The organism is Massilia sp. CFBP9026 (assembly GCF_034045165.1).
GTDB classification, from domain to species: Bacteria; Pseudomonadota; Gammaproteobacteria; order Burkholderiales; family Burkholderiaceae_D; genus Telluria; species Telluria arenae.
This window is the reverse complement of sequence record NZ_JAXCWH010000004.1, coordinates 1-57,671: the sequence shown is the minus strand read 5'-3', so window position 1 is coordinate 57,671 and position 57,671 is coordinate 1. Positions and strand designations below refer to the sequence as shown.

Below are 57,671 nucleotides of genomic sequence, written 5' to 3'. Positions count from 1 at the left end.
CACTTCACGGTACTCGAAACCGCCCGCGACGCCCACGCCGCCGGCCGGCAGCTGGAACAGTTCGCCGGTCAGGTCGGCGGTGGCGCTGTTGACGGTCGAGCCGTAGGAAGCCTGCGCGGTGGACATCACGTAGGCCAGCGCTTCCGGCGTCGAGGCCGATGGGCCGCCCAGGATGTTGAACGGCACGCAGGCGGCCAGGCCGATCGGCGCGTCCGGGGTGCCGCATTGCACGACGCCCGAGGCGTTCATGAACGATGGACCCAGGGCTTTCTTCAGGTTCAGCAGGTTCAGGTCGCCGTAGCCGCGCACCGCGCCGTCGACCTTGCTGTGGTTGTAGCCGACGCTCCAGTTCCACGGATTGTTGGCGATGGCGAATTCGCCTTCCAACGTCGCGTCGATGTGCAGGGTGCGGTTGTTATTGTCGGTCACGCGCGGCACGTCGATGGTGCGGCGGTAGAAGAACAGGTCCTGGCCGTTGCCGGCGCCGGCGACCGAGTTGCCGTACGGGTTGTAGTAGCTGCCCTTGTCGACATAGACCGGGTAGGCCGCCTGCGAGGTCGAGCTCAGCGGATAACCGGCGACGCTACGCGACGACTGGCGGTCGGCATACATCGCGGTGGTCTTGAAGTTCATATTCCACGGCAACGCCACTTCGCCCTTGACGAAGATCGAGGTCAGCTTGCTCGGCGTCAGGAAGTGCATCTGGCTCGTCGAGTTGAACAGGTCGTTCACGCCATTCGCGAACGTGTGGTAGTTGTTCGGATCGCGGGAATCGGCGCCGACGCCATCGCCCAGCGGACCGCCGGTGTGGTTCAGGACGCGGTCGAAGCCGGTCGGGCCGCCGGTCGCGCTGACCTGGCGGATGCGGCCCCATGGGCCGGTTCCCAGGCCGATGTTCGCGCGCTCAGGGCCGTTGGTGCTGGCGGTGATGTCGCGGGTCTTGGCCCAGACCGGACCCTGGTCGGTATGGGTCAGGCCGAACAGCAGCGAAGCCTTGTCGTCGCCGGCGCCGTAGGAGATCGAGTAATCCTTGGTCTTGCCGTCATTCTTTTCGTTCTGGCCGTGGTAGATGCTGGCCTGGCCGCCCTGCATGGATTTCTTCAGGATGATGTTGACCACGCCCGAGATCGCGTCCGAACCGTAGATCGACGAGGCGCCGTCCTTCAGGATCTCGACGCGTTCGATCAGTGCCGACGGGATGGTCGACATGTCGGTATAGCCGTTGACCGACTGGCTCCAGCGCTTGCCGTCGACCAGCACCAGCAGGCGTTGCGAACCGAGGTTGCGCATGTCGAGGAACTGACCGCCCTGTTCGCGACCTGCACCGAGTGCCGTGCCCTTGCTGAACGCCGGAACGCCCGCCGAGGACATACTGTTGATGATGTCACCGACGGTGACCAGGCCGCTCTTCTGGATCTGTTCCTGGCTCATCACCTGGACCGGCTGTGCGGTCTCGAGGTCGACCTGGCGAATGCGGGAACCGGTCACTTCGACGCGCTGCAGTGCTTCCTGCGCGATGGCGCTCATTGCCGGCAGCGCGAGCGCCACGGCCAATGCGATCTTCGTTCGTTGTTGCATGTGCTCTCCATCCTGCGTTCCACGGGTGTGAAACGGCTTTTTATGATTAATAGGTGCAACCCGTGCGCATGCGGACGCCCCGTGGATAACGGGGTTTCCGTCGTGCATACACATCTATATAAAACCATTCCGTGTTGATCAGTGTCAACGCGTTGAAGGCTGGAATTAGGGGCAAAAACAACAGTTATCAAAAAGAAATTAAATGACCAAAAAGTCAGGAAATTCAATGGCTTAACGATGGTGCAAAAAAGGTGTACTGACGTGTAGATTCGGTGCGCGGAGAGCGCACACGCACCGGAGCGGTGCGTGCGCGAAATGGGATGTGGAGAGGAAGGAAGAGTTGCTGATCAGTCGCCGAAACAGGCCTGCCACAGCGCCCGTACGCTGTCGGGGTGGGCGCCCACCAGGCCGGATTCGACCCGGGTCTTGTCCTGGCCCTGCAGCCGCACGCTGTGCTGCAGCTTGCGCATGGCGCGGTAGGCGTCGGCGACCTCGGCCGCCAGGCCGGCGTCGATCAGGCCCAGTTCGCCGCACACGCGCAGCAGGGCGATATTGCCGGCGTTGGCCGTCAGCTGCGGGTAGCGCGCGGCGTGGCGCAGCACCAGGTATTGCACGATGAACTCGATGTCGATCATGCCGCCCGCGTCGTGCTTGAGGTCGAACTGCTCGCTGCGGTTGACGTTGGCGTCGCGCATGCGCTGGCGCATGTGCACCACTTCTTCCCTGAGCTGGGCCTCTTGCGCAGCGCGGTCCTTGCGCAGCACCTGCTCGCGGATCGCCTCGAAGCGCGCGCCGATGGCGGGCTCGCCCGCGCAGAAGCGGGCCCGCGTCAAGGCCTGGTGTTCCCACAGCCAGGCGGCATCGTTCTGGTAGCGCTCGAAGGCGGCCACGGACGAGACCAGCATGCCGCTGGCGCCGTCCGGCCGCAGGGCGATGTCGACGTCGAACAGGATGCCGGCCGCGGTATGGGCCGTCATCCAGGTGATGAAGCGCTGGGCCAGGCGCGCGTACAGGGGCGGGGCGTCCTGGTCCTCGTCGTCGTACAGGAAGATCACGTCGAGATCCGACACATAGCCCAGCTCCTTGCCGCCCAGCTTGCCGTAGGCGATGACGGCGAACGCCGGTTCCTCGCGGTGGCGGCCATTGACCGCGCGCCAGGCATGCTTGACCACGGCGCCGACGATCATGTCGGCCAGGGCCGACAGGTGGTCGGCCAGGTGTTCCACCGACAGCTCGCCGGCCAGGTCCAGGGCAAGCAGGCGGAACAGCTGCGCATGGTGGGCTTCGCGCAGGATGTCGAGCTGGCGCTCGGTGTCGCCGGCCGCTTCGCCCAGGTGCTCGTCGAGCAGCGCGGCCAGCTGGCCGAGGTCGCCGGCGCCGGCATTGCGGTCGTCCAGCAGTTCGTCGAGCAGGATCGGGTGCTGGGTGAGGAAGGTGGCGGCCCAGCCGCTGGCATTGATCATCCTGATCACGCGCTCGAGCGTGTGCGGGTATTCGGTCAGCAGCGACAGGTAGGCCGAGCGGCGCGCGATCGCCTCGAACAGGTCGAGCAGGCGGCCCAGGGTGGCGGCCTGGCTGCCGATCCCGGCCTCGACCACCACGGTGGTCACCAGGGGGAGGGAGGCTTCCACTAACGCTTGAAGCCTTACTCGGCTGGCGTCCGGCAGGTTCGACAGGCGCGGCCCCTGCAGGGTGGCGGCCAGGCGGCTGGCGGCGGTGCGGGCGTCGTCGAAGCCGAGCGCGGCCAGGCGGGCGGCGAGCGCGTCTATATTGTCCAGTTCGTCGGCCAGGGCCGGGGCGTCCGGCTTGTCGTCCGGTTTTTCCTTGTCGGCGAAGATGGCGTCGAACTGCTGGGCCACATAGCTGCGCTGCGCGTCCAGTTCGTGCAGCAGGGTGGCTTCGTCCGCGCAGCCCATCATGCGCGCCACCGCCAGCCGGTCGTCCGGATTGGCCGGCAGGGTGTGGGTCTGGGCGTCTTCCAGGTATTGCACGCGGTGCTCGAGGTTGCGCAGGAACACATAGGCCTGCAGCAGGCGCTCGACCGTCTCGGCCGGCAGCAGCTCGCGCTCGGCCAGCAGCAGCAGGGTCTTGCGGGTGGAGCGCTCGCGCAGGGCCGGATCGCGCCCGCCGCGGATCAGCTGGAACACCTGGGCCAGGAACTCGATCTCGCGGATGCCGCCGCGCCCCAGCTTGACGTTGTGGCTGCGCTCGGGATGCAGGCGCTCCTGGCGCTTCACCTCGGCCCGGATCTGGGCGTGCATATTGCGGATCGCGTCGATCACGCCGAAGTCGAGGTAGCGCCGGAACACGAAGGGCCGCACGATGGCGTCGAGCGCCGCGATGTCGTCGGGCGTGCCGGTGACGGCGCGCGCCTTGACCCAGGCATAGCGCTCCCATTCGCGGCCCTGGACGATCAGGTATTCCTCGACCATCCCCAGGCTAGCCGCCAGCGGGCCGGATTTGCCGTTGGGACGCAGCGCCATGTCGACCCGGAACGTGAAGCCGTCCTCGATCACCTCGGACAGGGCCGCGTTCAGGCGCCGCCCGAGGCGCACGAAGAACTCGTGGTTCGACAACTGCCGCTGGCCGGGGCCGGCCGCGGTCTCGCCGTCTTCCGGATAGACGAAGATCAGGTCGATGTCCGACGAGACATTGAGTTCGCCGCCGCCCTGCTTGCCCATGGCCAGCACCATCAGGTGCTGGGGACGGCCGGATTCCTCGCCCATCGGCATGCCGTGGCTGGCCACCAGCTCGTCGGTGAGGGCGGCGACGTGGGTCTGGATCGCGAAGTCGGCGAACGCCGTCATGGCCGTGACCACCTCGTCGAGGTCGGCCTGGCCGCCCAGGTCGCGCGCCACGATGGTCGAGACCAGCAGGTTGCGCACGCGGCGCATGGCCCGTTCCAGCGGCAGCCCCTTGCCCAGTTCGCGCTCCAATAGCGCGCGGAAATCGGCGCCGCCCAGCGATAATGATGACAATGCGGCCAGTTGGGCGGCCCGCTCCGGCGCGGCATCGAGCCAGCGCTGGACGAAACGTGAAGCGCAGGCGGGGGAAGCTGTGGTCATCGTCGATCCTGGTAGATGAGGGCGGTTTAAGGTGCTGGTCATTTGCGATGCGGTAGAATGGCCCGCTTCATGGGCATGGCAGGGGCAAGGGATGAGCTGCTGGCCATGGCCAGGCCATCGCCGCCTGGGGTTGCACCGATGGTAAGGTAGACGCCGCGACTGTTGCAAGCGACCTGTTTTATTAAAGAGTTATATTTACGGCGAGCCTTTGTTATTAGCACCTTGATGCACAACCCGGATCCGCAGGCGCCCACTGCGGCATCACCGCTCGCCGTGCGCTGGCGGCGGCTGCGTTCGGCCTACCGCATGGCCAATCTGGCCTCGCACCACGTGCTCGGCTTCACCATCAAGCTCGTGCTGCTGGTGTATTTCGCGCTCGCCGTGCTGTTCCTGGTGCTGCGCTACGCCATCCTCCCGAACATCGACTTATATAAAGGCGACATCGAGCGCATGGCCGGCAATGCCCTCGGCAGCCGGGTCACGATCGCGCGCCTGGCCGCGTCCTGGCACGGCATGCGGCCGGCCCTGGCGCTCTCCGAGGTGCGCCTGCACGACCGCGACGGGCGCCAGGTGCTGGCGCTGCCGCAGGTCGATGCGACCCTGGGCTGGTGGAGCGTGGCCGCCTTCGAGCCGCGCTTCGCCTCGCTCGAGATCAAGGGGCCGCGGCTGGCGGTGCGGCGCGGCCTGGACGGCGTGATCGAGGTCGCCGGCGTCCGGCTCGACCCCAACCAGGCCGACGGCGGCGGCGGCGCCGACTGGCTGCTGCGCCAGCGCGAGATCGTGATCCGCGACGGCCGGGTCGACTGGACCGACGAATTGCGCGGCACGCCGCCGCTGGCGCTGGAAGGCGTGACGCTGGCGCTGCTCAATCGCTGGGGCACCCACCATTTCGCGCTGCAGGCCACGCCGCCGCGCGCGCTGGGCAGCCCGATCGACGTGCGCGCCCAGTTCCGCCACCGCTTCGGCGAACGGCCGTCGGACGTGCTGCGCTGGAAGGGCGAGCTGTACGCCGACCTGCGCGACGTCGACCTCGGCGCCTGGAAGCGCTTCGTCGACTATCCGATCCAGCTCGAGCGCGGCCGCGGTTCGCTGCGCGCCTGGCTCAGCTTCGACCAGGCGCGCCTGGCCGGCTTCACCGCCGACCTGGCCCTGGCCGGGGTCAATGCGCGGCTCGGCAAGGACATCGCGCCGCTGCAGTTGGCGCGGGTCAGCGGCCGCCTGTCGGCGCGCGAGGAATTGCTGCCGAACGGGGCCGACGGCAGGCCGACCTTCGGCGCCCACGGCCACACGATCCGTCTCGATAATTTCTCGGTGGCGGTGCAGGGCGGCCGCGCGCTGGCGCCGGCCACGCTCGAAGAAACCTGGCGCCCGGCGAAGAATGGCCAGCCCGAACGCGGCGCCCTGCGCGCGCGCGGGCTCGACATCGGCGCGCTGGCGGCGCTGGCCCAGTACCTGCCGGTCACGCCGGTGCAGCGCCAGCTGCTGGCCGACTATGCGCCACGCGGCATGCTGAGCGACGTCAGCGCCGAATGGGATGGGCGCTACCCGAACGTGAGCGGCTGGCGCATCCGCGGCGACGTCGCCGACCTGGCGGTCAATGCCGTGGCCGCGCGCCCGGCGAGAAACGCCCAGGGCGGCGTGCCGGCGCTGCCGGCGCGGCCCGCTACGCCCGGCTTCGAGCACCTGAGCGGCCACATCGATGCGAACGAGCGCGGCGGCAACGTAGCGCTGGACTCGCAGGGGCTGGCGCTGTTCATGCCGGCCTGGTTCGCCGAGCCGCGCATGGCCTTCGACCGGCTGGCGGTCAAGGCCGGCTGGACGCTCGAGCCAGGCAAGCAGTTGCAAGTCGAGGTCGACGACCTGAGCTTCCGCCAGGGCGGATTCAGCGGCGAGATCTCGGGCCGCCACGTGCTGCCGCTCGAGCCCGGCCACGGCCCCGGCAGCGCCGATTTCAGCGGCAGCCTGGACGGCTTCGCGATCGACCAGATCGGACGTTATCTGCCGCTGGCCACCCCGCACAGCCTGCACGACTGGCTGGTCGGCGCCCTGCAGGGCGGACGCCTGCGTGACGCCAGCCTGCGCCTGCGCGGCGACCTGGCGCACTTCCCGTTTTATGCCGCCAACGCCGCCGAGCGCGCGCGCGGCGAATTCAATGTGAGCGGCCGGCTCGAAGGGGCGCGCCTCGAATACGCCCCCGGCCACCGCCATCCGGACGGCACGCCGCTGTGGCCGCTGGCCGAGGCGATCGACGGCAGCATCGCGTTCGACCGGGCGCGCATGGAAATCCACGGCAAAACCCTGCGCACCCTGGGCGTGGCGCTGTCGAACGTCAAGGCGGTGATCCCCGACCTCGGCGCCCACGAGAACATGATGCTCGAGATCGACGGCCAGGGCGCCGGGCCGCTGCAGGAATTCCTGCGCTATGTGGCGGTGACGCCGGTGCTGGACTGGATCGGCCACTTCACCGAAGACACGCGCGGCAGCGGCAACGCCAGGCTCGGCCTGAAATTGCGCATGCCGCTGTCGCATCTGCATGACACCAAGGTGCAGGGCAGCCTGCAGTTGCAGAACAACGACGTCAGCCTGTTCCCCGAACTGCCGACGCTGCAGGCGGCCCAGGGCCGGATCGATTTCCACGATCACGGCTTCGGCCTGGAGGCGATCCGCGCCAACTTCCTGGGCGAGCCGGTCTCGGTGGCCGGCGGCACCCAGCGCGACGGCAGCACCCGGGTGCTGCTCGACGGCGTGCTGTCGGCCGAGGGCATGCGCCGCACCGCGCCGGCGCCGGCGCTGGGGCGCCTGGCCGAGCGCCTGTCGGGCAGCACCCACTACACCGGCTCGATCGTGGTGCGCGAAGGCCGGCGCACGATCGCCATCGATTCCAGCCTGGCGGGCCTGGGCGTCGAACTGCCGCACCCGCTGAACAAGGTTGCGGACGCCAGCCTGCCGCTCAGCTTCGTGCTGGAAGGCGCGCCGACCATGGCCGGCCTGGCGCGCGACGAGATCCGCGTCGGCGTCGGCCCCAACCTGGCGGCGCGCTACCTGCGCGAGAAGCAGGGCAAGGGCCCGTGGCGGGTGACCCAGGGCGGCATCGGCGTGAACGTGCCGGCGCCGCTGCCCGACGAAGGCATGATGGTCCATGTCGACTCGAAGGTGCTCAATATCGACCACTGGCTGGCGGCCGGGCGCGCCATCGCCGGCGAGGACGCGGCGGCCGGCGCCGCATTACCGGCACCGGGCGCGATGGCCGGGCCGGCGACGGCCGCCGCCAACGGCGCCGACTTCACCCAGTACATCCTGCCGACCGTGCTGGCCGGACGCATCAACGAGCTGACCATCGGCGAACGGCGCGTGGCCGACGTGGTGGTCGGCGCCACCCACACGGGCGACACCTGGCAGGCCAACCTGCATTCGCGCCAGGCCAGCGGCTACCTTACCTGGACCGAGACCAGGAGCGGTCTGGGCAAGGTCACGGCGCGCCTGGCCTCGCTCACGATTCCCGAATCGGCCGAGGCCGAGGTCAAGGACTTGCTGGAGTCGAACCGCGGCGCCAGCGCCACCATCCCGTCGCTCGACATCGTGGCCGAGCAGTTCGAACTGTTCGACAAGCGCCTCGGCCGGCTGGAACTGCGCGCCAGCAATGTGCGCGCGCTGGCGGGCCGCGAATGGCGCATCGACCGCGTCCTGCTCGCCAATCCGGATGGCCAGCTGAAAGCGAATGGCCGCTGGCTGACCAAGGATGGCAAGAGCAATACCAGCCTGAATTTCGCGCTCCACATGGACGACGCCGGCAAGCTGCTCGACCGCCTGGGCTTCCCCGGCACCATCGGGCGCGGCAACGGCACCCTAAGCGGCGATATCTCGTGGGCCGGCCTGCCGTATGCGATGGACATCCCGAGCCTGTCGGGCCAGATCGAGATGAACGTGGAATCGGGCCAGTTCCTCAAGCAGGACCCGGGCGCCGCCAAGCTGCTGGGCGTGCTCAGCCTGCAAGCGCTGCCGCGCCTGCTCAAGCTCGATTTCCACGACGTGTTCTCGGAAGGCCTGGCGTTCGACGGCATCAGCGCCAACGCCATGATCCAGCGCGGGGTGGTGCGCACCGACAACCTTAGAATGCATGGGGTGGCGGCCACCGTCCTGATGAACGGCAGCGCCGACATCGCCAATGAATCGACGAACCTGCGCGTGGTGGTGATCCCCGAGTTCAACCTGGGCACCGGACCGCTGGTGTATGGCCTGGCGGTCAACCCGGTGATCGGCCTGGGGGGCTATCTGGCCCAGCTGTTCCTGCGCGCGCCGGTGATGAAGGCGCTGACCTATGAAATGCAGGTGACGGGGCCGTGGAAGGCGCCGGTCATCACCAAAATCGATAACCCGGCGGCCGCCGCCGCTAGCCCACCAGCCAAGAAGGAGTGATATGACGACCGTAGCCGCGATCCAGATGGTTTCCACCCCCGAGGTCGGCGAGAACCTGGCCACCATGCGCCGCCTGGTGGCCGAGGCCGCGGGCCGGGGCGCCACCCTGGTGGCCTTGCCGGAATACTGGCCGATCATGGGCATGAGCGACGCCGACAAGGTCGCGCATGCGGAGCAGCCGGGCAGCGGTCCGATCCAGGACTGCATGGCGCAACTGGCGCGCGAACACGGGATCTGGCTGGTCGGCGGCACCCTGCCGATGGCCTCGCCAGAAGCCGGCAAGGTGCTCAACACCACCCTGGTCTATGACCCGCAGGGCCAGTCGATGAGCCGCTACGACAAAATCCACCTGTTCGGCTTCAACAAGGGCGCCGAATCGTATGACGAAGCGCGCACCATCGTGCCGGGCGAGACGGTGGGCGTGTTCGATGCGCCGTTCGGCCGGGTCGGCCTGTCGGTGTGCTACGACCTGCGTTTCCCCGAGCTGTACCGCGCGATGGGCGAGTGCGCCCTGATCATCGTGCCGGCCGCCTTCACCCACACCACCGGCCGCGCGCACTGGGAAGTGCTGCTGCGCGCCCGCGCGATCGAGAACCAGTGCTATGTGCTGGCCGCGGCCCAGGGCGGGCTGCACGTCAACGGCCGCCGCACCTATGGACACAGCATGCTGGTCGACCCCTGGGGCGAGGTCAAGGCGGTGCTGCCGGAAGGCGAGGGCGTGGTCAGCGGCGAACTCGATCCGGCCTACCTGGCCGGGGTGCGCGAAAGCCTGCCGGCATTGCGGCATCGCAAGATGTAAGGAATGGCATGGACGCATCGGGCATGCGTCCAGTGTGAAAGAACTGGATATGGCACAATGACCTATCCATATGAAAGACCGAACGCAAACATGACTCCATTCGAACCGAATCTTTCTTCCATCGCCGTCGCACGCGACGTGCTGTTGACGCCATTCGGCCTCGACGAAGGCAAGCTGCTGCGCGCGCTGGGAACGATGTTCACGCACAAGGTCGACTACGCCGACCTGTACTTCCAGTTCACCAAGAGCGAAGGCTGGAGCCTGGAAGAAGGCATCGTCAAGACCGGCAGCTTCTCGATCGACCAGGGCGTCGGCGTGCGCGCCATCTCGGGCGACAAGACCGCGTTTGCGTATTCCGACGAGATTTCCGAAGCGGCGCTGCTCGACGCTGCCGCCGCCACCCGCACCATCGGTCGCCAGGGCGCCGGCCGCATCAAGGTGGCCGGCAGCGCGCTCCCGACCGGCGGCCGTTCGCTGTACCTGCCCAACGATCCGCTGGCCTCGCTCGACGCCACCGCGAAAGTGAAACTGCTCGAGCGCGTCGAAAAGATGGCGCGCGCAAAAGATCCGCGCGTGGTGCAGGTGATGGCGGGCCTGGCCGGCGAATACGACGTGGTGCTGGTGGTGCGCAGCGACGGCGTGCTGGCGGCCGACATCCGTCCGCTGGTGCGCGTGTCGGTGACCGTGATCGCCGAGCAGAACGGCCGGCGCGAAGTCGGCTCCTCGGGCGGCGGTGGCCGTTTCGACTATGGCTACTTCGACGACGAAGTGCTCGACCGCTACGCCACCGAGGCCGTCAAGTCGGCCTGCGTCAACCTGGAGGCGCGTCCGGCCCCGGCTGGTCCGATGACCATCGTGCTGGGACCGGGCTGGCCCGGCGTGCTGCTGCACGAGGCGGTCGGCCACGGCCTGGAGGGCGACTTCAATCGCAAGGGCTCGTCCTCGTATGCCGGCATGATCGGCCAGCGCGTGGCGGCCAAGGGCGTGACCGTGGTCGACGACGGCACCCTGCAGGACCGCCGCGGTTCGCTGAACATCGACGACGAAGGCAACCCGACCCAGTGCACCACGCTGATCGAGGACGGCATCCTGAAAGGCTATATCCAGGACACGATGAATGCGCGCCTGATGAAGATGCCGGTCACCGGCAATGCGCGCCGCGAATCGTTCGCCCACCTGCCGATGCCGCGCATGACCAATACCTATATGCTCGGCGGCGACAAGGACCCGCAGGAAATCCTGGCCTCGGTCAAGAACGGCATCTATGCAGCCAATTTCGGCGGCGGCCAGGTCGACATCACCAACGGCAAGTTCGTGTTCTCGGCCAGCGAGGCCTATATGATCGAGGACGGCAAGATCACCTATCCGGTGAAGGGCGCGACCCTGATCGGCAACGGCCCGGACGTGATGAACCGCATCTCGATGATCGGCAACGATATGCGCCTGGATTCGGGCGTCGGCGTGTGCGGCAAGGAAGGCCAGAGCGTGCCGGTGGGCGTCGGCCAGCCGACCCTGCGCATCGATGGGGTGACGGTGGGCGGCACGGCCTGATCCGTTCTTCCTTTCTCCGATAAAGACGCCCGGCCTGATGCCGGGCGTTCTTGTTTGTGCGGGCAGCGCCAAACATTATTGTTATAAAGTTGCTCAGAATAATTCGTTTGTACTGACTTGTTGGCTTGTTAGAGTTCGTTTCCCAATAAAAACAAGCCAATCATGAAACATACCTACCTCCTGGCCGCCGCCATCGGCGCGCCGCTGCTGGCCCACGCCCAGACGGCGCCGACCTCCGCCGAGGCGCCGGCCGCCGCCGCTGCCACCACCAACGCCGCGCCGGCGTCGGTCCTCGTCACCGGCTCGCGCATCGCCCGCGCACAGCTGGACGGTCCGTCGGCGGTCACCGTCATCACTGGCGACGAGATCACGCGCCAAGGTTACAAGAACGTATTCGACGCCCTGAACAACCAGGTGCAGAACAGCGGCTTCGTGCAGGGCGCCGACTTCGGCAATACCTTCACGCCGTCGGCCAACACCATCAGCCTGCGCGGGCTGGGGCCGAACCACACGCTGGTCCTGCTCAATGGCCGGCGCCTGGCCGATTTCCCGATCGCCTACGAGGGCACGGTCAACTTCACCAACCTGGCCAATATTCCGTCGTCCATCGTCGAGCGCATCGAGATCCTGTCCGGCGGCGCCTCGGCCATCTATGGTTCGGATGCGATCGCCGGCGTCGTGAACATCATCCTCAAGAAGAAGGCCGAAGGCTTCGACGTCAACGTCAAGCTGGGCGGCACCAGCCGCGGCGGCGGCGCCGAGCGGCGCGTGCAAGTCACTGGCGGCAAGCAGTTCGACCGCCTGAGCACCGTGTTCGCGCTCGAGTACTCGGAACGCAATCCGATCGGCGCCTACCAGCGCGACTTCATGGCCGAACGCTCGGGCACGCCGACCAATATGCTGTCGCGCCGCGACGCCACCGTCGGCCGCTACATCGATCCGGGCGCGACCTGCGGACAATTGGGCGACCTGTTCGGGGGCAGCGTCGTCAACTACGCTTCGCGCACCGGTAACTACTGCGCCAGCAATAAAGTGAGTCCCACCTACTGGTCGGTGCAGACCGAGAACCAGAGCAAGAATGCCTTCGGCAGCGCCACCTATGAGCTCGACGAGAACACGACGCTGTTCGCCGACGTCCTGCTGGGCCGCAATAACACGGTCAACAATACGCGCGGCCCGTCGTGGACCTCGAATTCCCTGAACAACGGTTATTTCCTGAACCAGGGCACGGGGCACTACGAAGCCTGGACCCGTTATATTTCGCCGGAAGAGATGGGCGGCCTGTCGCGCTACAACCGCTTCTGGGAAGACGGCGCCGTCGCCGCCTCGCTCGGCGCGCGCGGCATCGTGCCCGGCACCAGCTGGAAGTGGGAAGCGGGCTACAGCGCCTCTTGGTATGAGAGCAAGGGCAAGACCCCGCGCGCACTGTCGAACATCGACAGCTTCTTCCTCGGGCCGCGCCTGGGAACGGACGCCAGCGGCGTCGCCATCTACGCGCCGGATCCGGCGCGGCTGGCGACCCGCGTGAACCCGGATGAATTCGGGACCATCACCGGCTATGCCGAAAGCGACGACGAATCCTGGACCCATACGGTATCGGCCAGCGCCAACGGCGAGGTGCTGCAACTGCCGGCCGGTCCGCTGCAACTGGCGGTGGTGGCCGAGGCCGGCCGCCAGGGCTTCACCAATGCGCCCGACGAGCGCATCAACGCCGGCTACTTCAACCTGGCGCCGAACACCGCCGTCACGGCCGGTACCCGCAATCGTTATGCGCTCGGCACCGAGGCCAGCATCCCCTTGCACAAGATCCTCACCGCGACCCTGGCCGGCCGTTACGACCGTTATGAATTCGCCGAGCGCGACAGCGGAAAGTTCACCTATGCCGGCGGACTGGAATTGCGGCCGACGCGCGAACTGCTGGTGCGCGCCAACTATGCCACCAGCTTCCGCGCGCCGGACATGAATTACATCTACAAGGCGCGCGGCACCGGCTACTACTCGTCGACCACCGACCACTACCGCTGCGGCGTGACCGGCCAGCCGCTGGCGAACTGCGAATTCGCCAGCTACTCGCCGGGCGCCGACTACGTGCAGTACGGCAGCGCCGACCTCAAGCCGGAGCAGGGCAAGTCGTATGGCGCCGGCATCGTCTGGTCGCCAAGTACGAACTTCGATGCCTCGGTCGATTACTGGGACATCAAGATCGACGACCTGGTGACCAATCTGTCGGCCGACCAGCTGCTGCGCGACGAAGCGGCCTGCCGCCTGGGCTCGCTGGACATCGGCTCTTCGCTGTGCGCAGACACGATCTCGCGCATCACGCGCTACGCGGCCAATTCGCCGGTGCGTCCGGGCGAGATCCGCGAGATCCGCGTCAATCCGATCAATGCGGCCCAGGAATCGAGCAGCGGCATCGACGTCAGCGCCCGCTATGCGCTGCGCACCACGGGATGGGGCACGTTCACCTTGCGCGGCAATTACTCGAAAACCCTGACCCGCCGCTCGAAACAGTTTGCCGGCGACACGGTGCGCGACGAACTCAATTCGCTCACCAGTTCGGATTGGCCGGACAAGCTGGCGGCCAGCCTGAACTGGAACGGCGGAGCCTGGTCGTCGACGGTGTTCGCGACCCGCTACGGCAAGATCCCGAACTCGGCGCAGACCGACTACCTGACGCCGACCACCCTGGTCAATGCCAGCGTCGTGTATCGCGTGAACGACCGCCTGACCCTGTCGGCCATCGTCAACAACCTGTTCGACCGCATCAAGCACGACACCACAGGCGGCTGGCCGAATTATGCGGTGGGCAGCTACAGCCCGGCAGGACGGACCGGGTGGGTCGAGTTGAATTATCACTTCGGGGGTTGAAGGTCCTGAATTGTTGAAGTGGGGCGGGTGCGGCTGATCGGCGTTCGTTGGACGCGTGGACGGCAGAGCCGTCCACCCTACGCGAATGTGACGTAGGGTGGACCGGGACGCGCAGTCGGGTTTCCCGTCCACTTGTTCAACCGCCGCCAGCTCAAAATGCGTATCTCGCCCCCAGCGTGAAGAAGCGCCCGATCGCGCCGTAATAGTCCAGCGGGTTGTACGACACCGCGCCATAGGTCAGCGGATCGAGCGGCGCCTGCTTGTCGAACAGGTTCTGGATCGAGCCGTAGACTTCCCAGCGCGGTTGCGGCTTCCAGCGGAACACCAGGTCGACCGTCGTGAACGAAGCCAGTTCGCAATCGCTCGGCGCATCGTCGCCGTTGGCGAAGTGGCTGGCGCAGCCTTCCGGATCGTCCTTGAAGAAGGTGTTGTCGATCGGTCCCCGGTAGTTGACGTTGGCCGACACGCGCCAGTTGGCGCGCTCCCAGGTCGCGCGCAGGTTGGCCTTGTGGTCCGGCGTGCCCATGCAGTTGCTGACGTCGCAGTTGCCGTGGCTGCCGGCGTAGTCGCGCGTGGTGCCGTCCTGTTCGGTGCGCTCCCATTTGTCGAGGTAGGTGTACTTGACGTCGAAGGTCAGGGTGCCCCAGTTGTTCGGCAGCCCGAAGCCCTGGCGCGCGTCGAGGTCGATGCCGCGCACCTCGGTCTCGGCCGAGTTCACGTATTCGGCCAGCACCGCCGTGATGGCGCCCGGGTCGCCCGGGATCGTCGGCACCGCCGTGCTCGGATCGCGCGCCACGTCGCCGGCCGCGATCGCGGCGTCGATCTGCTGCTGGTTGATCTCGTTCTTGCGCTTGATGTTCCAGAAGTCGAGAGAGAAACTGGTGCGCGGCAGCGGATCCCAGATCGCGCCGATATTCCAGCTCTTCGAGCGTTCCGGGCTCAGGTCCTGGTTGGGCGAGGTAATGACCGACACCGACGCCGGGTTGCAGGCGGTCTGCACGCCCAGCGCGCAGCGCACCGGATCGGTGGCGTTGGCGAAGGCGGCCAGGCCGCCGACGCCGTTCTCGGCCGGACTCGGCGCGCGGAAGCCCTTGGCCCAGGTGGCGCGCAACGCCAGTTCGCGCCGTGGGTTCCACTTGACGCCGACCTTCGGGGTCCAGGCGTCGCCGACGTCGGTGAAGTGGTCGTAGCGCATGGCGCCGGTCAGTTCGAGGCCCGGCAGCACCGGCGCCAGCACTTCGCCGTACAGCCCGGTCACGTTGCGCTGCCCGTCATAGGCCGAATAGCCCAGGCCGATGATGTTGCCGCGCTCGGTACCTGCGGTCGGATCCAGGCGCGCCGATTCGTGGCGGAACTCGGCGCCCAGGGCCACGCCCACCGCGCCGCCGGCCAGCTTGCCGATCTCGCGCGAGGCCTTGAAGTCGACCTGGGCGATCTCGGTCTTGGCGTCGTTCGAGATGGTCGGCGACAGGGCGGCGTACACGCCCGGAGAATTGAGGCCCGCGCTTTCGCCGATGCGCCAATAGGTGCCGGCCGGCAGGGCGCGGTAGCCGGGATTGGCCTGGGCCGCCGCCACGTTCGCGGCCGACGGGTCGAGCAGGGCGAAGGTGGCGTCGCGCTGCAGGTAGCCGCGGCGGTCGTTGTCGACCCTGCTGGTCGAATACAGCAGCGAGGTATCCCAGTCCCAGGCGCCGCTGGTGCCGCGCGCGCCGAACAGGGCGCGCAGGAAGTTCGAGGAGATGTCGGACTGGCGCGGACCGACGTCGAAGGGCAGGTAGCGCAGCCGCGCCGCCCGGCCGAAATACGGGTTGTCGGGGTGCTCGGCGCCGAGCTGGACGCCGGCATTGCTGACCGGGCCGCCGGGATAGCCGACGCTGGCCGCGATCGGGTTCGGCGTGGTGCTGGACTGGGCCAGGCTGTTGTACAGATTCAGTTCGGCATAGGCCTCGGTATTGCCCTGCAACTTGAGCGTGCCGCGGGTGTACAGCGACAGGTTTTCGCTGTCGGGCTGGATCTGGTTGTACAGGAAGGCGGAATCGACCAGGCAGCCGCCGCCCGGATCGCCCTGCGGGTGATTGGTGAAGTTGCCGCAGGCGGCGCCCGGGAAGGTGCGCGTGAAGCCGGGCCCGGCCAGGTTGCCGCGGTTGTAGTACTCCAGCGTGTCGGGGTTGCGCACATTGCCGTTGATGGCATTGCCCGACTGGTTGTTGCCGGTGATGGCGCCGGTGCCGCCGAAGCCTTCCTGGGCCGAATAGCCATAGGGCCGCAGGTCGATCTTGCCGATGTAGTCGCGGTTGCCGCGGTTGCGGTACCAGATCTCTTGCGTGTGCTTGTACTCGACGTTGACCAGCACGTTGTAGCGGTCGGTCTCGAGGTTGCCGAAGCCCCAGGCCAGGGCCAGGTTGTGCTGCTGGCCGTCGCCGGCCTCGCCGCTGCCGTACAGGGCGCGCGCGCTGGTGCCCTGGAAGTTGCGGCGCAGGATGATGTTGACCACGCCGGCGATCGCGTCCGAGCCATAGATGGCCGAGGCGCCGTCCTTGAGGATCTCGATGCGCTCGACGGCGTCGGTCGGGATCACGTTGAGGTCGGCGAACACCTTCTGGCCGTCGTCGGCCAGGCCGTAGGGCGCCATGCGGCGGCCATTGAGCAGCACCAGGGTCGAGGCCGTGCCCAGGCCGCGCAGCGAGATGCCGGAGGCGCCGGCCGCGAAGCCGCTGCCGAAGCTCATCGGCACCGAGCCCTGGTTGTCGACCGCCAGGGTCTGCAGCAGCTCGGCCACCGTGGTCTTGCCCGAGCGTTCGATGTCGGCGCGGTTGACGGTGAGCACGCTGGACGCGGTCTCGGCCTGGGCGCGGCGGATGTTCGAGCCGGTGATCTCCACGCGGGCCACGGGAGCGGCTTCCTGTGCGAGAGCAGGGTGGGGAAGGGCCAGCAGCACAGGGCCGGCGAGCGCCAGGCCGGCGGCGCCGCCGCCCGCGAACAGGCGGCGCACGGAACGGGAAAGCAGGGTTTCAGTCATGGTCCGACACTCCAGTGGATGGGAAGATTCGGATGCCGCGCGGTGGAGGGCTTGATCCTTATCGCCGATCAATTTCCTTGGCACCTCTTGGTACCTGTTTGTGTCTACAATCAACACGAGCGGCAGCCGGGCTTGAATCGACTGTTGCATCGGTAGCCGCGTCGGGAATGAGGTAGCGCAAGATGCGCGTAAGGTGACGCTCATGCGCAAGGAGGGATGTCAGTTCGCTGCAACCGATTGTTGTCTGTACAAGCGTGGGACCGGCGACAAAAGGCTTGCCAACTTTCATGCCTTGTTGTTATAGTCAATTCGACCAAACCCGGACGACACCATGCGCCACGCTTTCTTTACCCGCTTTTTTTACTTTAGCCATTCCAGCCTCAGGCGGTGGAGTAGCGGCGGGTACGCGCAGTAACAGTCCCGGCAGCATCCAGACAAACCGCCAGCGATGGCGGTTTTTTTATTTCCAGTCCTGAACAAGACCAGTACAGAACAGCACGAAAGGGAGTCCCAGCATGCCCCGCACCGACGATTTACGCATCCGTGAAATGAAGGAACTGACGCCGCCCTCGCACCTGATCCGCGAGTTCCCGGTGACCCCGCAGGCCGAGCAGACCGCGGCCGGCGCGCGCGTCGACCTGCACCGCATCCTGCACGGCCAGGACGACCGCCTGATGGTGGTGATCGGACCGTGCTCGATCCACGACCCGAAGGCCGCGCTCGAGTACGCGCGCAGGCTGGTCAAGGAGCGCCAGCGCTTTGCCGGCGAGCTCGAGATCGTGATGCGGGTCTATTTCGAGAAGCCGCGCACCACGGTCGGCTGGAAAGGCCTGATCAACGACCCGTACATGGACAACAGCTTCCGCATCAACGACGGCCTGCGCATGGCGCGCGAGCTGCTGCGCGACATCAACGAGATGGGCCTGCCGGCCGGCACCGAATTCCTCGACGTGATCAGCCCGCAGTACATCGCCGACCTGGTCAGCTGGGGCGCGATCGGCGCCCGCACCACCGAGTCGCAGGTGCACCGCGAGCTGGCTTCGGGCCTGTCGTGTCCCGTCGGTTTCAAGAACGGTACCGACGGCAATATCAAGATCGCGACCGAGGCCATCAAGGCCGCATCGCAGCCGCACCACTTCCTGTCGGTGACCAAGGGCGGCCATTCGGCCATCGTGTCGACCTCGGGCAACGAGGATTGCCACATCATCCTGCGCGGCGGCAAGACGCCGAACTACGATGCCGCCAGCGTCGAGGAGGCCTGCCGCCAGATCGCCGCGCTCGGCCTGGCCAGCCGCCTGATGATCGACGCCTCGCATGCGAACAGTTCCAAGAAGCCCGAGAACCAGGTGCCGGTGTGCGCCGACATCGCGGCCCAGATCGCGGGCGGCGACGACCGCATCGTCGGCGTGATGATCGAGTCGCACCTGGTGGCCGGACGGCAAGACCTGGTGCCGGGCAAGGAACTGACCTATGGCCAGTCGGTGACCGATGGCTGCATCGACTGGGATACCAGCGTGGGCGTGCTGGAAGGACTGGCGGCGGCGGTGCGCCAGCGCCGGCTGCGGCAAGAATGAAGCGGTAGATGCGGTAGATGCGGTCGTTCTTCCGAACGACCGCGTGAGAAATGAAGAAGGGCGCACCGAGGTGCGCCCTTCTTGTTTCTAGCCGGTGAGGATTAGAACTTGGCGGTCAGGTTCAGGAACACGTGACGGCCCATCGAGTCGAACACTTGCGGGTAGGTGTTGCCGTTACCAAAGACTTCAGCCACGACGCCCGACACCGGAGGATCCTTGTCCAGCGCGTTGTTCATGCCGCCGCGCAGCGAGAACATCTGGTTGATCTGCCAACCGGCGGTCAGGTCCAGGTAGTTGCGCGCGCCGAGACGTGCATCGGCTGCCTGGAAGGTGCCGCTCAGCAGAGGCTGGTCGCTGGTCGAGTCGAGGTCGGTGGCCTTGACGTAGCGCCAGGTCGCGCCCAGTTCCACGCCACGCCATGGGGTGCCCCACACCGCGCGCACCTTGTGACGCCATTTCGGCAGTGGGACGCCGCAGGTGGTGCCGTGCAGGCCCGCGCAGTCATACTCGCCCGAACCCGGGAAGTCTTCCTGCTTGAACTCTTTCAGGTAGGTGCCCATCAGCGACAGGTTCAGGCTGCCCCATGCGCCGAGCTTGGTGTTCCAGTTGGCGCCCAGGTCGACGCCCTTGGTCGAGCTCATGCCCAGGTTCTGGTTGGTGGCGACGATGTTGGCGCTTTCCAGGGCCCACAGGCTGCCCAGGCGGTCACGCGTGATCAGGCCGCAGAACTGCGGGTCGCCGGTTTCCAGGCACTGGGTCAGGGTGGTCGATGCCGGCAGGCCGCCGATCGTGCCGTTGACTTTCATGTCGAAGGCGTCGATGGTCAGCGAGGTGTTGCGGGTCGGGGTCAGCACCAGGCCCAGGGTGTACGAATCCGATTCTTCCGGTTCCAGGTTGGTGTTGCCACCGATGATCTGGTTGTACTGCTGGGCCGGCGAGTTCAGGATGTTGCCGTACTGGGCGGCGGTCACGCCGGTGCGTGCGCACTGTGCCAGGGTCGCGGACGGGGTGGCGCCGGCGCAAGGATCGATATCCATGCCGAACAGGGCCAGGCCGGCCGGGGTGTACAGTTCGACCACGTTGGCGGCGCGGGCGGCGCGCTGGTAGCTGAAGCGGAACTTGGCTTCTTTCACCGGAGCCCACTCGAGGCCGAAACCGTAGGAGTTGGTGTCCTGGCCAGTCGAGTAATCCGATTTGCGGTAGCTGCCGGTCAGGGTCAGCTGGTCGGCGAACGGCACGTTCTGCAGGATCGGGATGCGGGTTTCGGCGAAGTAGTCGCGCACGCTGAACTGGCCGCTCACGTTCTTGGTCGGGCCGCCCTGGCCGGCCAGGTCGCCGGATTCGAACGCCACGTCCGAGTTCAGCTCGAGCTTCTCGGTACGGTGTTCCCAACCGAACGCCACGCCCACGCCTTCGCTGCTGGTCGGGAGCTTGATGCCGTATTCGCCCAGGTCCGACGACAGGTTGATGCCCTGCACGGTCTGCGAGGTATGGCCCTTCTGGAAGCCAGGGGTCTGCAGGTAGGTCAGCGCTTCCGGGGTCACGCCGCCCAGGCTCCAGATATTGTACGGGACGCAGTTCGGGTCGACGCCGTTGAGCGTGCTGGCGCAGACCGGCTGGCCGTTGGCGCCTGGGACCACGTTCAGTGCGCGTGCGCTGCGCGAGACCGAGAAGTCGTTGAAATAGGTTTCCGAGTACAGCACCTTGCCGACCTGGGCGAAGGCGTCGTACTGCCAGTTGCCGATGTCGCCCTTGACGCCGACCACGCCGCGGTAGGAGGTGTGGCGCAGGTCGTCGCGGCGGCCGCCGCCTTCGACGTTACGGCGCAGGATGACGACGTCGGCGGTGTCGCCGGGGCCGGTCATGCCCAGCGCGCTGCGCCAGGCGTCGGACAGCAGCGGATTTTCCCAACGGATCGCGTTGGCGCCGGAAGCGTCCAGGCCGAACAGGCCGGATGGCGCGATCTGGGCCACGGTGCTGTCGTCGTGGAAGCTGGCCTCGGCGTACAGGCGGGCCTTGTCGTTGATGTCGTAGTGGGTGAACGAGCTGAAGGTATAGCGTTCCGACGGACGGCGGAAGTAGTTCAGCGGGCCGAAGTTGTAGGCGTCCTGGGCGGCCACGTAGTTGCGCACGTTGCCGGCGGCGTCGGCGACGGTTTTCAGGCCGGTGGCGGTGATGAACTGGCCAGGGAAGCTGGTGCCGGAGCCGCCGCAGTTGAAGACGTCGCCACGGGTGGCGCCACCCAGCGAGCAGGCGGTGAAATCACGCTCGGACTGCAGCAGCGCATCTTCCTTCTTGTAGCCGAAGAACACGACCGCATTGCCCTTGCCGTCGGCGAAGTTGCCGCCCATGGTCAGGCTGATGTCCTTGACCTTGCCGTCGGCGCCCTTGTCGCCCGGCAGCGCGAAGTTGCGGCGGTTGGCAGCGTCGGCCACCGGGCCGCCGTTCTGGTCGTGGTTGTAGAACTGGTAGTTGGCATCGATCTGGACGCCCTGGAAGCGGTCGTCCATGATGAAGTTGACCACGCCGGCCACGGCGTCCGAGCCGTAGATGGCGCCGGCGCCGCCGGTCAGCACTTCGACGCGCTTGATCAGGCCCACCGGGATCTGGTTCAAGTCGGCCGCGGTATTGCGCGGGCTGCCGGCCGGCAGGCGACGGCCGTTGACCAGCACCAGGGTGCGGTCGGCGCCGAAGTTGCGCAGGTTGACGGTGGCGGTGCCGGACGAGCCGTTCGAGACCGAGCCACCCTGGTCGGCGAAGACCTGTGGCAGGTTGTTCAGCAGGTTCTCGACCGACCGGACACCTTCCATCTTGATGTCCTTGGCGTTGACCACGGTCACCGGGCTGACGCTTTCCAGGTTGGCGGTCGCGATGCGCGAGCCGGTCACTTCCACACGTTGGAGCGATTCGGCGGCAGGCGCCGTTTCCTGGGCGTACGCCGTCGTGCAGGCGACGGCCAGGCCGCCGGCACAGATCAGGCGCACCGATCGAGATAACACAGTTTCAACCATCATAGTCAGTCTTCCCCGTAAGACCTGGCAGCGGGTCACGCTGCCAGTAAAGTCAGTGAATCGCCGCGTGATATGGACGCGACATGTTTTTACTACTTGGCAATAAAAACATTTACGGGTAGATAGTGTCAATCAGCAAAGTATGCACACATCCAAAATACAACTACTTGATAACTTGTCTTTACAATTTATTTCGTTGGTGCTAGTCACATAGAAGTCACAAAACTCGAAACGTGAAATATCATGCGGAAAATAAAGTTTGAAATGAAATTTAGTTCGATCAAACTATATTTTATTGGTATGAAATTGCTTTAAATGCGATCTGCATGTTTGGCGGGCAGCGCAAGCTTCTTATACGAATCAGTGATAGTCATGTCATTACTTAGCAATAACTTGGAGTGATCGAGGCATAAGATTGCGCGTCTGTTGGCGCGTACAGATATGCGCTATCGTGTCGTTTTGGCCACCGTGGATTTCGCTTGGTGGCAAACCCTGGAGGCGGGCCATTCGCCCAATCCGCAAATTCGGGAGTGCGATGCTCGCTTATGTCTTGCGCCGCTTGTGGCAGATGCTGCCGACGATGGCCGGTGTCGTGCTGCTGGTGTTTTTCTTGTTCAACTGGGTCGGCGGCGATCCGGCCTACCTGCTGGCGGGCAAGATGGCCGACGCGGGCGCGATCGAGAACATCCGGCGCCAGCTCGGCACCGACCAGCCTTATACCGTGCAGCTGTGGATCTTCGTCAAGCAGATCCTGACCTTCGACTTCGGCAATGCCTGGAGCACGGGCGAGCCGGTATCGCACATCATCGCCAGCCGCCTGGGGCCGTCGCTCACGGTCCTGATTCCGCTCACCGTGCTGGAAACCGTATTCGGCATCGCGCTGGCGCTGGCGATCGCCTTCGTGCGCGGCTCGCTGACCGACCGCGCCGTGATGGTCGCCTGCACGGTCGGGATGTCGATCTCGATCCTGGTCTACATCATCGTGTTCCAGTACGTGTTTGCCTACCAGTTGGGGCTGTTTCCGGTCCAGGGCTGGGGCAATAGCCTGGGCGAGAACCTGCTGCGCTATGCGCTGCTGCCGATCATCATCGGCCTGGCGGTGTCGATCGCGCCGACCCTGCGCCTGTACCGCAGCTTCGTGCTCGACGAAGCAGGGCAGGACTATGTGCGCACCGCGCGCGCCAAGGGCCTGTCGGAGGGCCGGATCGTCTGGGTCCACGTGCTGCGCAATGCCGCGATCCCGATCATCACCCACGTGATGGCCAACCTGCCGGCGCTGCTGATCGGCGCCTTCCTGCTCGAACGCTTCTTCGGCATTCCCGGCATCGGCCGCGAAGTGATCCTGGCCGTCGAACGCAGCGACTTCCCGGTGATCAAGGCGATCACGGTCTATGTGGCCGTCGCGACCATGGTGTTCAACCTGCTGGCCGACCTGCTGTACCAGGCGGTCGATCCGCGCGTGCAGCTCAAATGACGATGACGACCATGCAAACGCATTCGCCTGGCCTGTGGGCGCTCGCCTGGCGGCGCCTGTGCGCCGATCGCGTCGGGATGGCGGCGCTGGCCGTCGTCGCCGGCTTCCTGCTGCTGGTGCTGTTGTCCGCCACGGGCATGCTGGCCAGCGATTGGGAAGACGAGGTGGCGGTCAACTATGCGCCGCCAACGTTTGTTGGCGCCGATGCCACTGCGCGCGCGCTGGCCCAGGCCCAGCTGCCGCGCGCCACGCCGCCGAACGCCTTCGATCCGCTGGCTGCCGAGCTGGCCGAGCTCGAGGCGCAGGTGGCGCAGACCCATCCGCCTGTAGAAAAGCGCACGACCCTGCCGTTCGGCGCCGACAAATGGGGCCACGACATCGTCAAGAAGACCGTCAAGGGCGGCGAGACCTCGATCGTGGTGGGCCTGGTGGCGGCCCTGCTGGCGGTGGCGCTGGGCACCCTGTTCGGCGCCGTCTCGGGCTTTTATGGCGGCTGGGTCGACGACCTGTTCAACTGGTTCTACAGCATCTTCACGGCGATCCCGGCGATCCTCATGATCCTGACCGTGGCCGCCGTGCTCCAGCAAAAAGGCGTGGCCACCATCGTGCTGATCCTCGGCCTGACCGGCTGGACCGGGCCGTATCGCCTGATGCGCGCCGAATACATCAAGCACGGCGCGCGCGAATACGTGATGGCGGCCGATGCCATCGGCGCTTCCGCCTGGCAGCGCATGTTCGGCCACATCTTGCCCAATGTCTCGCACGTGGCGCTGGTGCAGATGTCGATCCTGGTGGTGGGTTTCATCAAGGCCGAGGTGATCCTGTCCTTCCTGGGCTTCGGCGTGCCGGTCGGCACCGTCTCCTGGGGCAGCATGCTCAACGAGGCGCAAAATGAACTGATCCTCGGCAAATGGTGGCAGTTGGCCGCCGCCGCCGGCGCCATGGCGCTGCTGGTGACGAGCTTCTCGCTGTTCGCCGATGCCCTGCGCGACGCACTGGACCCCAAGATCAAATGACCCTCACTATGACCCAGGAACCGTTGCTGCAAGTGCGAGACCTGCGCATTGCCTTTCGTACCGACAAGCACAACACCTTCGAGGCCCTGAAAGGCATCTCGTTCGACGTGCCGACGACCGGCACGGTGGCGCTGGTGGGCGAGTCGGGCAGCGGCAAGTCTGTCAGCTCGCTGGCCGTGATGGGCCTGCTGCCGGCGCAGACAACCGTCATCGATCCCGCTTCCAGCATCCGCTTCGCCGGCCGCGAACTGCTCGGCCTGCCCCTGCGCGAACAGCGCGCCTTGTGCGGCAAGGACATCGCGATGATCTTCCAGGAGCCGATGTCCTCGCTCAATCCGGTGTTCACGGTCGGCTTCCAGATCGGCGAAGTCCTGCGCCTGCACATGGGCATGACGAAGCGCGCGGCGCGGGCGCGCACCCTGGAGCTGCTGCATGAGGTCGGCATTCCCGATCCCGAGCGCAAGATCGACGCCTACCCGACCCAGATGTCGGGCGGCCAGCAGCAGCGGGTGATGATCGCGATGGCGATCGCCTGCGAGCCGCGCCTCCTGATCGCCGACGAGCCGACCACGGCGCTGGACGTGACGATCCAGAAGCAGATCATGGACCTGATCGCGCGCCTGCAGCGCGAGCGCCGCATGGCGGTGCTGTTCATCACCCACGACCTGGGGCTGGTGGGCGAGATCGCCGACCGCGTGATCGTGATGCGCCACGGCGAGGTGCGCGAGGAGGGCGAAGCCAGCCAGGTGTTCGGCGCCCCGGCCGACGCATATACCAAGGCCTTGCTGCATTGCCGGCCGTCGCTCGATGCGCGGCCGCTGCGTTTGCCGGTGATCGACGATTACCTGAGCGGTCGCATCGAGCCGGATCGGGCGCCGGCGCAGCGCGTGCGCGGCACGGCGCCGGACGACCAGCCGGTGCTGGTGGTCAATAAGCTGGCCAAGAGCTTCTGGCTGCGCGAAGGCCTGTTCGGCAAGCGCGAATTCAAGGCGGTCAAGGACGTTTCGTTCACCCTGGGCCGCGGCAAGACCCTGGGCGTGGTGGGCGAGTCGGGCTCGGGCAAGACCACGGTGGGCCTGACGCTGCTGCGCCTGCACCGCGCGAGCGGTGGATCGGCGCTGTTCGAGGGGCGCGACCTGCTGGCCATGTCCGACCGCGAATATCAAGCCTATAAACGCCGGATCCAGATCATCTTCCAGAATCCCTATGCTTCGCTCAATCCGCGTTTCACGGTGGGCCAGATATTGCTGGAACCGATGCGCATCCATGGCATCGGCGCGGGCGAGATGGAGCGCACAGCACTGGCGCGCCAGTTGCTGGGACGGGTGGGCCTGCCGGACGCCGCCTATGGCCGCTATCCGCACGAGTTCTCGGGCGGCCAGCGCCAGCGCATCGCGATCGCGCGCTGCCTGACCATGCGGCCCGAGATCCTGGTGTGCGACGAATCGGTGTCGGCGCTCGACGTCTCGGTCCAGGCCCAGGTGCTGAACCTGCTGCAAGACCTGCAGGACGAATACGGCATGAGCTATATCTTCATCTCGCACGACCTGTCGGTGGTCAAGTACATCTCGGACCAGGTGATGGTGATGCACCACGGCAGCGTGGTCGAGATGGCCGATTCCGACACGCTGTACCGCGACCCGCAGCACCCCTACACGCGCTCGCTGCTGGCGGCGATTCCGCGCGGTGTCTTGTAGAATTCGCTCATCCGTCCCCGGCGTTGCGCTTACGCCAAAGGGAATAGGGGGTGTTCCTGTGCCGACCACACAATTGCGCTAATATACAAAAATGCCCCAGCTAGCCGAACTCCTCCAAGTCTATGGCGTGCTGATCGTGTTCGGCATCGTCCTCGTCGAACAGTTCGGTCTGCCCATACCCGCCTACCCGGTCCTGATCGTGGCCGGCGCGCTCTCGGTCACCGCCGACGTGAGCTGGCAGATGGTATGGATGGCGGCCATCCTGGCCTGCCTGATCTGCGACGCCTTCTGGTTCCGCGCCGGCCGCTTCTACGGCAAGCGCATCCTGCGGCTGCTGTGCAAGATTTCGCTGTCCCCCGATTCCTGCGTCAACCAGACCGAAGACCGCTTCAGCAAGTTCGGCGTCAAGTCGCTGCTGGTGTCCAAGTTCGTCCCCGGCTTCAATACCATCGCGGCGCCGCTGTCGGGCGCCATGGGCGTCAACCCGCGCCTCTTCCTGCTGTATGCGGTGAGCGGCGCGGCGCTGTGGAGCGGCACCGGCATCCTGCTCGGCGTCTGGTTCCATAACAGCGTCGACGGCGTGCTCGATACGCTCTCGACCATGGGCAGCACGGCGCTGACGATCGTGGCCGGCCTGCTGGCCCTGTTCATCGCCTTCAAGTATGCCGAGCGGCGCCGCCACCGCTCGCGCAGTGCGATCGAGCGCATCGACATCGACGAGGTGCTGGCCCTGATCGACGCCGGCCACGATCCGGTGATCATCGATGCGCGCAGCCTGAGCGCGCAACAGATGGAAGCCGCGATCCCGGGCGCGGTGATCTTCAAGGCTTGCCAGCCCGAACACCTGATGGCCTCGCTCGACCGCGACCGCCACATTGTCGTCTATTGCAGCTGTCCGGACGACGTCACCGCCGCCGAAGTGGCGCGCCAGTTCATGGTCAACGGTTTCCACCGTGCCCGGCCGCTCAAGGGCGGGCTCGACGCCTGGAACGCCCAACGCGGCAACGATCCCGAGCTCGATCCGGCGACTTGCTGACCGGCACGCTGGCGGGCAGGTGGCGCGATTCTCTCCAACTGTCATAAAAAAGTAGTTCTACTACTTCGCGCTGATCGATGGGTGGCGTGTTTTCATCCATCCTGTTGCGGGTGGTGTACCTAAACTACAGAAAACACTTGTCTTCAGGGCAAAAAATTTAGTAAGCTTGGGCGTCTCTTAATCACGCTCCACCATGACTGCCTCCCCGCTCAGCTCATCCACCGACCGCTCCCACCGCGGCGGCGCCCGCCTGCTTGCCGATGTCGGCGGCACCAACTGCCGCTTCGTGCTGGAGCTGGGTCCGGGCCGGCTCGAGGCGGTCGAGGTGCTGCCTTGCGCCGACTATGCGACCCTGGGCGAGGCCATGCGCGCCTACCTGGGCAGCGCGGCGGTCAAGGCCTGCAGCGCGGCGCCGATTCGTCACGCCGCGATCGCCATCGCCAACCCGGTGAACGGCGACTATGTGCGCATGACCAATCATCACTGGGAATTTTCCACTGAAGCCTTGCGGCAGGAATGCGGTTTCGAGATCCTGCTGGTAGTGAATGATTTCTCGGCCCTGGCCCGTTCGCTGCCGCACCTGGGCGAGCAAAAACGCCAGGTGGGCGGCGGTACGCCGCAGCCGGACGCGGCGCTGGGCCTGCTGGGCGCCGGCACCGGCCTCGGCGTTTCCGGCCTGGTGCCGTGCGGCGACAGCTGGACCGCGCTGCGCAGCGAAGGCGGCCACGTCAGCTTCGCTCCCGTCAACGAGCAGGAAATCGCGATCCTGCAATATGCCTGGCGCGAGTTCGAGCATGTCTCGTTCGAGCGCTTCCTGTCCGGCGCCGGCGTCGAGCTCATCTACCGTGCGCTGGCCGATCGTGACGGCCGTCCCGGCGAGCGCCTCGGCGCGGCCGAGATCTCGCGCCGTGCGCTCACGGGTGAATGCGCACTGTGTGACGAGGTGCTGGAAGCCTTTTGCGGCATGCTCGGCACTGTGGCCGGCAATCTCGCCGTCACCCTCGGCGCCCAGGGCGGCGTGTACATCGGCGGCGGCATCGTGCCGCGCCTCGGGGAGCGCTTCGACCGTTCCTCGTTCCGCCGCCGCTTCGAGCAGAAGGGGCGCTTCGTCGGCTATCTGGCCGACGTGCCGACCTATGTGATCACCGCCGAGTACCCCGCATTCCTTGGCGTATCGGCGATTTTGTCGGAAAAACTGTCCGACTGACGCAAATAGGCGCGCATCGCAGCGCCGCCCCCTTGTCCGCTGCGGGGTTTTATCGGTTACAATGGCCGCCAGTTGGAAGAAACGACGTCGTCCGCTCGCGTGCCGCACTCTCGTGCAACACAAGTCGCTCCCCGGCGAAGCCCCGATCGCGGGCGTGCCTGAGAGACAGCAGAGTTTTGCCGAGTCTCGCCGAGTTCCTCGTTTCGCAATGAAGATCAACACCAGCGGCCCGTCGCGCAGGCGGGTTGCCCCTGTCGGGTTCCTTGCCCGCCATGTAATAGCTCCGGCGCTCAGCGCGCCGGGCCCACGGATTCCGGTTTCAGGCAGCAGAGCGCAGGCAAGGCCGGCGCATGGCATGCAGGCATGCGCGTCACTCGCATCGATGCTGTCCCGACCCCGATTGGCCGAATTGTTTGATTGACGACATCGCGATATGAATACTGACGAGGCCAAGAGAGTCCTCGAAACCGCCTTGCTATGCGCCCGCGAGCCGATGTCGATCCATGGCATGAAGAAACTGTTCGCCGAGGTCGACCCGCAAGGACGGCAGGTTGGCGCCGGCGTCGGCGCCGATACGATCAAAATCTTGCTGGAAGAACTGCGCCAGGACTGGGATGGGCGCGGCATCGAGATCGTCAGCCTGGCATCGGGCTGGCGCTTCCAGAGCCGTCCCGAGATGAAGCCCTATCTCGACCGCCTGTCGCCCGAAAAGCCGCCCAAGTATTCGAGGGCGACCCTGGAAACGCTGGCGATCATCGCCTACCGCCAGCCGGTCACGCGCGGCGACATCGAAGAGATCCGCGGCGTCGCGGTCAATTCGCAGACCGTCAAGATGCTGGAAGACCGCGGCTGGATCGACGTCGTCGGCCACCGCGAAGTGGTGGGGCGGCCGGCGCTGCTGGGCACCACGCGCCAGTTCCTGGACGACCTGGGCCTGGCCTCGCTGTCGCAGTTGCCGCCGCTGCAGCCGCTGGCCGAAGGCCCCGACAGCCGCAGCCTGGAAGCCCTCGAGGCGGCATTGAACGACAATTTTGACAAGGTGGGCGCCTCCGCGCCCGCCGACGATATAGATTTAGCTACTTCACCCGTTGAAGTTCCGATCCGCGACACGCTTGATGACGGGATTGCCGAGGCGGGTCAGCACAATAAAGACACGAACGATGAACCCAACTGAACAAAACGAGACCAAGCCTGTGGATGCAGGCGAGCCAGCAGCAGCCAAGCCGAAGCGTACGCGCAAGGCGGCTGCCGTTGCCGACACTGCGCCAGGCGAGGCCGTAGCGGCCGAGGCGCCGGCCAAGCCGAAGCGCACCCGCAAGGCGGCCGTCGCCGCCGAGCCGGTGACTGCCGAGCAGGCCGCGCCTGCGCCGGCCTTTGACGCGCCGGCGCCGAAGGCCCGCAAGCCGCGCGCCACCAAGGCCGCGAAAGAAGAGTCGGCCGCCGCGCCGGCAGCAGCTGAAGCGCCGGCCACCGCCGACGTCGCTCCGGCCCAGGAAGCGCGCAAGCCGCGCGGCCCGCGCCAGATGCGCGAAAAGCGCGCCGAACGCGAAGCCTTGCAGCAGGCCGCCGCGCCGGCTGTCGCCGAGCAGGCCGCTCCGGCGCCCGAAGCTGGCGTCGATGCTGCGCCGGAAGGCGAGCAAGAGGGTAATCAGGAAGGTAAGCAAGATGCGCGCGGCCGCGGCCAGCCCAAGCAGGGCAAGCGCGGCCAGCAAAGCGGCCGTCCGACCCAGCAAAGCGGTCGTCCAACCGAGGGCGGACGTCCGGCCAAGCAGATCGGCCGCGGCGGCAAGCAGCAGCCGCAGGGCAGGGGTGGCAAGCAGCAGCCCGGCAACGAAGCGGACAATGTGTTCTCCTTCGTGACCTCGGACGACTTCGACGCCAACGACGGCGCGCGCAGCAATGCGCCGGCCAAGCCGGTGCGCCGCGACCTGACCGCCGACGACGATGCGCCGAAGCTGCACAAGGTGCTGGCCGAGGCTGGCCTGGGTTCGCGCCGCGACATGGAAGACCTGATCGTCGCCGGCCGCGTGTCGGTCAATGGTGAGCCGGCCCATATCGGCCAGCGCATCCTGCCGACCGACGCGGTCCGCATCAACGGCAAGCTGATCCAGCGCCGCGTGAGCAGCAAGCCGCCGCGCGTGCTGGTCTACCACAAGCCGGCCGGCGAGATCGTCAGCCATGACGATCCGGAAGGCCGTCCATCGGTGTTCGACCGCCTGCCGACCATGAAGGCCGGCAAGTGGCTGGCCGTCGGCCGCCTCGACTTCAATACCGAAGGCCTGCTGCTGTTCACGACCTCGGGCGACCTGGCCAACCGGCTGATGCACCCGCGCTACAACATCGACCGCGAATACGCGGTGCGCACCCTGGGCGAGCTCGAAGAAGGCATGCGCCAGAAGCTGCTGTCCGGCGTCGAGCTGGACGACGGCAAGGCGGCGTTCTCGAAGATCCAGAACGGCGGCGGCGAAGGCATCAACCGCTGGTACCGCGTAGTGATCGGCGAGGGCCGCAACCGCGAGGTGCGCCGCATGTTCGAGGCGGTCGGCCTGACAGTTTCGCGCCTGATCCGTACCCGCTACGGCGCCATGACCCTGCCGAGCGGCCTCAAGCGTGGCCGTTGGGAAGAGTTCGAGGAAAACGACGTGCGCGCGCTGATGACGGCCTTCGGCGTCGAAAAGAAAGGCGCTGCCCCCGAGAAGCACGTCAAGGGCGGTCACAAGGGCAAGGGCCCGCGTCCGAACGGCATGCGCGCCGAGGTCAGCCATGGCGCCGAGCGCAGCAACGACCGCAGCAACGACCGCAGCGACGGCAATCGCATCGACCGCGCCGACGCCAACCGCAATGTCGATCCCTTCGGCCCGCCGGTGGCGCGGGTCGGCAGCACCCGTGGACAGGGCATCCTGAACGGCCCAGTGCCGGGCGGCAAGCCTGCCGGCGGTCGCCAGGGCGGCTTCGGCGGCCAGGGCGGCCAGGGTGGCGGCAAGGGCCGTGGCGCGGGCGCTGGTGGCGGCAAAGGCGGTGGCAATAGCGGCGCCAGCAGCAGCCGTCCGCGCCAGCCGGACCCGCTGCAGACCACTTTCGGCTTCGCCGGCAGCGGCGGTGGCGGTCGTCGTGGCGGCCAGGGCCCGCGCGGCTCGGAACACGGCCTGCCGCGCCGCGGCCGTCGCGGCTAAACGCGGCTTGACCGGCCTGCGCAAGGATGCGTAGGCCGCGCATCCGCCGCCCGATCAGCGTAAAATGTTTCGTAGTCCATATCATCTCGCCAACTGTTGTTTAAAATCTCATTTGTGGTATGGAGATTGCGAGAGAAGTGGAAAAGCAGTATAATTTGCAGCCTAATCGAAGTCCTTCCCGAATGTTGTATCCGCGAATCGAGATTCGCGTGACACTGGTGCAAGTGCTTTCATCTGGTTGGGTTGTAAGTACAAAAAGATGGGCAGATGCCCATTTTTTTTTTGGTAAATCGTTTTAAAGCCCTGGAGAAGTGCCGTGCAGCAGTTTGACTTAATCGCCACGACAGTCAGTGGACTCGGCTATGACCTCGTCGATGTGGAACGAGGCGAGCGCGGGATCCTGCGTGTATATATCGATTTCCCGGCTGCCGACGCGGACGACAAGGGCCCGATCACGGTCGAGGACTGCGCCAAGGTGAGCCACCAGCTGTCGCACGTGCTGACCGTGGAAAACGTCGATTACGAACGATTGGAAATTTCGTCGCCGGGCCTCGATCGCCCGGTACGGACCCTCGCCGATTTTGCGCGCTTCGCCGGCCATGAGTGCACGGTCAAGCTGCGCGTCGCGGTGCCCGGCAGTGATAACCGCAAGACGTTCACCGGTATCCTGCGCGGCGTCGAGAACGACAAGGTCGGTTTGGAATTTGACAGTAAGGATGGCCCGGCGTTGATGGAATTTACGCTGGCCGAATTGGACAAGGCACGTTTGGTGCCACAGGTGGATTTTAGGAGTCGCAAAGCATGAGTCGCGAAATTTTATTGCTGGTGGATGCGCTTGCGCGCGAAAAGAACGTCGACAAGGAAGTCGTTTTCGGTGCGCTCGAGTTCGCGCTGGCACAGGCCACGAAGAAGCGCTATGAAGGCGAAGTCGACATTCGCGTGTCGATCGATCGCGACACCGGTGAGTTCGAGACTTTCCGCCGCTGGCACGTGGTGCCGGATGAAGCGGGCCTGCAGCTGCCTGACCAGGAAATCCTGCACTTCGAAGCCAAGGAACAGATTCCTGATATCGAAGTCGACGAGTACATCGAAGAGCCGATCGAATCGGTTGATTTCGGCCGCCGTTTTGCCCAGGACACCAAGCAGGTCGTGCTGCAGCGCGTGCGCGATGCCGAACGCGAGCAGATCCTGCAAGACTTTTTGGAGCGCGGCGATTCGCTGGTGACCGGCACCATCAAACGCATGGAACGCGGCGATGCGATCGTCGAGTCGGGCAAGATCGAAGCGCGCCTGCCGCGCGACCAGATGATCCCGAAAGAAAACCTGCGCATCGGCGACCGCGTGCGTGCTTTCATCCTACGTGTGGACCGCAATATGCGTGGCCCGCAGGTGATCCTGTCGCGCACTGCGCCAGACTTCATCATGAAGCTGTTCGAGCTGGAAGTGCCAGAGATCGAACAAGGCCTGCTGCAGATCAAATCGGCAGCCCGTGATGCCGGCGTGCGCGCCAAGATCGCCGTGTTCACGGCCGACAAGCGCATCGACCCGATCGGCACCTGCGTCGGCATGCGCGGTTCGCGCGTGCAGGCCGTGACCGGCGAGCTGGGCGGCGAGCGCGTGGACATCGTGCTGTGGTCGGACGATCCGGCCCAGTTCGTGATCGGCGCCCTGGCTCCGGCGAATGTTTCGTCGATCATGGTCGACGAAGAAAAGCATGCGATGGACGTGGTCGTGGACGAAGAAAACCTGGCCATCGCGATCGGCCGTTCGGGCCAGAACGTGCGCCTGGCGTCCGAGCTGACCGGCTGGAAGATCAATATCATGACCGCCGAGGAATCGGCGAACAAGGTGGAACAAGAATCGGCCGCGATCCGCGCGCTGTTCATGGAAAAACTGGACGTCGACCAGGAAGTGGCCGATATCCTGGTTGAAGAAGGCTTCTCGAGCCTGGAAGAAATCGCCTACGTGCCAATTTCCGAGATGCTGGAAATTGAATCGTTCGATGAGGACACCGTCAACGAACTGCGCACCCGCGCCCGTGACGCGCTGGTGACCGAAGCGATCGCTTCCGAGGAAGGTCTCGAAGGCATGGAAGAAGCTCTGGTCAATCTGGAAGGCATGGACCGTACCGTTGCCGGCAAGCTTGGCCTGGCTGGCATCAAGACGGTCGAAGCATTCGCGGCACTGGCCTATGACGAATTCGGCGCCATCCTGGCACTGTCGTCGGACCGCGCCCGCGACCTGATCAAGAGTGAATTTAATGATGTGACCGACGACGAGATGAAACTGGTCGATGGCAAGTACGACGACCGGGCGAAAGCACTGCAGGCGAAAGCCTGGAGCCTGGTAGAAACGGCCAAAGCTTGAAAATTTCTTTATCATCTGTCGCGACACGTAGAAAAGAGGACTGAATGGCGAGTAACAACGTAGCCCAATTTGCCACCGAGCTGAAGATGCCTGCAGACCTGCTGCTGACCCAGCTGCGGTCGGCCGGCGTCGAGAAAAGCTCGACGTCAGATCCCTTGTCGAAAGATGATAAGGACAAGCTGCTGAACCATCTGCGCCGTACCCACGGCGCAGCCGATACCGGCGAGAAGAAGAAGATCACGGTGACGCGCAAGGAAACCAGCGAAATCAAGCAAGCCGATTCGTCGGGTAAATCGCGCACCATCCAGGTCGAAGTCCGCAAGAAGCGCACCTTCGTGCAGCGCGACGACCTGGTCACGACCAAGGCGGCCGAAGAACCGGTGATCGACCCTGCCGAACAGGCGCGCCGCGAGGAAGAAGCGGCCCGCCAGAACGAGCTGATCGCCCGTCAGGAAGCCGACCTGCGTGAAAAGCAGGAACGCCTGGCCAAGCTGGAAGCCGAAGAAAAGGCGCAAGCCGCGGCTGCTGAAGAGCAGGCCAAGCGCGAAGCTGCCGAACAGGCCAAGCGCGACGCCGCCGAAAAGGCCGCGATTGCCGCTGCCGCCAAGGAAGCTGCTGCCGGCAAGGAAGCCGCTGCTGGCGCCGACGAGGCTGCCAAGAAAGTTGCCGACGACGCCAAGGCGGCGAAAGAAGTCGCTGCCAAGGAAGCCGCCGAACGCGCTGCCGCCACCGAGCGTGCACGCAAGGCCGTGGCCGACGAAGTGGCGCAGATCAAGCTCATGATGAGCCAGCCGCGCCGCGTGATCAAGGCGCCGGAACCGGTGGCCAAGCCAGCCGCTCCGGCAGCTCCCGCCGGCACGCTGCACAAGCCTGCGGACAAGAAGCCGGGCGAAGTCAAGAAGGACGACGCCAAGAAGCCGGGCGACAAGAAGTCGATCAAGTCGGCCAATGTGTCGTCGACCTGGTCGGACGACAAGAAGCGTGGCGGCACCGGCCTGAAAACCCGTGGCGCACCTGCCGGCGGCGGTGGCCGTGACGGCTGGCGCAGCGGTGGCCGTGGCGGCCGTCGCGGTCATGGCGACGATCGTGAATCGAACTTCCAGGCGCCTACCGAGGCGATCGTGAAGGACGTCCACGTTCCCGAGACCATCACCGTGGCCGAACTGGCGCACAAGATGTCGGTCAAGGCATCCGAGGTCATCAAGCAGCTGATGAAGCTGGGCCAGATGTGCACCATCAACCAGGTGCTGGATCAGGAAACCGCGATGATCCTGGTGGAAGAGATGGGCCACAAGGCCTTCGCTGCCGCCGAGGACGATCCGGAAGCATTGCTGGCCGACCAGGGCGAGCACACCGAGTACGAGTCGAGCTCGCGCGCACCGGTGGTCACCGTCATGGGTCACGTCGACCATGGTAAGACCTCGCTGCTGGATTACATCCGTCGCGCCAAGGTCGCTTCGGGCGAAGCCGGCGGCATTACCCAGCACATCGGTGCATACCACGTGGACACCCCGCGCGGCATGATCACCTTCCTTGATACCCCGGGCCACGAAGCGTTTACCGCGATGCGTGCCCGTGGCGCCAAGGCGACCGACATCGTCATCCTGGTGGTGGCGGCGGACGACGGCGTGATGCCGCAAACCAAAGAGGCAATTGCTCACGCAAAAGCCGCTGGTGTGCCGCTGGTCGTTGCGATCAACAAGATCGACAAGCAGGGCGCCAACGCCGACCGCGTGACGCAGGAACTGGTTGCCGAAGGCGTGGTGCCGGAAGAATACGGTGGCGATTCGCCATTCGTGCCAGTGTCGGCCAAGGTCGGCACCGGTATCGAGGATCTGCTGGAACAGGTGCTGTTGCAGGCCGAAGTGCTGGAACTGAAGGCGCCGACCGAAGCCCCGGCCCGTGGCCTGGTGGTCGAAGCCCGTCTGGACAAGGGCCGCGGCCCGGTCGCGACGATCCTGGTGCAGTCGGGTACCTTGAAGCGCGGCGACGTCGTGCTGGCGGGTTCCTCGTTCGGTCGCGTTCGTGCCATGCTGGACGAGAACGGCAAATCGATCGCCGCAGCCGGTCCGTCGATCCCGGTCGAGATCCAGGGCCTGACCGAAGTGCCGAGCGCCGGCGAAGAAGTCATGGTCATGGCCGACGAGCGCAAGGCGCGTGAAATCGCCCTGTTCCGTCAAGGTAAGTTCCGTGACGTGAAACTGGCCAAGCAGCAAGCCGCGAAACTCGAGAACATGTTCGAGCAGATGGCCGAAGGCGAAGTCAAGAACCTGCCGCTGATCGTCAAGACCGACGTGCAGGGTTCGCAGGAAGCGCTGGTCGGCTCGCTGCAGAAGCTGTCGACTTCCGAAGTCCGGGTGCAGATCGTGCACGCCGCGGTCGGTGGCATCACCGAGTCGGACGTCAACCTGGCAACCGCATCGAAGGCAGTCATCATCGGCTTCAACGCCCGTGCCGACGCCCAGGCGCGCAAGCTGGCCGAAGCGAACGGCGTCGACATCCGTTACTACAGCATCATTTACGATGCGATCGACGAGATCAAGACCGCACTGTCGGGCATGCTGGCGCCGGAGAAGCGCGAGACCATCACCGGCCAGGTCGAGATTCGCCAGGTCATCCTGGTGTCGAAGGTCGGCGCGATCGCGGGCTGCCTGGTCACCGATGGCGTGGTCAAGCGTACCTCCTCGGTCCGCCTGCTGCGCAACAATATCGTGATCTGGACCGGCGAGATCGATTCGCTGAAACGCTTCAAGGACGACGCGAAAGAAGTGCGCGCCGGTCTCGAGTGCGGTCTGTCGCTGAAGGGCAACAACGAAATCCAGGTCGGCGACGTCCTGGAGGTGTTCGAAGTCACCGAAGTGGCGCGTACGCTGTAAGTCACGCCGTTGGCGTACCATGGGGGCCAGGACGCTTCGCGGCAATGCCGCGGAGGGCCTGGCCCTTTTTTATCCGTACAGGAGCGGGGCGGCCACCGGCCCGAGCACGTCGTTCCCGCGAAGGCGGGAACCCAAGTTTGTTCGCTTGACCGCTACCCGCAAGCGCAGCTGCTGAGCTAAGAAACTTGGGTCCCCGCCTGCGCGGGGACGACGCTAACAAAAGAATAAAGTAGTGAACCATCATGGCTAAACACAGTAAAAGCATTCCACAGCGCGGCCTGCGCGTGGCCGACCAGATCCAGAAGGATTTGTCGGAACTCATCGCCTTCGAACTGAAGGACCCGCGCGTCGGCATGGTCACGATCAGCGAAGTCCAGCTGACCCCGGATTACGCCCACGCCAAGATCTATTTCACCCTGCTCAAGGACAGCGCGGAAGACGTGCGCCAGACCCTGGAAGGCTTGAACAAGGCGTCCGGCTACCTGCGCAATATGTTGGGCAAGCGCCTGCACATCCATACGCTGCCGTCGCTGCACTTCCTGCACGACACCTCGACCGTGCGCGGCCTGGCGATGTCGGCCCTGATCGACCAGGCCAACGCGACGCGCGCCAAGGACGATCCCGAATCGCAGGAAGCAGCCGACCCGGCGGAGAAAGAGTGAACGGACGTCCCGCGAAAAAACCGCGCGACCTCGTCGATGGCGTGCTGCTGCTCGACAAGCCGGTCGGACTGTCGTCGAACGACGCCCTCATCAAGGCCAAGCGCGTGCTGAACGCGAAGAAGGCCGGCCATACCGGCACGCTCGACCCGTTCGCCACCGGCTTGCTGCCGCTGTGCTTCGGCGAAGCGACCAAGTTCTCGCAAGACCTGCTCGAGGCCGACAAGACCTATGAAGCCACGGTTCACCTCGGCATCATGACGACGACCGGCGACACCGAAGGCGAGGCGATCGAGACCCTGCCGGTCGACGTCACGATCGAGCAGATCGAGGCGGCGCTGGCGCGTTTCCGCGGTCCGATCCAGCAGGTGCCGCCGATGTATTCGGCGCTCAAGCGCGACGGCAAGGCCCTGTACGAATACGCGCGCGAGGGCATCGTGCTCGAGCGCGAGGCGCGGCCGGTGACCATCCACGCACTGTCGATGATGGCCTACGATGCGCCATTCCTGAAGATCCGCGTCACCTGCAGCAAGGGCACGTATGTGCGCGTGCTGGGCGAGGACATCGGTGCCGCGCTCGGCTGTGGAGCGCACCTGAACGCGCTGCGCCGGATCGAGGTCGGTGCGCTGGACGTGACCGGCATGATCACGCTGGACGATCTGCTGGCCCATCCCGATCCCCTGTCGCTGCTGCGGCCGGTGGACGCGCTGCTGTCGACCTTCCCGGCCATCGAGCTGACGCCGGAACTGGCGAAGCGCTTCCTGCAGGGCCAGCGCCTGGCCCTGGGCAAGGAGAACGTCGCCGTGCCGGAGCAGCAGGGCAGGGTGCGCATCTACCACGACGGCCGCCTGCTCGGCACCGGCCAGTTGGGCGAGTATGCAATCCTGGCGCCGGAGCGCCTGATCTCGACCGCGGCGCCGGCCTGACTTCTTGCGCGAGCCTTGCCTGAGCGCATGTCACGCGCCTGTCACCGGCAGCGGCTAAGCTGCTGCGGTGACGACGCGCCGGCAGTCCGCCAAAAAAACGTGTCTTTCCCGCGCAAGATTCAGACTGGGCCGCTTCCCATGCTATACTAGTCGGTTTCCGAAATCTGTTTCAGTAAGCGGCAGCATCGGACTTGCAGTTCCAGTACATTCTGTACTCCACGCTACTTCTCAAAAATCATGTCAAACACCAAACGCGCGATTCGTAATATCGCAATCATTGCCCACGTTGACCACGGCAAGACCACGCTCGTCGACCAACTGCTGCGTCAGTCCGGCACCTTCCGTGAAAACCAGGCCGTGGACACCCGCGTGATGGACTCGAACGATCTCGAGAAAGAGCGCGGCATTACCATTCTGTCGAAGAACTGCGCCGTCGAGTACGAAGGCACCCACATCAACATCGTCGACACCCCAGGCCACGCCGACTTCGGCGGCGAAGTCGAGCGCGTGCTGTCGATGGTCGACTCGGTGCTGCTGCTGGTCGATGCGCAGGAAGGCCCGATGCCGCAGACCCGCTTCGTGACCCGCAAGGCGCTGGCCCTGGGCCTGAAGCCAATCGTCGTCGTCAACAAGGTCGACCGTCCGGGCGCGCGCGCCGACTGGGCCATCAACCAGACCTTCGAACTGTTCGACAAGCTGGGCGCGAACGACGAGCAGCTGGACTTCCCGATCGTCTATGCATCGGGCCTGAACGGCTATGCCGGCCTGGACGAAAGCGTGCGCGAAGGCGATATGAAGCCGCTGTTCGACGCCATCCTGAAATACGTGCCGGTGCGTGACGACAACCCGGACGGCCCGCTGCAGATGCAGATCACCTCGCTCGACTACTCGTCGTACGTCGGCAAGATCGGCATCGGCCGCGTCAACCGCGGTACCGTCAAGACCGGCCAGGATGTGCTCATCCTGAATGGCCCTGATTCGACCCCGATCAAGGGCCGCATCAACCAGGTGCTGAACTTCAAGGGCCTGGAGCGCGTGCTGGTCGACTCGGCTGTTGCCGGCGACATCTGCCTGATCAACGGTATCGAAGACATCGGCATCGGTTCGACCGTCTGCGCCGTGGACACGCCGGAAGCGCTGCCGATGCTGACCGTCGACGAGCCGACCCTGACCATGAACTTCATGGTCAACAACTCGCCACTGGCCGGCCGCGAAGGCAAGTTCGTCACCAGCCGCCAGCTGCGCGAGCGCCTGGAACGTGAACTGAAGGCCAACGTCGCACTGCGCGTGCTGCCGACCGACGACGACACCACCTTCGAAGTCTCGGGCCGCGGCGAGCTGCACCTGACCATCCTGCTGGAAAACATGCGTCGCGAAGGCTTCGAGCTGGCGGTGTCGCGTCCACGCGTCGTGTACAAGATGGTTGATGGCGTCCGTCAAGAGCCATACGAGAACCTGACCGTTGACGTCGAAGAAGCCAACCAGGGCGGCGTGATGGAAGAACTGGGCCGCCGTCGTGGCGACCTGCAGAACATGGAGTCGGACGGTAAAGGTCGCGTGCGTCTGGAATACCTGATCCCGGCCCGTGGCCTGATCGGCTTCCAGGGCGAGTTCATGACCCTGACCCGCGGCACCGGCCTGATGAGCCACGTGTTCCACGAATACGCTGCCGTCGACAACAGCAAGGGCGAACTGGCTGGCCGCCGTAACGGCGTGCTGATCTCGCAGGACGACGGCGCCGCCGTGGCCTACGCGATCTGGAAGCTGCAAGACCGCGGCCGCATGTTCGTCGAGCACAACACCCCGGTGTACGAAGGCATGATCATCGGCATCCACTCGCGCGACAACGACCTGGTCGTCAACCCGATCAAGGGCAAGCAGCTGACCAACGTGCGTTCGTCGGGTACCGACGAAGCAGTGCGCCTGGTGCCGCCGATCCAGATGTCGCTGGAATACGCCGTCGAGTTCATCGAGGACGACGAACTGGTCGAGATCACCCCGAAATCGATCCGCCTGCGCAAGCGCTACCTGAAAGAGCACGAGCGCAAGAAAGCCAGCCGCGAGGCGTAAGCAATCACTCAGGGGCGGTTCGCCGTCCCTGGACGAAAAAAATCCCGCTGCATGCAGCGGGATTTTTTTTGATTCGAGATGCCTTATGCCATGTAATCGAACAGCGACATCGGCCGCCCCGCACCGCCGCCGAACAACAGCCCGTTGCCGCTGCCGGCCATCTGGTATTGCTGGGCCATGAGCGTGGCCTGGCGGGTCACGGTGTCGATCACCTTGTCGCGCTGGTCGAGCAGGCGGTCGCGCTCGCGCAGCACGCTGGCCGCTTCCACGCCCAGGGTGCCGCTGGTGCCGATCTGCTTGTCGACCTGGGCCACCAGGCGATCGGCCAGGCCGCCCTTGTCGCTGAATACCTTGTTGGCGCGCGCCGGATCGGCGGCGATGGCTGCCTTGAGCTTGTCCTCGTCCAGCGCCAGTGCGCCATCCTTTTGCGTGATGCCAAAAGCCGCCAGGTCACGCACACTGCTGCTGTTGACGATGTTGCCGATCTGGGCTTTCATCCGCAGCAGCGTGGTGTCGGAGCGGGCATCGCCCGTTTCCAGCTTGCCCAGCTGGGTGTTCAGCTCATTGAAGGCCTTGACGAAATCCTTCACGTTGCCGGCAATCGCGGCCGGATCGCTGCGCACCTCGACCTCGCTTTTACCGGTCTCCTTGAGGGTCAGGTTCAGGCCGGGGATGGCTTCGGTGACCGAGTTGGTGGCGGAGGTGACGGTCTTGTCGCCGACCACCACGCGCGCATCCTGGGCCGCGGCCACCTGCTGCATGGCGCCTTCCTTGCCCGGCTGGTAAGCGAGCAGCCCTCCCAATACCGGGTCGCCGGCGACGCTGATGCGCATGCCGTTGGCGGCGCCCGTCTCGCCGGTCAGGCTCAGCGAATAGCCGTCGCCATTCTTGGCGACCTCGGCATCCAGGCCGGCCTCGCGCATGGCCTTGGCAATGCCTTCGAGGCTGCTGTCGTTCGGATCGATGTGCACCGTGGTCTTCTTGGCATTGGCGCCGGATCCGGTTTCGACCGTGATCGTGCTGGCGCCGCCAGTGCCCAGCGCCGCATCCTTGTCCGCCACCGCCTTCGTTTGCAGCTTCTGGCCCTGGGCCAGTTGCTGGACGTCGACCGTGTACTTGCCGGGCGTGGCGGAAGCGGCGCTCAGCTTGGCCGTCAGGGCGCTGCCGCTGGCGGTCGCGAGCATGTCGAGCTTGCCGCCGGTAAGGCCGGCCGCGACCGAGCGGAAGCCGTCCAGCGCCAGCGCCATCTTGCCGATGGATGACAGGCGCGCGTCGTCGCGCTTGACCTGGGCGTCGAGGACTTTCAGGCCGGGATTCTGGGCCAGCAGCGATTGCGTCAGGTTGGTGCGGATGTCGCCGTATTGCCTGGCGGCGGGCTGGGACGCGAGTCCCGTGGTGGAAGTTGTCAGCATGGCTCGATAATCCTGGTCGGGAATGTCGTGCAACCGGAGGTTGCTACCCTTGCTTTATCGCATGAAAAGGCGATCGTGAACAGTCATCGATTGTATCGGTGGCCGGAACGGTCAAGTCCCGGCCACCGGGGACTGGCCTAGCGCAGGCCGAGCAGGGCGGTCACCCGGTCGCGGCTGACGCCGACCAGGGCCGAGGTGATGGCCAGCAGCGAATCGTAGTCGTGGCTGGCGGCGGTGGCGGTGAAATCCTGGGCGATCATGGCCAGTTCGGCGCTCGGGATCTCGGGCTGGGTGTTGCGCGCCATGGCGGTGCTCAGCGCCAGCGAGGCCGCGTCTTGCGAGCGGCGCACCCGGGCCAGCGCCTGCACCACTTCGCGCAGGCTCTGGCGCAGGGCGTCGGGGTTGCCCAGCTCCCAGTTCTGCGGGTCGAGGGCGGCGGGCAGGGGCATCGTGTCGACCCGGCCGCGGCCGGTCACCGCGATCGCGTCCTTGATGCCCGTGAACGTCGATTCGCGCGTGGTAAACACCAGCTCGCCTCCCTGGTCCAGGCCCGCGCGTACCTTGACCGGGGCCAGGGTGCGGTCGAGGCGCTGGGCGATTTCTTCGGGCGTCATGCCGGGCTCGATCGTGGCCGCCAGCTGTGGGCCGCCGGCGCTGCCGACCGAGAAGCCCATGGTCTGGGTGCCGCCGCTGCGCAGGGTGGCGATGTTCAGGCCCTGGATCCGGAAACGCTGCTGGGCGCCGGCCACGGCGTCGAAGTCGAGCGCGGCGTCGACGCCGTCGCCGGCCTGCTGGCGGCGGCCTTCCAGCGCCGCCGTAAGCTGGCGCACCCGCGCCTCGAGATCGCGCGAGGCGGCCGCGCCGCGGCTCGACAGGCGCGTGCTCAGGTCGGCCTTGAGCGACTCGAGCTGGCTGGCCATGCGGGCCAGGTAGTCGAGCGCCTGCTGGGCCCGTGCGACCTCGCTCTGCAGGTTCTGGTTCATGCCGACGCCGCGCCGCAGCGGGCTCGAGGTCGGCGGAGTGCGGGTGATCGCGCGGCTGTCGGCGTCGAGCGGTGGCACGGCGTGGGCCCTCCCGGTGGCCGAGGTGCTCTGGGCGCCGGTGTTGCCGCTGACGACGGTGCTGTTAGCGGTGGCGCCCGAGGCGGTCGGGCTGGCGGCGGCTGGTCTGGAGAGTGCTTCCATGGCCGTCAGATGGCATTGAACAGCGACAGGTTGCCGATCTTGGCGTACGCCTTGTAGGTCGCCTGCAGGGCGGTCGAGTAACCGTTGAGCTCAGTGGCGGCGACGCCGACGTCGAGCGCGCCGATGTCGGTGATCGCGATCTTGTTCGACAGGCTGATGTTGGTGTGGTTGTCGTCCAGCGTCTTGATGATGTTCTGGCGTCCGCCCAGGTCGGCGATCTTGCTCGAGATCAGGGCTTGCGCTTCGTCGAAACCGGCCAGGTTGGCATTCAGCACCGCGCGGATGGCCGGATCGTTGGGCGTGGCGCCTGGCTGCGACATCACCTCGATGGTGGCGTCGATCTGGTTCAGCAGTTTCTGCAGGCCATCGAGGTTCTCGTTGGCAGGCTGGGTCAGGCCGTTGCCGACCACGACGTTCTGCGCATTGGTATTGCCTGCGAAGCTGTAGCGCTCGCCAGGGTCCGCAGCCTCGTTGTAGACCAACGGCGCGGTCTTGGTCAGCGTGCCGGCGAACAGGTAGTTGCCTTCTTCGTCGATCGTGTTGCCGGTATGGAACAGGCTGTCGCGCAGCGATTGCAGCGGCGCGATCATGGCCTTCAGGTCGTCCGGGGTATTGGCGCCGTCCAGGGCCCAGACCAGCTGGTCGCGGCCCGGGATCATCTCGTTGACCATATTGCTCAGGTAGCCTTCCGACTTGGTCAGGCGCAGCTGGAGCGAGGCGATATTGCTGCGGTACTGGCCGACCGTGGATTCCTCGCGCGCCAGGCGCGACAGGCGCACGCTGTCGACCGGGTCGTCCGATGGCAGCAGGATGCGCTTTTGCGTATCGAGCTGGCGCATGATGTAGCTGAGCCGGTCCTGGTTGTTCTGGAGCGACTGGTTCATCGTCGATTGGTACTGGGCGGTAGCGATACGCATCATGTTCTCCTTACTGCATCATGGCCAGGGTGGCGTCGAACAGCGAATTGGCGATCGAGATCACCTGCATATTGGCCTGGTACATGCGCTGGAACTCCACCAGCTTGACCGCTTCTTCGTCTTCGTTGACGCCGCTGGTCGACAGCCAGTCGTTGATCGACTGGACGCGCACGGTCTCGGCGGTCTTCAGGGCGGCCTTGTTGATCTTGCTGTCCACGGCCAGTTTGCCCAGCATCTGGGTGTCGGCATCGCTCAGCAGCACGCTGCCGATATTGGGCAGGTCGATCGACGCGGACTTGAGCGCGGCCAGCTTTTGCAGATTGCCGGTATCGCCCGGCGTGCCGTCGCTCGAGAACGCCAGGTCCTGGGCCTTGAAACCCTCGACCGTCTTGAGCATGTTCGAGCCATTGCCGGGAGTGAAGACGAACAGCGGGACTCCATTCGGCGCCGCGCCAGGCGCATTGTAGCCGAGCTGCAGCTGTCCGTTGACGCGGTCGGCGATCTCTTTCGCCAGGGCCTCGACGTCTTTCTGCATCGGGATCAAGGTGTTTTGCTCGAACTGGGTCAGCCCGCCGAGCTGGCCGCCCATCTTGCTGGCGTCGAGCGTGAAGGTCGAGTTGGCGAAGGAGATCGAAAACGCCTGCGGCGAATCGGCGCTCGGGGCCGCCTTGAGGGTGCCGTGCATGCTGCCGATCACCAGCGCCTGGCCGCTCTTGAGCGAGACGTCGCGGCTGCCGTCGCCATTGTCCGAGACTTCGACCCCCATCTTGTTCGACAGGTCGTCGATGGCCTGGTCGCGCGCGTCGATCAGGCTCGAGGCCGAGACGCCGCTGGCCTGGGTTTCGATGATCTGCTTGTTCAGGCGGGCAATGGTGGCGATGTCGACGTTGGCCGAGTCGACCAGGGCGCTGCGCTGCTGGCGCACCGAGGTCAGCTGGGTATTGAAGACGTTGTTCAGGCCGTTGAAGCGCTCGCCCATCAGGCCGGCGGCGGTCAGCACCTGCTGACGCAGCGGGGTCGAGCCCGGGTCTCCCGCCACCGCATTGACCGCCTTGAAGAAATCGTCGATGCCGGCCGACAGGCTGGCCGAGGTGTCGCCCATCACGCTTTCGAGCTGGGTCAGGTATTGCTGCGATTGCGAGTACACGCCCTGTTCCGAATTGGCGCGCCACATGGCCTGGGTCTTGTAGTTGTCCGAGAAGCGCAGCAGCGAGGTCACCTGCACGCCATTGCCGGCCGAGCGGCCGCTGGCATCCGGGCCGACCGCCATCAGCAGCGCCGACTGGCGGGTATAGCCCTTGGTCTGCAGGTTGGCGATGTTGTGGCTGCTTGCCGCGAGGGAAAGCTGGGCGGCGAGGGCGCCGGAGAGGGCATTATTGATGATCGTCATGGTACGAATTCGTCCTCGAGACAGGTTAACCTGTAAAGGCGACCGATTATTGCTGTCTATTAAGTTTTTTGTATAAATCGGATCGCGCCCGGGATCCGATCCGTTTGCCGCATTTCTAGCGCTTGCCGGTACCGGCGCCCGGTACCAGTTGGCGCAGGATGGCGTCGGCGATGCCGAAGGCGCGCTGGCCGGCCATGTTCCCGGCCACCAGGTCGTCGGCCATGTCCTGCATGTCCTGGTTGACGCGGTTGTTGAAGACGCTGTCCTCGCTCGCCAGTTCGCGGGTCGAGGAGCGCATCGTGCGCAGCATGTGGCTGATGAAGAAGCGTTCGAACTCGACCGCGGCCTGGGTGGCTTTCGCCACGTAGGCCGGGTCCGGTTGGTCGGCGGCGGGCGCGACCGGCGCTTCGGTTGCGGCCTTGAGCGCGTCGTTGCGAAGATCGTCGATGCGCATCAGATCACCACCAGTTCGCCTTCGATCGCGCCGGCCTGGTCGAGGGCCTGCAGGATCGCCATGATGTCGTCGGGCGAGGCGCCCAGGCTGTTCACGGTATCGATGATGGTCTGCAGGCGCGCGCCCGGCGGCCAGCGGAACATCTGGCCCGAGCCCTGGTCGACCGACAATTTGGATTCCGGCGTCACCGCGGTCTGGCCGCGCGCGAACGGGCCCGGCTGGCTGACGCGCGAGCTTTCCGAGATGATCACCTTGAGCGAGCCATGGGTCACGGCGGCCGCCTTCACGCGCAGGCCGTCGGCGATGACGACGGTGCCGGTGCGCGAGTTGAACACGACCTTCGGCACCTCGATGCCGGCTTCCACGCTGATGGCGTTCAGGCTGGCCACGAAGGCCACGCGCTCGGTCGGGTTCTCGGGGGCGATGACTTCGACGCTGGTGCCGTCCAGGGTGGTGGCGATCGGACCATAGCGCTTGTTGATCGCATTGACCACGTTGGTGGCGGTCTCGAAGTGCGGCTGGCGCAGGCGCAGCAGCACTTGCGGGCGGGTCGCGAAGTCGGTCGCGATCTCGCGCTCGATCAGGGCGCCGTTCGGCACCCGGCCGGCGGTCGGGGTGTTGACGGTGACCGAGGAACCGCTGCGGCCGGTGGCGTTCAGGCCGCCGACCACCACATTGCCCTGGGCCAGGGCGTAGATTTCGTTGTCGGCCGCGCGCAATTGCGTGAGCAGCAGGGTGCCGCCGCGCAGGCTCTTGGCGTCGCCCAGCGAAGAGACGGTGACGTCGATGGCCTGGCCGCGGCGGTAGCCGGGTGGGAAGGTGGCCGACACCATGACGGCGGCCACGTTCTTGTTCTTGGCGTCCTCGCCTTCCGGCAGGCGCACGCCGAACTGCTTGAGCATATTGATGACCGACTGGCTGGCGAACTTGACCTGGGTCGAGTCGCCCGAGCCGTTCAGGCCGACCACCAGGCCATAGCCGACCAGCGGGTTTTCGCGCACGCCTTCGACGCTGACCAGGTTGCGCAGGGCTTGCGCGGCGCTGGCAGGAAGGGCGGCGCAGCCGAGGGCGGCGGCGAGCAGGAGAGGGGCGATTCGGCGCAGATTCATGTGATCCTCAGAACGGCATCAGGGGGCTGTTGAAGAAGCGCGTCAGCCAGCCCGGCTGGTTGGCGTCGGCCAGCGCACCGCGCGCCGAATAGGCGATGCGGGCATTGGCCACGCGCAGCGAGGACACGCGGTTGTCGCTGTCGACGTCGGCCGAGCGCACAAAGCCCTTCAGGCGCACGAATTCCTCGCCCTGGTTCAGCATCAGGTTCTTTTCGCCGGCCACGCGCAAGAGGCCGTTGGGCAGCACTTCCTGCACGATCACGGTCAGCGAGCCGGACAGCGCATTCTGCTGGGTGCTGGTGGCGTCGCCCTGGAAATCGCGGTCGGCCGTGATGTCGACCGCCACCTTGTCGTAGACCTTGCCCAGTGCGGCGAGCGGGGAGATGCCGACCGACGAGCCCTTCGAGATGCTGGTGCCGGCGCGCTTGCTGGCCTGGGTGGTCTCTTGCAGGATCACGGTGACGGCGTCGCCCACGCGGTAGGCGCGGCTGTCCGAGGTCAGCGAGACGGTGTCGGCGGTGAACACGCCGCCCGAGACGCCGCCGCGCGCCATGCGCTGCAGCGGCATGTGGTCGTCATCGTCGTCGCGCATGGCGACCTGCGCCGGCGTGGCGCAGCCGGCCAGCAGGACGATGCCAAGCAGGGCGGCCAGGGTTTTCATCAGCGTGCCGCCTGCGACAGGTATTGCAGCATATTGTCGGCCGCCGACAGCACCTTGGTGTTCATCTCGTAGGTGCGCTGGGCGGCGATCATGTCGACCATCTCTTCGACCACCTGCACGTTCGAGCCTTCCAGCGCGCCCTGTTTCAGCGCGCCGAAGGCGGCGTCGCCCGGACGGCCTTCGTTCGGCGCGCCGCTGGCGGCGGTTTCCTGGAACAGGTTGTCGCCCAGGGCCAGGAGGCCCGTCGGGTTGATGAAGGCGGTCAGGTTGATCTGGCCGATTTCCTGCGGCGCCGGCTGGTTCGGGAAGGTCACCGAGACCACGCCGTTCTCGCCGATGGTGATGCCGCTGGCATTCTGCGGAATCGTGATCTGCGGGACGATGGCCAGGCCCTGGGCATTGGTCAGCGTGCCGTTCGGGTCGAGCTTGAGCTGGCCGGCGCGGGTATAGGCCGGTTCGCCGTTCGGACGCAGCACCTGCAGGAAGCCGGCGCCCGAGATGGCGACGTCGAGCGGCTGGCTGGTGGTCTGCAGGCTGCCGTTGGTGAAGGCCTTCTGGGTGCCGACCACGCGCACGCCGTTGCCGAGCTGGACGCCGCCGTTGACGGTGTTGTCGGCGTTCTGGGCGCCCGGCTGGGCGTCGACCTGGTAGAACAGGTCTTCGAACACGACGCGGTCGCGCTTGAAGCCGACGGTGTTGACGTTGGCCAGGTTGTTGGCGATCGCCTGCAGCTTGGCATCCTGTGCCTGCACGCCGGTCTTGCTGATCCACATTGCTGGATTCATGGTTGCTCCTTATTGAGTGTGCCGATGCTTACGCACCGATGAGGCGGTTGCCCGACTCGTTCATGCTGTCGCTGGCCTTGAACATCTTCATCTGCAGTTCGAAGCTGCGGTTCAGGCTCATCACGGCAACCATCTCTTCGACCGCCGAGACGTTGCTGCCTTCGAGGGCGCGGCCGCGCACGGTCACGTTCGGGTCGGCCGCCAGCGGCTCGCCTTCGCGCGTGACGATCAGGCCGGCCTCGTTCTTGGCCAGCTGGGCGCCTTCCGCGCTGACCAGGCGCAGCCGGTCGATGATCTGGGTGATCGTGCCGCCTTCGGGCATCACCGAGATGGTGCCGTCGTTGGCGATGTCGACCGCGGTGTGCGGCGGCAGCACGATGGGGCCGCCTTCGCCCAGCAGCGGACGGCCGTTGACCGACAGCGCGCCGTTGGCGTCGATGTCGATCGCGCCGGCGCGGGTATACGCCTCGCCTTCGCCGAACTCCACCGCCAGGTAGCCGTTGCCGTTGACGGCGACGTCCAGCGCGCGGCCGGTGTCGCGCACGGTGCCGTTGCGGGTCGAGACGGCATCGGCCATGCCGCGCGCCAGGTGCACGTCGTCATAGCCGTAGCCGGCCAGCGCCTGGCTCGACGCCAGCTCGATATTGGCGCGAAAGCCCGCGGTGTCGGCGTTGGCCAGGTTGTTGGCGCGCACCTGCTGTGCCTGCAGGGTGCGCTGGGCGGCGCTGACGGCGGTGAAGATGAACTTGTCCATGGCCTACGCTTACAGCGCCTGCATCAGCGACTGCATCATCTGGTTCTCGGCGGTGATCACCTTCGAGTTGGCCTGGTAGTTGCGCTGCGAGGTCATCAGGCCGACCAGTTCCGAGGTGATGTCCACGTTCGAGCCTTCCAGCGTGCCCTTGGACAGCTTGCCGGCCAGGCCGACGCCCGGGGTGCTGTACAGCGGCGCGCCCGAGTTGGCGTTGGCGACCCAGCTGGTGTCGCTGACCGGGGCCAGGCTGCCTTCGTCGGGGAAGGTGGCGATCGCCACGGTGCCCACGACCTGCTGCTGTTCGTTGCTGTACTTGGCGACGATCGAGCCGTTTTCGGCCATTTCCACACCGACGAAGGTGCCGGAGGCATAGCCGTTCGGGCGGTTGGCGGTGTTGGTCGCGGCGCCGCCGAGCTTGGTGGTGCCGGCGTAATCGAAGTTGAACACCAGATCTTCTGCGCCGGGGGCCGTGATCGTCAGGTTCGGCCCGGCCGTCTGGGTTTCCACGACGCGGCCATTCAAGTCGAAGTCGATGTCGAAGGTGGCGGCGGCGGCCGGCTCCTCGCCGTTCAGGCTGTAGCGCACGGTGACGGTCTGGTCGTCGGTCTTGATGAAGTATTGCGACACGGTGTGCTGGGTGCCCAGCGAATCGTAGACCACCGACTGCTTGACCATGCTGTAGGTGCTGGAATCCTCGAAGTCGAAGTCAGCGGCGTCCTTGGTCGGCCATTCGTTCGACATATTGCCCGCGTAGGCGACGCGGGTGGTGGCCACGGCCGGGATCTGGCCGGTCGGGACCTCGATGTCGCCCATGGCGCCCATCACACCGTTCACGGTCGGGCCATAGCCCTGCACCCGCTTGCCGGTGGCGTCGACCAGGTAACCGTCGGCATTGGTATTGAAGATGCCGACGCGCGAGTACGAGACCACGCCCTGGTCGTCGCGGCTGGTGAAGAAACCGCGGCCGAGGATGGCGGCGTCGAGGCCGCGGCCGGTGGTCTGCAGGCTGCCGTTCTTGTTGATGTCCTGGGTCAGCGAACCGACCTGCACGCCGTTGGCCATCTCGCCCGCGTACACCGACGAGAAGTTGGCGCGGCTGCTCTTGAAGCCGTAGGTGCCGGCGTTGGCGATATTGTTCGACAGGGTGTTCAGCTGCTCGTTGATGGCCTGGATGCCCGACAGGGCGATATTGAAGCTCATGGGGGAATCCTTTAGTTGGTGAACGCCAGGTCGGCGGAATTGTTTTTACCGTTGAAACCGGTGATCCAGCCCGGCTCGACTTCGCCGACGCCGGCCACCTGCATCAGGATGCCGCCGGTCGAGTCGAGACGAACGCTGTTCAGGCGGCCGTTGATCTCGATCGCCGGCTTGGTGCCGTCCGAGGCTTCGGCGGCGATGCTGTACTTGCCGGCCGGGAGGCCGAGCTTGGCCGGGTCGAGCGTGAATTCCTGGCCGCCGGTGCCGTGCGACGGCAGTTCGATCCTGGTCTGCTTGCCGGCGATGTCGGTCAGGATCACGTGGGTGAGGGTGCTGGCGCCTTCCAGGCGCACGCTGCCGGTGATCGGGGTATCGCCCAGTTCCACGCGGCTGGTCTCGACCGAGACCTGGCTGCCGACCTGGCCGCCCATCGCCAGCACCTGCAGGCTCTGCAGCATGGCGGCGCTGGCGGCGGTGGTTTGCGTCATGTTTTCCAGCGCCTCGGTCTGCGACAGCTGCGACAGCTGGTTGACGAAGGTGGCCGGATCGGACGGGGCCAGCGGATCCTGGTTGCGGATCTGCGCCACCAGCAGCTTGGTGAACATGTCCTTGTTCTCGCTCATCGGCACGCCGGCCGGGCTGTTGCTGGTATTGCTGTAGTTGCTGCTGAAACCGAAGTTATTGGTGGTCGTGACCATGATCAGCTTTCTCCCATACGGATCAGGGACTGCTGCATCGACTTGATGCGGCCCATGACCTCGACATTCGTTTCAAAGGCGCGCGAGGCGGACATCATGTCGGCCATCTCGGCCACTTCATTGACGTTGGCGTAAAACACCATGCCGTCGGCGTCGGCCAGCGGATTGTCCGGTTCGTGCACGCGGCGCAGCGGTTCGCTCGACTGCACCACGTCCAGCACCTTGACCTTGGCCACGCCTTCGCCGTCGAGCATCGCGGCGAACACCGGCTTGCGGGCGCGGTAGGCTTCGTCCTCGGTGGTGGCCACGGCATTCGCGTTGGCCAGGTTGCTGGCGATCGTGTTCATGCGCACGGTCTGGGCGGCCATGGCCGAGCCAGCGATCAGGGAAATGTCTTTAAAACTCATTCAGCGCTCCTTATTGGCCGGTGATGGCTTTGTTGAGGCCGCGCAGCTTCATATTGATGAAGGTCAGGCTGGTCTGGAAATCGGAGGCGTTCTGCGAAAAGGCGGCCTGCTCGACGCCGATCTCGACGGTATTGCCGTCGGCGCTCGGGTGGTAGGGAACGCGGAACAGGGGGCCATCTTCCGACAGCGTCGGCGCGCCGTCGTCGGCGTCCATCCGGGCTTGCATCACGGAAGCGAAATCGAGGTCGCGCGCCGTATAGCCAGGCGTGCTCTCGTTGGCGATGTTCGCTGCCAGCACGCGGGTGCGTTCGGCGCGCAACTGGAGCGCATCGGCGCTGACGCCGAGAGCTTCCTTGAAATTAATCGACATGGCGATTCTCCAGTGAACTGCAGTGAGTTTGGTTAGAATGGGCCTTTCCGCCTGACCCGTATTGTCCAATGATTGCTTTCCGCAAGGCAACTATAAGTATTGTAACCTGTCTGTTGTGCACCACAGCAGAGGCGGCACAAACTCTTTCCGTAGAGATAGAACAAGCAGCGCGCGAGCAGCTCGAGAAGGGCGCCGACGCCGTCGGGCTGGGTGATCCCCAGTTCGACCTGACGGTGTCGAGCAGCCGTCCGGCGCCGGTTTGCAAGGGGCCGGTCACGGTCGAGGCGATCGACACGCGCCAGCCGGCGCGCATGCGCTTCGTGGCGCGCTGCCCGGACGGCAATGGCTGGCGCCACGACTTCGTGGTGCGCGCCCGCATCTCGGCCCTGGTGGCGGTGACGGCGGCGCCGGTGGCGGCCAACCGTGAACTATCCGAGGCCGACGTCACGCTCGAGCGGCGCGACATTACCCAGGTGCGCGATCCGATCGGCATGCTCGACGAAGCCGTCGGCCAGTCCAGCCGGCGCAGCCTGCGCGCCGGCGAGGTCCTGCGCGCCAGCCAGCTGGTGGCGCCGATCGTGGTGAAACGTGGCGAAGCGGTGGTCATGACCGCGCGCCAGGACGGGATCGAGGTGACCATGGCGGGCGAGGCGCTCGACGCCGGCGCGCGCGGCGCCGTGGTGCGGGTCAAGAACAGCGCCAGCGGCCAGGTGGTGCGCATGCGGGTGCTGGGCGCCGGCGCCGTGCAGCCGATCGACATGCCGCTGGGCGAATAAGGCGTCGAACAAGGCTTCATTCCTTCGATCCCTGCAGCCCGCCCGCGATGCGGGCCAGCTTGGCGGCATAGCCGGGGTCGGTCGCATAACCGCCGCGCGCCAGGCCCTGGGCGAAGGCCTGGGCATCGCTGCCCGTATTCAGGGCGCCGCGGTAGCGCGGATTGTCCATCAATACCCGGGTGTAGTCCTGGAAGGCGCTGGCCGCGTCCGGATAGGCGCGGAAGCGCTCGCGCGTCTTGAGCGCGGCGCCATTCACGTATTCGGTGGTGCTCGAGTCGCCGGTCGCGCCATTCCAGCCGGCGCCGGCCTTGATCCCGAACAGGTTGTGGCTGCTGGCGCCGTCGGCGGTGCGCAGCGGACGCTGGCCCCAGCCGGATTCCAGCGCGGCGTGGGCCTGCACCAGTTCCGGCGCCACGCCCAGCCGGTCGGCGGCCTGGCGCGCCCACGGGGCGATGCTGTCCAGGAAAGCCTGCTGCTCGGGCGTGCTGGCGGCCGCGCCGCCGCTGGCCGTGGCTGCGTCCACCTGTTCTTCTTCACCCATGATCAGGCCTTTGGCGCGCAGGCGCAGCAGGGCGCCTTCCGCGGAGAGGCTGCTGGCCGCGCCGCTGTCGGCGCCGGCATCGCCATGCTGGATGTAGGCGGTCACTTCGCCCTGCAGCTCGCTGAACAGCCGGCCGAAGCTGGCGTCGCCGCCGCCGCCGAGGCCTGCGGTGGGACGGGTAGCGCTGGTGGCGGCGGTCGGCGCCGTCGACGCGATCGAGAAATCAGCGTGGCGCATAGATCTCGTCCTCGCCGTGCAGCACGCGCTGCATCACGGAATATTGCTCGGCCAGCAGGCGGCCGTTGCGCGTGGTCGCCTCCTTGCAGGCGCGCACGATCGCTTCCAGCTCGGCCCAGGCGGCGTCGAAGGTTGTGCGGGCGCCGGCGGCCAGGCTGGCGCTGTACTGCGCCATCGAGGCGTCCGGGCCGAGCAGGGCGCGCACCAGCTGCAGGCGCTGCTGGCGGCGCGCTTCCATCGCCTCGAGCAGCGGCTCCAGATTCTCCGCCAGCGCGCTCAGCTCGGCGCTGCGGTGGCGCACGGCGGCCTCGAACTGCTGTTCCAGCAAGGTGTGGATGGTGGCCGCTTCGGCCAGGTCTTTCTGGACGCCTTCGAGCAGCAGCGTATTGGCCGCCTGGCGGGTGAGGGTGGCCATGCTCAGCGTCCTCCGTGGAATTTCTGGATCAGGCCGGCCAGGCGGCCCGGATCGAAGGGCAGCTCGCCGCGCGCCAGCGCATCGCGCAGTTCAGCCACGCGGGCGGCGTCGAAATCGGGCATCGCGCGCATCGCTTCGGCGGCCGGCTTGAGAACTTCGGATTGCAGGGCGGCGGCCGGCGCGGCCGGCGCCTCGGCCTGTACCGGCACCGACACGGTCTGGGCGCCGATGGTGACGGTGGATACGGACGAGCCGGTGATTTTCATGCGGTTACCTCGGGATTTCGGTTGGATCGTCATGGCGAAGTCGGCAGTTGGCCGCGCAGTTGTTCCAGGTCCGCGGCGTCCGGCATGGTGACCGACGCGCCGCTGCCCAGCGCCGTGCCGTGGCTGCCGGGGGCGCCGAACATATTCGCCACCGCGCGCGACTGGGCGCTGGTCAGGATCAGCAGTTCGATGCGGCGGTTCATGCCGTCGAGCGGGGCTTCCGGGTGCAGCGGGCCGCGGTCGGCCATGCCGACCACCTGCAGCACGGTGCTGCTCTGCATGCCGCCGGTGAGCAGCTGGGCGCGCGCGGCCAGCGCGCGGTCGGTCGACAGCGCCCAGTTCGAATAGCCGCCCTTGTCCACGCCGGCGTAGCGGCTGGAATCGGTATGGCCGATGATCAGCATCTGGTTGCGCATCTGGGCGAACAGCGGACCCATCTTTTGCAGCAGGCGCGCGAAGCGGCCGGTGGGCAGCGCGCTGCCGCGCATGAACATGCCCTGTTTATCGGTGTCGTGCAGCATCACGCGCAGGCCGTAGGGCGTGACCACGGTGGACAGGTTCGAGGCCAGGCCGGCGCTCTCCGACAGCTCGGTCAGGGCCTTCGACAGGGCGGCCAGGTCGGCCGGGGTCTCGTAGGCGGTGCGCGGGGCGCTCGGGCTGCCCGGGTTGCTGGTGCCGGCATTGCCGGTGCGCGGGACCTCGAAGCGCTCGATCAGGCTGCCGCTCGGCTCGGTGGCGATGGCCGGCTTCTGGCCCTGGCCCTCGAGCATGCCGGAGTCGGTTGCGTCGCGCACGATCGCCTTGAGGTTCTGCTGCTCGCGCGCGGCGATCAGCCACAGCACCAGGAACAGCGCCATCAGGGCCAGGCAGAAATCGGCGAACGCGACTTTCCAGGCCCCGCCGTGCTCGTCGTGCTGGTGCTTGCCGCCGCCGCGCTTGACGATGGTCGATTCGTGCTTGTCGTTCGGTTTCGACACGTGTTACCCCGCCATGCGGTCGCCGCCGCGGCGCCGCTTGTTCTGCGATTCGTCTTCGCCGCCCATGGCGTTGATCCACTGTTCGAGCTGGGCGAAGCTGGGCTTGGTATTGAGCTGGATCAGGCGCCGGCCGGCGTCGATCGCCAGCAGGGCCGGCTTGCCGGCCACGTGGGTGCACAGCACGACCTTGACGGTCTCCATGGTCGATGCATCCGAATTGACGGTCTGCTTCATCAGGTTGGCCAGCGGCTCGAGCACGCCGTAGCAGAAGAAGATGCCGATGAAGGTGCCGACCATGGCCGCGCCAACCTTCTCGGCGATCTCGCCCGAATCGGCGCCGCCCGAGACCGAGTACATGGCCATCACGATGCCCAGCACCGCGGCCAGGATGCCGAAGCCCGGCATCGCTTCGGCGATTTTTTGCAGCGACTTCGACGGCTGGGTCAGCTCTTCGTGGATCGCTTCCAGCTCCTGCTCAAGCACGCCTTCCAGCTCATGGGCGTTGATCTTGCCCATGGCCATCAGGCGGAAGTTATCGACGATGAAGGCCAGCAGCTTCGGCTCGGCCAGGATCGCCGGATAGCGCTGGAACAGCGGGCTTTCGGCAGGCGCCTCGACGTGGGCGTCGAGCGCCTTCAGGCCGCCGGCGGCGGTCTGCAGCAGTTCGTACATCAGGAGCAGCAGCTGGCGCTGGAATTCCGAGTCGTGCTTCTTGCGCGCCGCGACCTTCTTGAGCTGGTGGCCCATCTCGGACAGCACGTGCTTCGGATTGCCGAGCACCAGCGCGCCGAAGGCGGCGCCGCCGATGATCAGGATCTCGACCGGGTGGAAGATCGAGGCGAAGGTGCCGCCCATCAGGGTGAATCCACCGAAGATGGCGCCGAGCACGATGGCGATGCCGAGTAGTTGCTGCATGACGTAGGGCCTTTTTTCTTTGTAATTCGGTTCAGTCGCGCTGCAGCGCGGCCTTCATCTTGGCCAGCGCGCTCTTGTTGAGCTGGCAGACGCGGGCGTCGGACAGGTCGAGCACGGCGGCGATTTCCTTGTAGCTCAGTTCGAACTCGTAGATCATCTGGATCACGCGCTGCTCCTTCTCGTTGAGGGCGGACAGCACCTGCTCCAGGCTGCGCCGCACCATGAACTGTTCTTCGGGGCCGGGGGTGTGATGGGCTTCGCCGACCGCTTCCTGCAATACTTCATCGAAGCTCAGCATTTCCTCGGCGCTGTCGTCGAGCAGATACTGTTGATACTGTTCCGCGGACAGGCCCAGGGCCTCGGCCGCTTCCTTCTCGTTCGGCTCGCGCCCCAGGCTGCGGGTCAGCGCGCGCAGGGCATCGCGCTGGCGATGGCTTTCCTGGCGCACCGCGCGCGGACGCCAGTCCTGGCGCCGCAGCTCGTCGAGGATGGCGCCGCGCACGCGCAGCGCCGCATAGCTCGAAAAACCGGCGTCGGGCTGGCCGTAGCGGCGCAGCGCTTCGAGCAGTCCCATCAGGCCGATCTGTTCCATGTCTTCGCGCCCAAGCGCGCCCGAGACCTGGCTGCCGAGCTGGCGCGCGATGCGCTTGACCAGCGGCGCATAGGCCAGCAGGTGTCGTCCTTCCTCCTGCGCGCTCATGCCGGCGCTGGTCGCCGCATCGCCGTAGTCGGCGGCGGCAACGTCGAGGTAGTCGCTCATATAGGCCACGTGGTCACCAGGTGGATTCGCGTCACTCGATGATCAGCTTGCCGACCATGACTTCGGAAAACGGCTTCACATGGTTTTCCTTTTCATAGTTGGCGTCGAATACCTTGTTCAGCTCGGCCGCGTACTGGTCGACCGACATGCTTGAGGCTTCGGCCAGGGTGCGCGCCGACAGCGCCGACACGGCGATGCTGCGCAGCAGCGGCAGCTGTTCCTTGGCTTCCTTCTCCTCGGCTGGGGTGGTGGCCAGCACCAGGTCGACCGACAGGTAGTGCGCGGCCTGCTCGTTCGGCGCGCGGCGCAGCATGACGATCACCTTGTCCAGGGTGACGTACTTGGTCAGCTTCTTCTCCGGGGCCGGCTTGGCGGCGACGGCGCCGGCGGCCGGGGCCGGGTTCATATACCACATGGCGCCGCCGGCGGCGGCGGCGGCCGCTACTGCGACGCCGGCGAATGCGATGATCAGTTTTGCTTTCATGGTCTAGTCGCGGTCATTCATCGAAAACAGGGAACCGGCGTCGCCGGCATCGTTCAGGGCCAGTCCGGGCGTGCGCTGGCGCTGTTGCTGCTCATCCTGGCGGCCGCGGCCCTGGGCATCGGCGCCCGGCTGGCTGGATGGCTGGTTGCCGGCCTGGGCGGTGGCTTGGGCGCGCGGGGTCTCGCTCACATTGACCGAGACGTTGCTGTACTGGCGTCCGGCCAGGTCGTTGCGCAGGTTGTCGCTGACCGTGTTCAGCTGGCGCAGCACTTCGGTATTGGTGGCGGCGATGTGCACCTCGAGGTTGCCGCCGCTGTGGCGGATCGAGATGTCGATCCGGCCCAGCATCGGCGGCTCGAGGCGGATCGTGGCCTGTTCGGCGCCGCGGCCGAGCTGGACCTGGAGCCGCTCGCCCAGCGCTTCCTGCAGGGTCTGGCGCCAGGCGGTCGGCGGACCGGCCAGGACCACGCTGCCGGCGCCGCGCGCGGCGGCCGGCTGGCTCGGGGCGGTGACGCTGGCGGCGGCGGTGGTCGGCGCGGTGTCGGCGCCGTCGCGCGGTGTGTCGGTGGCCAGCGCGGCG

44 protein-coding genes (1 of these 44 running past the window's edge) are annotated in these 57,671 nt (G+C 66.1%); 19 read left to right on the top strand and 25 right to left on the bottom strand.

Annotation, left to right across the window (positions count from 1 at the left end; genetic code table 11):
• On the bottom strand, nucleotides 1-1,578 hold the 5' portion of the coding sequence (locus SOM28_RS11380; RefSeq protein ID WP_123069494.1) for a TonB-dependent receptor plug domain-containing protein. 1,296 nt of this gene lie to the left of the window's left edge; the window shows 1,578 of its 2,874 coding nt (coding positions 1-1,578); the start codon lies at nucleotides 1,576-1,578; its stop codon lies beyond the left edge, outside the window.
• Between the two features lie 347 nt (nucleotides 1,579-1,925).
• Nucleotides 1,926-4,643, bottom strand: a complete 2,718-nt coding sequence (gene glnE, locus SOM28_RS11375) for a bifunctional [glutamate--ammonia ligase]-adenylyl-L-tyrosine phosphorylase/[glutamate--ammonia-ligase] adenylyltransferase (protein ID WP_320468167.1) — start codon at nucleotides 4,641-4,643, stop codon at nucleotides 1,926-1,928.
• Between the two features lie 225 nt (nucleotides 4,644-4,868).
• Here glnE and SOM28_RS11370 point away from each other — a divergent pair, with 225 nt between their 5' ends.
• From SOM28_RS11370 to SOM28_RS11355, 4 genes are all read left to right on the top strand, one after another.
• Nucleotides 4,869-9,059: a YhdP family protein gene (locus SOM28_RS11370; RefSeq protein WP_320468166.1), complete on the top strand. Its 4,191-nt coding sequence runs from the start codon at nucleotides 4,869-4,871 to the stop codon at nucleotides 9,057-9,059.
• Between the two features lies 1 nt (nucleotide 9,060).
• The gene (locus SOM28_RS11365) at nucleotides 9,061-9,858 is read left to right on the top strand and encodes a carbon-nitrogen hydrolase family protein (protein ID WP_320468165.1); all 798 of its coding nucleotides are present in this window, start codon (nucleotides 9,061-9,063) and stop codon (nucleotides 9,856-9,858) included.
• 90 nt (nucleotides 9,859-9,948) lie between these two features.
• Nucleotides 9,949-11,409: a metalloprotease TldD gene (tldD, locus tag SOM28_RS11360; RefSeq protein WP_123069490.1), complete on the top strand. Its 1,461-nt coding sequence runs from the start codon at nucleotides 9,949-9,951 to the stop codon at nucleotides 11,407-11,409.
• A gap of 162 nt (nucleotides 11,410-11,571) precedes the next feature.
• Nucleotides 11,572-14,277 carry a TonB-dependent receptor gene (locus SOM28_RS11355; protein WP_320468164.1) on the top strand — a complete coding sequence of 902 codons (2,706 nt, stop codon included), beginning with the start codon at nucleotides 11,572-11,574 and terminating at the stop codon, nucleotides 14,275-14,277.
• Between the two features lie 151 nt (nucleotides 14,278-14,428).
• On the opposite strand, the gene SOM28_RS11350 is transcribed toward SOM28_RS11355, so the two are convergent.
• A complete protein-coding gene (locus SOM28_RS11350) occupies nucleotides 14,429-17,296 on the bottom strand; it encodes a TonB-dependent receptor (protein ID WP_320468163.1) in 2,868 nt (955 codons plus the stop codon).
• Nucleotides 17,297-17,811: 515 nt separating this feature from the next.
• Between SOM28_RS11350 and aroG the strand changes: the two genes are divergently transcribed.
• Entirely contained in the window at nucleotides 17,812-18,870 is a 1,059-nt protein-coding gene (gene aroG, locus SOM28_RS11345; protein ID WP_123071865.1) for a 3-deoxy-7-phosphoheptulonate synthase AroG, read from the top strand.
• Between the two features lie 101 nt (nucleotides 18,871-18,971).
• Here the strand turns inward: aroG and SOM28_RS11340 are convergent, their stop codons facing one another.
• Nucleotides 18,972-21,884 (bottom strand): TonB-dependent receptor plug domain-containing protein, encoded by a 2,913-nt coding sequence (locus SOM28_RS11340; protein ID WP_229415090.1) that lies wholly within the window; start codon nucleotides 21,882-21,884, stop codon nucleotides 18,972-18,974.
• Between the two features lie 532 nt (nucleotides 21,885-22,416).
• Here SOM28_RS11340 and SOM28_RS11335 point away from each other — a divergent pair.
• From SOM28_RS11335 to typA, 13 genes are all read left to right on the top strand, one after another.
• Nucleotides 22,417-23,355: an ABC transporter permease gene (locus SOM28_RS11335; protein WP_123071866.1), complete on the top strand. Its 939-nt coding sequence runs from the start codon at nucleotides 22,417-22,419 to the stop codon at nucleotides 23,353-23,355.
• A 2-nt stretch (nucleotides 23,356-23,357) separates the two neighbouring features.
• On the top strand, nucleotides 23,358-24,371 hold the full coding sequence (locus SOM28_RS11330; protein ID WP_370663562.1) for an ABC transporter permease: 1,014 nt from the start codon (nucleotides 23,358-23,360) through the stop codon (nucleotides 24,369-24,371).
• Nucleotides 24,368-26,068 (top strand): ABC transporter ATP-binding protein, encoded by a 1,701-nt coding sequence (locus tag SOM28_RS11325; RefSeq protein WP_320468162.1) that lies wholly within the window; start codon nucleotides 24,368-24,370, stop codon nucleotides 26,066-26,068. Before SOM28_RS11330 ends, SOM28_RS11325 begins: the two co-directional genes overlap by 4 nt.
• A 91-nt stretch (nucleotides 26,069-26,159) precedes the next feature.
• A complete protein-coding gene (locus tag SOM28_RS11320; RefSeq protein ID WP_123071869.1) occupies nucleotides 26,160-27,104 on the top strand; it encodes a VTT domain-containing protein in 945 nt (314 codons plus the stop codon).
• Nucleotides 27,105-27,297: 193 nt separating this feature from the next.
• Complete coding sequence (locus SOM28_RS11315) at nucleotides 27,298-28,311, top strand: glucokinase (RefSeq protein ID WP_320468161.1); 1,014 nt, start codon at nucleotides 27,298-27,300, stop codon at nucleotides 28,309-28,311.
• A 433-nt stretch (nucleotides 28,312-28,744) separates the two neighbouring features.
• Nucleotides 28,745-29,485 carry an SMC-Scp complex subunit ScpB gene (gene scpB, locus SOM28_RS11310; protein WP_123071871.1) on the top strand — a complete coding sequence of 247 codons (741 nt, stop codon included), beginning with the start codon at nucleotides 28,745-28,747 and terminating at the stop codon, nucleotides 29,483-29,485.
• A complete protein-coding gene (rluB, locus tag SOM28_RS11305) occupies nucleotides 29,472-31,484 on the top strand; it encodes a 23S rRNA pseudouridine(2605) synthase RluB (protein WP_320468160.1) in 2,013 nt (670 codons plus the stop codon). Before scpB ends, rluB begins: the two co-directional genes overlap by 14 nt.
• Before the next feature lie 316 nt (nucleotides 31,485-31,800).
• A complete protein-coding gene (gene rimP / locus SOM28_RS11300; protein WP_123071873.1) occupies nucleotides 31,801-32,289 on the top strand; it encodes a ribosome maturation factor RimP in 489 nt (162 codons plus the stop codon).
• Entirely contained in the window at nucleotides 32,286-33,851 is a 1,566-nt protein-coding gene (gene nusA, locus SOM28_RS11295) for a transcription termination factor NusA (RefSeq protein WP_123071874.1), read from the top strand. Before rimP ends, nusA begins: the two co-directional genes overlap by 4 nt.
• Before the next feature lie 44 nt (nucleotides 33,852-33,895).
• Entirely contained in the window at nucleotides 33,896-36,727 is a 2,832-nt protein-coding gene (infB, locus tag SOM28_RS11290; protein WP_320468159.1) for a translation initiation factor IF-2, read from the top strand.
• Between the two features lie 242 nt (nucleotides 36,728-36,969).
• Nucleotides 36,970-37,389, top strand: coding sequence for a 30S ribosome-binding factor RbfA (rbfA, locus tag SOM28_RS11285; protein WP_123067678.1), 420 nt, complete (start codon nucleotides 36,970-36,972; stop codon nucleotides 37,387-37,389).
• A complete protein-coding gene (gene truB, locus SOM28_RS11280; protein ID WP_320468158.1) occupies nucleotides 37,386-38,312 on the top strand; it encodes a tRNA pseudouridine(55) synthase TruB in 927 nt (308 codons plus the stop codon). Before rbfA ends, truB begins: the two co-directional genes overlap by 4 nt.
• Nucleotides 38,313-38,549: 237 nt before the next feature.
• On the top strand, nucleotides 38,550-40,382 hold the full coding sequence (gene typA, locus SOM28_RS11275; protein ID WP_123067676.1) for a translational GTPase TypA: 1,833 nt from the start codon (nucleotides 38,550-38,552) through the stop codon (nucleotides 40,380-40,382).
• Nucleotides 40,383-40,465: 83 nt separating this feature from the next.
• Here the strand turns inward: typA and fliD are convergent, their stop codons facing one another.
• The 13 genes from fliD to flgB form a co-directional block, all read right to left on the bottom strand.
• The gene (fliD, locus tag SOM28_RS11270) at nucleotides 40,466-41,794 is read right to left on the bottom strand and encodes a flagellar filament capping protein FliD (protein WP_123067675.1); all 1,329 of its coding nucleotides are present in this window, start codon (nucleotides 41,792-41,794) and stop codon (nucleotides 40,466-40,468) included.
• A 137-nt stretch (nucleotides 41,795-41,931) separates the two neighbouring features.
• Entirely contained in the window at nucleotides 41,932-42,978 is a 1,047-nt protein-coding gene (locus tag SOM28_RS11265) for a hypothetical protein (protein ID WP_320468157.1), read from the bottom strand.
• Nucleotides 42,979-42,983: 5 nt separating this feature from the next.
• A complete protein-coding gene (flgL, locus tag SOM28_RS11260; protein WP_123067673.1) occupies nucleotides 42,984-43,895 on the bottom strand; it encodes a flagellar hook-associated protein FlgL in 912 nt (303 codons plus the stop codon).
• A gap of 10 nt (nucleotides 43,896-43,905) precedes the next feature.
• Nucleotides 43,906-45,285: a flagellar hook-associated protein FlgK gene (flgK, locus tag SOM28_RS11255; RefSeq protein WP_123067672.1), complete on the bottom strand. Its 1,380-nt coding sequence runs from the start codon at nucleotides 45,283-45,285 to the stop codon at nucleotides 43,906-43,908.
• A 115-nt stretch (nucleotides 45,286-45,400) separates the two neighbouring features.
• Entirely contained in the window at nucleotides 45,401-45,739 is a 339-nt protein-coding gene (locus SOM28_RS11250; protein WP_123067671.1) for a rod-binding protein, read from the bottom strand.
• Nucleotides 45,739-46,848, bottom strand: a complete 1,110-nt coding sequence (locus tag SOM28_RS11245) for a flagellar basal body P-ring protein FlgI (RefSeq protein ID WP_123067670.1) — start codon at nucleotides 46,846-46,848, stop codon at nucleotides 45,739-45,741. The genes SOM28_RS11250 and SOM28_RS11245 overlap by 1 nt, the downstream gene beginning before the upstream one ends.
• Nucleotides 46,849-46,855: 7 nt before the next feature.
• Nucleotides 46,856-47,509 carry a flagellar basal body L-ring protein FlgH gene (flgH, locus tag SOM28_RS11240; RefSeq protein ID WP_123067669.1) on the bottom strand — a complete coding sequence of 218 codons (654 nt, stop codon included), beginning with the start codon at nucleotides 47,507-47,509 and terminating at the stop codon, nucleotides 46,856-46,858.
• Nucleotides 47,509-48,294, bottom strand: a complete 786-nt coding sequence (gene flgG / locus SOM28_RS11235) for a flagellar basal-body rod protein FlgG (RefSeq protein ID WP_183407296.1) — start codon at nucleotides 48,292-48,294, stop codon at nucleotides 47,509-47,511. The genes flgH and flgG overlap by 1 nt, the downstream gene beginning before the upstream one ends.
• Before the next feature lie 28 nt (nucleotides 48,295-48,322).
• Nucleotides 48,323-49,048 carry a flagellar basal body rod protein FlgF gene (locus SOM28_RS11230; protein ID WP_123067667.1) on the bottom strand — a complete coding sequence of 242 codons (726 nt, stop codon included), beginning with the start codon at nucleotides 49,046-49,048 and terminating at the stop codon, nucleotides 48,323-48,325.
• 9 nt (nucleotides 49,049-49,057) lie between these two features.
• Nucleotides 49,058-50,248: a flagellar hook protein FlgE gene (locus SOM28_RS11225; protein WP_320468156.1), complete on the bottom strand. Its 1,191-nt coding sequence runs from the start codon at nucleotides 50,246-50,248 to the stop codon at nucleotides 49,058-49,060.
• An 11-nt stretch (nucleotides 50,249-50,259) separates the two neighbouring features.
• Nucleotides 50,260-50,943: a flagellar hook capping FlgD N-terminal domain-containing protein gene (locus SOM28_RS11220; RefSeq protein WP_320468155.1), complete on the bottom strand. Its 684-nt coding sequence runs from the start codon at nucleotides 50,941-50,943 to the stop codon at nucleotides 50,260-50,262.
• A 2-nt stretch (nucleotides 50,944-50,945) separates the two neighbouring features.
• A complete protein-coding gene (gene flgC, locus SOM28_RS11215) occupies nucleotides 50,946-51,350 on the bottom strand; it encodes a flagellar basal body rod protein FlgC (RefSeq protein ID WP_123067664.1) in 405 nt (134 codons plus the stop codon).
• Between the two features lie 10 nt (nucleotides 51,351-51,360).
• The gene (gene flgB, locus SOM28_RS11210) at nucleotides 51,361-51,720 is read right to left on the bottom strand and encodes a flagellar basal body rod protein FlgB (RefSeq protein WP_123067663.1); all 360 of its coding nucleotides are present in this window, start codon (nucleotides 51,718-51,720) and stop codon (nucleotides 51,361-51,363) included.
• A gap of 113 nt (nucleotides 51,721-51,833) precedes the next feature.
• On the opposite strand from flgB, the gene flgA reads away from it, so the two are divergent.
• Complete coding sequence (gene flgA, locus SOM28_RS11205; protein WP_320468154.1) at nucleotides 51,834-52,496, top strand: flagellar basal body P-ring formation chaperone FlgA; 663 nt, start codon at nucleotides 51,834-51,836, stop codon at nucleotides 52,494-52,496.
• 16 nt (nucleotides 52,497-52,512) lie between these two features.
• On the opposite strand, the gene SOM28_RS11200 is transcribed toward flgA, so the two are convergent.
• The 8 genes from SOM28_RS11200 to SOM28_RS11165 all read right to left on the bottom strand — a co-directional run.
• Entirely contained in the window at nucleotides 52,513-53,274 is a 762-nt protein-coding gene (locus SOM28_RS11200) for a glycoside hydrolase family 73 protein (RefSeq protein WP_320468153.1), read from the bottom strand.
• Nucleotides 53,261-53,689: a flagellar export chaperone FlgN gene (flgN, locus tag SOM28_RS11195; RefSeq protein ID WP_320468152.1), complete on the bottom strand. Its 429-nt coding sequence runs from the start codon at nucleotides 53,687-53,689 to the stop codon at nucleotides 53,261-53,263. Before flgN ends, SOM28_RS11200 begins: the two co-directional genes overlap by 14 nt.
• 2 nt (nucleotides 53,690-53,691) lie before the next feature.
• Entirely contained in the window at nucleotides 53,692-53,955 is a 264-nt protein-coding gene (gene flgM / locus SOM28_RS11190; RefSeq protein WP_109344760.1) for a flagellar biosynthesis anti-sigma factor FlgM, read from the bottom strand.
• A 29-nt stretch (nucleotides 53,956-53,984) separates the two neighbouring features.
• Nucleotides 53,985-54,932, bottom strand: a complete 948-nt coding sequence (locus tag SOM28_RS11185; RefSeq protein WP_123067659.1) for a flagellar motor protein MotB — start codon at nucleotides 54,930-54,932, stop codon at nucleotides 53,985-53,987.
• Nucleotides 54,933-54,935: 3 nt separating this feature from the next.
• Nucleotides 54,936-55,847, bottom strand: a complete 912-nt coding sequence (gene motA / locus SOM28_RS11180) for a flagellar motor stator protein MotA (protein ID WP_123067658.1) — start codon at nucleotides 55,845-55,847, stop codon at nucleotides 54,936-54,938.
• A gap of 31 nt (nucleotides 55,848-55,878) precedes the next feature.
• Nucleotides 55,879-56,607 carry a FliA/WhiG family RNA polymerase sigma factor gene (locus SOM28_RS11175; RefSeq protein ID WP_320468151.1) on the bottom strand — a complete coding sequence of 243 codons (729 nt, stop codon included), beginning with the start codon at nucleotides 56,605-56,607 and terminating at the stop codon, nucleotides 55,879-55,881.
• Between the two features lie 31 nt (nucleotides 56,608-56,638).
• On the bottom strand, nucleotides 56,639-57,091 hold the full coding sequence (locus SOM28_RS11170) for a flagellar basal body-associated FliL family protein (protein WP_123067656.1): 453 nt from the start codon (nucleotides 57,089-57,091) through the stop codon (nucleotides 56,639-56,641).
• 3 nt (nucleotides 57,092-57,094) lie between these two features.
• A partial coding sequence (locus SOM28_RS11165) for a flagellar hook-length control protein FliK (RefSeq protein WP_320468150.1) occupies nucleotides 57,095-57,671 on the bottom strand: 577 nt, incomplete at its 5' end.

Bases quoted from the DNA above. Each gene is read 5' to 3' on its own strand.
- SOM28_RS11200 (WP_320468153.1), bottom strand. From the start codon at position 53,274: ATGCGCCACGCTGATTTCTCGATCGCGTCGACGGCGCCGACCGCCGCC.
- flgH (WP_123067669.1), bottom strand. From the start codon at position 47,509: ATGAAAACCCTGGCCGCCCTGCTTGGCATCGTCCTGCTGGCCGGCTGC.
- SOM28_RS11350 (WP_320468163.1), bottom strand. From the start codon at position 17,296: ATGACTGAAACCCTGCTTTCCCGTTCCGTGCGCCGCCTGTTCGCGGGC.
- rbfA (WP_123067678.1), top strand. From the start codon at position 36,970: ATGGCTAAACACAGTAAAAGCATTCCACAGCGCGGCCTGCGCGTGGCC.
- SOM28_RS11315 (WP_320468161.1), top strand. From the start codon at position 27,298: ATGACTGCCTCCCCGCTCAGCTCATCCACCGACCGCTCCCACCGCGGC.
- SOM28_RS11320 (WP_123071869.1), top strand. From the start codon at position 26,160: ATGCCCCAGCTAGCCGAACTCCTCCAAGTCTATGGCGTGCTGATCGTG.
- SOM28_RS11370 (WP_320468166.1), top strand. From the start codon at position 4,869: ATGCACAACCCGGATCCGCAGGCGCCCACTGCGGCATCACCGCTCGCC.
- infB (WP_320468159.1), top strand. From the start codon at position 33,896: ATGGCGAGTAACAACGTAGCCCAATTTGCCACCGAGCTGAAGATGCCT.
- fliD (WP_123067675.1), bottom strand. From the start codon at position 41,794: ATGCTGACAACTTCCACCACGGGACTCGCGTCCCAGCCCGCCGCCAGG.
- aroG (WP_123071865.1), top strand. From the start codon at position 17,812: ATGCCCCGCACCGACGATTTACGCATCCGTGAAATGAAGGAACTGACG.
- SOM28_RS11225 (WP_320468156.1), bottom strand. From the start codon at position 50,248: ATGAGCTTCAATATCGCCCTGTCGGGCATCCAGGCCATCAACGAGCAG.
- SOM28_RS11230 (WP_123067667.1), bottom strand. From the start codon at position 49,048: ATGGACAAGTTCATCTTCACCGCCGTCAGCGCCGCCCAGCGCACCCTG.
- SOM28_RS11365 (WP_320468165.1), top strand. From the start codon at position 9,061: ATGACGACCGTAGCCGCGATCCAGATGGTTTCCACCCCCGAGGTCGGC.
- SOM28_RS11335 (WP_123071866.1), top strand. From the start codon at position 22,417: ATGCTCGCTTATGTCTTGCGCCGCTTGTGGCAGATGCTGCCGACGATG.
- SOM28_RS11245 (WP_123067670.1), bottom strand. From the start codon at position 46,848: ATGAATCTGCGCCGAATCGCCCCTCTCCTGCTCGCCGCCGCCCTCGGC.
- SOM28_RS11170 (WP_123067656.1), bottom strand. From the start codon at position 57,091: ATGAAAGCAAAACTGATCATCGCATTCGCCGGCGTCGCAGTAGCGGCC.
- flgL (WP_123067673.1), bottom strand. From the start codon at position 43,895: ATGCGTATCGCTACCGCCCAGTACCAATCGACGATGAACCAGTCGCTC.
- flgK (WP_123067672.1), bottom strand. From the start codon at position 45,285: ATGACGATCATCAATAATGCCCTCTCCGGCGCCCTCGCCGCCCAGCTT.
- rluB (WP_320468160.1), top strand. From the start codon at position 29,472: ATGAACCCAACTGAACAAAACGAGACCAAGCCTGTGGATGCAGGCGAG.
- flgM (WP_109344760.1), bottom strand. From the start codon at position 53,955: ATGAAAATCACCGGCTCGTCCGTATCCACCGTCACCATCGGCGCCCAG.
- glnE (WP_320468167.1), bottom strand. From the start codon at position 4,643: ATGACCACAGCTTCCCCCGCCTGCGCTTCACGTTTCGTCCAGCGCTGG.
- SOM28_RS11340 (WP_229415090.1), bottom strand. From the start codon at position 21,884: ATGATGGTTGAAACTGTGTTATCTCGATCGGTGCGCCTGATCTGTGCC.
- flgB (WP_123067663.1), bottom strand. From the start codon at position 51,720: ATGTCGATTAATTTCAAGGAAGCTCTCGGCGTCAGCGCCGATGCGCTC.
- flgG (WP_183407296.1), bottom strand. From the start codon at position 48,294: ATGAATCCAGCAATGTGGATCAGCAAGACCGGCGTGCAGGCACAGGAT.
- scpB (WP_123071871.1), top strand. From the start codon at position 28,745: ATGAATACTGACGAGGCCAAGAGAGTCCTCGAAACCGCCTTGCTATGC.
- typA (WP_123067676.1), top strand. From the start codon at position 38,550: ATGTCAAACACCAAACGCGCGATTCGTAATATCGCAATCATTGCCCAC.
- SOM28_RS11220 (WP_320468155.1), bottom strand. From the start codon at position 50,943: ATGGTCACGACCACCAATAACTTCGGTTTCAGCAGCAACTACAGCAAT.
- SOM28_RS11355 (WP_320468164.1), top strand. From the start codon at position 11,572: ATGAAACATACCTACCTCCTGGCCGCCGCCATCGGCGCGCCGCTGCTG.
- flgC (WP_123067664.1), bottom strand. From the start codon at position 51,350: ATGAGTTTTAAAGACATTTCCCTGATCGCTGGCTCGGCCATGGCCGCC.
- nusA (WP_123071874.1), top strand. From the start codon at position 32,286: ATGAGTCGCGAAATTTTATTGCTGGTGGATGCGCTTGCGCGCGAAAAG.
- tldD (WP_123069490.1), top strand. From the start codon at position 9,949: ATGACTCCATTCGAACCGAATCTTTCTTCCATCGCCGTCGCACGCGAC.
- SOM28_RS11265 (WP_320468157.1), bottom strand. From the start codon at position 42,978: ATGGAAGCACTCTCCAGACCAGCCGCCGCCAGCCCGACCGCCTCGGGC.
- SOM28_RS11325 (WP_320468162.1), top strand. From the start codon at position 24,368: ATGACCCTCACTATGACCCAGGAACCGTTGCTGCAAGTGCGAGACCTG.
- SOM28_RS11175 (WP_320468151.1), bottom strand. From the start codon at position 56,607: ATGAGCGACTACCTCGACGTTGCCGCCGCCGACTACGGCGATGCGGCG.
- SOM28_RS11330 (WP_370663562.1), top strand. From the start codon at position 23,358: ATGACGACCATGCAAACGCATTCGCCTGGCCTGTGGGCGCTCGCCTGG.
- SOM28_RS11250 (WP_123067671.1), bottom strand. From the start codon at position 45,739: ATGCGCATCGACGATCTTCGCAACGACGCGCTCAAGGCCGCAACCGAA.
- flgN (WP_320468152.1), bottom strand. From the start codon at position 53,689: ATGGCCACCCTCACCCGCCAGGCGGCCAATACGCTGCTGCTCGAAGGC.
- motA (WP_123067658.1), bottom strand. From the start codon at position 55,847: ATGCAGCAACTACTCGGCATCGCCATCGTGCTCGGCGCCATCTTCGGT.